At 54.6% G+C, this 57,671-nt stretch carries 50 protein-coding genes, 1 other RNA gene and 1 pseudogene (1 of these 52 only partly in view); 27 read left to right on the plus strand and 25 right to left on the minus strand.

All coding sequences use genetic code 11. From position 1 onward, the window contains the following. The 5 genes from ETHHA_RS06900 to rnpB all read right to left on the minus strand — a co-directional run. Positions 1–216 carry the start of a LemA family protein gene (locus ETHHA_RS06900; RefSeq protein ID WP_041687322.1) on the minus strand. The gene continues 360 nt to the left of window position 1, outside the view, so only the first 216 of its 576 coding nucleotides appear in the window; its start codon is at positions 214–216; its stop codon lies off the left edge, out of view. A 145-nt stretch (positions 217–361) separates the two neighbouring features. After that, the gene (locus tag ETHHA_RS06905) at positions 362–1,024 is read right to left on the minus strand and encodes a potassium channel family protein (RefSeq protein ID WP_013485260.1); all 663 of its coding nucleotides are present in this window, start codon (positions 1,022–1,024) and stop codon (positions 362–364) included. 16 nt (positions 1,025–1,040) lie between these two features. Next, positions 1,041–1,688 carry a potassium channel family protein gene (locus ETHHA_RS06910; protein ID WP_013485261.1) on the minus strand — a complete coding sequence of 216 codons (648 nt, stop codon included), beginning with the start codon at positions 1,686–1,688 and terminating at the stop codon, positions 1,041–1,043. Then, positions 1,685–4,528 carry a cation-translocating P-type ATPase gene (locus tag ETHHA_RS06915; protein ID WP_013485262.1) on the minus strand — a complete coding sequence of 948 codons (2,844 nt, stop codon included), beginning with the start codon at positions 4,526–4,528 and terminating at the stop codon, positions 1,685–1,687. The genes ETHHA_RS06910 and ETHHA_RS06915 overlap by 4 nt, the downstream gene beginning before the upstream one ends. Positions 4,529–4,692: 164 nt before the next feature. After that, an RNA gene (rnpB, locus tag ETHHA_RS14845) (RNase P RNA component class A) lies at positions 4,693–5,042 on the minus strand. Between the two features lie 176 nt (positions 5,043–5,218). Between rnpB and murD the strand changes: the two genes are divergently transcribed. Together murD and ETHHA_RS06925 are read left to right on the plus strand one after the other, a co-directional pair. Next, positions 5,219–6,619, plus strand: coding sequence for a UDP-N-acetylmuramoyl-L-alanine--D-glutamate ligase (gene murD / locus ETHHA_RS06920; RefSeq protein WP_083803654.1), 1,401 nt, complete (start codon positions 5,219–5,221; stop codon positions 6,617–6,619). A 129-nt stretch (positions 6,620–6,748) separates the two neighbouring features. Beyond that, on the plus strand, positions 6,749–7,552 hold the full coding sequence (locus tag ETHHA_RS06925) for a GNAT family N-acetyltransferase (protein WP_013485264.1): 804 nt from the start codon (positions 6,749–6,751) through the stop codon (positions 7,550–7,552). 160 nt (positions 7,553–7,712) lie between these two features. Here ETHHA_RS06925 and ETHHA_RS06930 read toward each other — a convergent pair whose 3' ends face one another. Further along, the gene (locus ETHHA_RS06930; RefSeq protein WP_137143869.1) at positions 7,713–8,045 is read right to left on the minus strand and encodes a hypothetical protein; all 333 of its coding nucleotides are present in this window, start codon (positions 8,043–8,045) and stop codon (positions 7,713–7,715) included. 38 nt (positions 8,046–8,083) lie between these two features. Here ETHHA_RS06930 and ETHHA_RS14545 point away from each other — a divergent pair, with 38 nt between their 5' ends. Beyond that, the gene (locus ETHHA_RS14545) at positions 8,084–9,874 is read left to right on the plus strand and encodes a glycoside hydrolase family 25 protein (protein ID WP_159033364.1); all 1,791 of its coding nucleotides are present in this window, start codon (positions 8,084–8,086) and stop codon (positions 9,872–9,874) included. 153 nt (positions 9,875–10,027) lie between these two features. On the opposite strand, the gene ETHHA_RS06940 is transcribed toward ETHHA_RS14545, so the two are convergent. The 3 genes from ETHHA_RS06940 to ETHHA_RS06950 form a co-directional block, all read right to left on the minus strand. Continuing rightward, positions 10,028–10,969 carry a tocopherol cyclase family protein gene (locus ETHHA_RS06940; RefSeq protein ID WP_013485266.1) on the minus strand — a complete coding sequence of 314 codons (942 nt, stop codon included), beginning with the start codon at positions 10,967–10,969 and terminating at the stop codon, positions 10,028–10,030. A gap of 246 nt (positions 10,970–11,215) precedes the next feature. Further along, positions 11,216–11,419 carry a hypothetical protein gene (locus tag ETHHA_RS06945; RefSeq protein ID WP_013485267.1) on the minus strand — a complete coding sequence of 68 codons (204 nt, stop codon included), beginning with the start codon at positions 11,417–11,419 and terminating at the stop codon, positions 11,216–11,218. 271 nt (positions 11,420–11,690) lie between these two features. Continuing rightward, positions 11,691–12,494, minus strand: a complete 804-nt coding sequence (locus ETHHA_RS06950; RefSeq protein WP_242822100.1) for a polysaccharide deacetylase family protein — start codon at positions 12,492–12,494, stop codon at positions 11,691–11,693. A 370-nt stretch (positions 12,495–12,864) separates the two neighbouring features. Here ETHHA_RS06950 and metF point away from each other — a divergent pair, with 370 nt between their 5' ends. The 3 genes from metF to ETHHA_RS06965 are packed head-to-tail and all read left to right on the plus strand — an operon-like array spanning position 12,865 to position 16,759. Continuing rightward, a complete protein-coding gene (gene metF, locus ETHHA_RS06955) occupies positions 12,865–13,728 on the plus strand; it encodes a methylenetetrahydrofolate reductase [NAD(P)H] (protein ID WP_013485269.1) in 864 nt (287 codons plus the stop codon). Beyond that, positions 13,728–14,375: a vitamin B12 dependent-methionine synthase activation domain-containing protein gene (locus ETHHA_RS06960; RefSeq protein WP_013485270.1), complete on the plus strand. Its 648-nt coding sequence runs from the start codon at positions 13,728–13,730 to the stop codon at positions 14,373–14,375. The genes metF and ETHHA_RS06960 overlap by 1 nt, the downstream gene beginning before the upstream one ends. 5 nt (positions 14,376–14,380) lie before the next feature. Next, positions 14,381–16,759 carry a homocysteine S-methyltransferase family protein gene (locus ETHHA_RS06965; RefSeq protein WP_013485271.1) on the plus strand — a complete coding sequence of 793 codons (2,379 nt, stop codon included), beginning with the start codon at positions 14,381–14,383 and terminating at the stop codon, positions 16,757–16,759. A 100-nt stretch (positions 16,760–16,859) separates the two neighbouring features. On the opposite strand, the gene bioB is transcribed toward ETHHA_RS06965, so the two are convergent. Then, on the minus strand, positions 16,860–17,846 hold the full coding sequence (bioB, locus tag ETHHA_RS06970; protein WP_013485272.1) for a biotin synthase BioB: 987 nt from the start codon (positions 17,844–17,846) through the stop codon (positions 16,860–16,862). 13 nt (positions 17,847–17,859) lie between these two features. Next, on the minus strand, positions 17,860–18,414 hold the full coding sequence (locus ETHHA_RS06975) for a biotin transporter BioY (protein WP_013485273.1): 555 nt from the start codon (positions 18,412–18,414) through the stop codon (positions 17,860–17,862). 177 nt (positions 18,415–18,591) lie between these two features. On the opposite strand from ETHHA_RS06975, the gene ETHHA_RS06980 reads away from it, so the two are divergent. Next, positions 18,592–19,563 (plus strand): biotin--[acetyl-CoA-carboxylase] ligase, encoded by a 972-nt coding sequence (locus ETHHA_RS06980; RefSeq protein WP_013485274.1) that lies wholly within the window; start codon positions 18,592–18,594, stop codon positions 19,561–19,563. 57 nt (positions 19,564–19,620) lie between these two features. On the opposite strand, the gene gpmA is transcribed toward ETHHA_RS06980, so the two are convergent. Continuing rightward, positions 19,621–20,364 carry a 2,3-diphosphoglycerate-dependent phosphoglycerate mutase gene (gene gpmA, locus ETHHA_RS06985; protein ID WP_013485275.1) on the minus strand — a complete coding sequence of 248 codons (744 nt, stop codon included), beginning with the start codon at positions 20,362–20,364 and terminating at the stop codon, positions 19,621–19,623. A gap of 190 nt (positions 20,365–20,554) precedes the next feature. Next, the gene (locus tag ETHHA_RS15850; protein WP_013485276.1) at positions 20,555–20,899 is read right to left on the minus strand and encodes a heavy-metal-associated domain-containing protein; all 345 of its coding nucleotides are present in this window, start codon (positions 20,897–20,899) and stop codon (positions 20,555–20,557) included. Between the two features lie 165 nt (positions 20,900–21,064). On the opposite strand from ETHHA_RS15850, the gene ETHHA_RS06995 reads away from it, so the two are divergent. Then, positions 21,065–21,328 (plus strand): glutaredoxin family protein, encoded by a 264-nt coding sequence (locus ETHHA_RS06995; RefSeq protein ID WP_013485277.1) that lies wholly within the window; start codon positions 21,065–21,067, stop codon positions 21,326–21,328. Between the two features lie 96 nt (positions 21,329–21,424). Here ETHHA_RS06995 and adhE read toward each other — a convergent pair whose 3' ends face one another. The 4 genes from adhE to ETHHA_RS07015 form a co-directional block, all read right to left on the minus strand. Then, positions 21,425–24,040 (minus strand): bifunctional acetaldehyde-CoA/alcohol dehydrogenase, encoded by a 2,616-nt coding sequence (gene adhE, locus ETHHA_RS07000; protein ID WP_013485278.1) that lies wholly within the window; start codon positions 24,038–24,040, stop codon positions 21,425–21,427. Between the two features lie 181 nt (positions 24,041–24,221). Further along, entirely contained in the window at positions 24,222–24,878 is a 657-nt protein-coding gene (locus ETHHA_RS07005; protein WP_013485279.1) for a redox-sensing transcriptional repressor Rex, read from the minus strand. A gap of 328 nt (positions 24,879–25,206) precedes the next feature. Next, the gene (locus ETHHA_RS07010; protein WP_013485280.1) at positions 25,207–26,370 is read right to left on the minus strand and encodes an isocitrate/isopropylmalate family dehydrogenase; all 1,164 of its coding nucleotides are present in this window, start codon (positions 26,368–26,370) and stop codon (positions 25,207–25,209) included. A 47-nt stretch (positions 26,371–26,417) separates the two neighbouring features. Continuing rightward, complete coding sequence (locus tag ETHHA_RS07015) at positions 26,418–28,355, minus strand: aconitate hydratase (RefSeq protein WP_013485281.1); 1,938 nt, start codon at positions 28,353–28,355, stop codon at positions 26,418–26,420. 314 nt (positions 28,356–28,669) lie between these two features. Here ETHHA_RS07015 and ETHHA_RS07020 point away from each other — a divergent pair, with 314 nt between their 5' ends. From ETHHA_RS07020 to ETHHA_RS07095, 16 genes and pseudogenes are all read left to right on the plus strand, one after another. After that, positions 28,670–31,609, plus strand: a complete 2,940-nt coding sequence (locus tag ETHHA_RS07020; RefSeq protein ID WP_013485282.1) for an acyl-CoA dehydratase activase — start codon at positions 28,670–28,672, stop codon at positions 31,607–31,609. After that, complete coding sequence (locus ETHHA_RS07025) at positions 31,602–32,927, plus strand: 2-hydroxyacyl-CoA dehydratase (protein ID WP_013485283.1); 1,326 nt, start codon at positions 31,602–31,604, stop codon at positions 32,925–32,927. The genes ETHHA_RS07020 and ETHHA_RS07025 overlap by 8 nt, the downstream gene beginning before the upstream one ends. A gap of 100 nt (positions 32,928–33,027) precedes the next feature. After that, positions 33,028–33,987, plus strand: coding sequence for a ClpP family protease (locus ETHHA_RS07030; RefSeq protein WP_013485284.1), 960 nt, complete (start codon positions 33,028–33,030; stop codon positions 33,985–33,987). Between the two features lie 2 nt (positions 33,988–33,989). Next, positions 33,990–34,211: a YlzJ-like family protein gene (locus ETHHA_RS07035; RefSeq protein ID WP_013485285.1), complete on the plus strand. Its 222-nt coding sequence runs from the start codon at positions 33,990–33,992 to the stop codon at positions 34,209–34,211. Between the two features lie 216 nt (positions 34,212–34,427). Further along, positions 34,428–36,782, plus strand: coding sequence for an FtsK/SpoIIIE family DNA translocase (locus ETHHA_RS07040; protein WP_013485286.1), 2,355 nt, complete (start codon positions 34,428–34,430; stop codon positions 36,780–36,782). Between the two features lie 18 nt (positions 36,783–36,800). Next, positions 36,801–38,689: pseudogene (locus tag ETHHA_RS07045) on the plus strand (YgiQ family radical SAM protein). Beyond that, a complete protein-coding gene (locus tag ETHHA_RS07050) occupies positions 38,662–39,609 on the plus strand; it encodes a ComEC/Rec2 family competence protein (protein WP_013485287.1) in 948 nt (315 codons plus the stop codon). The pseudogene ETHHA_RS07045 and the gene ETHHA_RS07050 overlap by 28 nt, the downstream one beginning before the upstream one ends. Positions 39,610–39,680: 71 nt before the next feature. Beyond that, positions 39,681–39,899, plus strand: a complete 219-nt coding sequence (locus ETHHA_RS07055) for a DUF3006 domain-containing protein (RefSeq protein ID WP_013485288.1) — start codon at positions 39,681–39,683, stop codon at positions 39,897–39,899. Positions 39,900–40,074: 175 nt separating this feature from the next. After that, the gene (locus ETHHA_RS07060) at positions 40,075–40,623 is read left to right on the plus strand and encodes a GNAT family N-acetyltransferase (protein WP_013485289.1); all 549 of its coding nucleotides are present in this window, start codon (positions 40,075–40,077) and stop codon (positions 40,621–40,623) included. A gap of 32 nt (positions 40,624–40,655) precedes the next feature. Next, complete coding sequence (locus ETHHA_RS07065; RefSeq protein ID WP_013485290.1) at positions 40,656–42,416, plus strand: ABC transporter ATP-binding protein; 1,761 nt, start codon at positions 40,656–40,658, stop codon at positions 42,414–42,416. A 230-nt stretch (positions 42,417–42,646) separates the two neighbouring features. Then, positions 42,647–43,795, plus strand: a complete 1,149-nt coding sequence (locus ETHHA_RS14550) for a peroxiredoxin (RefSeq protein ID WP_013485291.1) — start codon at positions 42,647–42,649, stop codon at positions 43,793–43,795. Positions 43,796–43,942: 147 nt separating this feature from the next. After that, a complete protein-coding gene (gene ybaK, locus ETHHA_RS07075; RefSeq protein ID WP_013485292.1) occupies positions 43,943–44,428 on the plus strand; it encodes a Cys-tRNA(Pro) deacylase in 486 nt (161 codons plus the stop codon). A gap of 39 nt (positions 44,429–44,467) precedes the next feature. Beyond that, complete coding sequence (locus ETHHA_RS07080; protein WP_013485293.1) at positions 44,468–45,778, plus strand: hypothetical protein; 1,311 nt, start codon at positions 44,468–44,470, stop codon at positions 45,776–45,778. A 72-nt stretch (positions 45,779–45,850) separates the two neighbouring features. Beyond that, a complete protein-coding gene (locus ETHHA_RS14555; RefSeq protein WP_013485294.1) occupies positions 45,851–46,882 on the plus strand; it encodes a M23 family metallopeptidase in 1,032 nt (343 codons plus the stop codon). 30 nt (positions 46,883–46,912) lie between these two features. Next, entirely contained in the window at positions 46,913–47,545 is a 633-nt protein-coding gene (locus ETHHA_RS14560; RefSeq protein ID WP_013485295.1) for a site-2 protease family protein, read from the plus strand. Positions 47,546–47,633: 88 nt separating this feature from the next. Continuing rightward, positions 47,634–47,846 carry a hypothetical protein gene (locus ETHHA_RS07095; protein ID WP_013485296.1) on the plus strand — a complete coding sequence of 71 codons (213 nt, stop codon included), beginning with the start codon at positions 47,634–47,636 and terminating at the stop codon, positions 47,844–47,846. Positions 47,847–47,905: 59 nt separating this feature from the next. Here the strand turns inward: ETHHA_RS07095 and ETHHA_RS07100 are convergent, their stop codons facing one another. The 3 genes from ETHHA_RS07100 to ETHHA_RS07110 all read right to left on the minus strand — a co-directional run bounded on the left by ETHHA_RS07100 (position 47,906) and on the right by ETHHA_RS07110 (position 50,879). Beyond that, complete coding sequence (locus tag ETHHA_RS07100; RefSeq protein WP_013485297.1) at positions 47,906–48,412, minus strand: GNAT family N-acetyltransferase; 507 nt, start codon at positions 48,410–48,412, stop codon at positions 47,906–47,908. 72 nt (positions 48,413–48,484) lie between these two features. Continuing rightward, positions 48,485–49,684: an ABC transporter permease gene (locus ETHHA_RS07105; RefSeq protein ID WP_013485298.1), complete on the minus strand. Its 1,200-nt coding sequence runs from the start codon at positions 49,682–49,684 to the stop codon at positions 48,485–48,487. Continuing rightward, on the minus strand, positions 49,677–50,879 hold the full coding sequence (locus ETHHA_RS07110; RefSeq protein WP_013485299.1) for an efflux RND transporter periplasmic adaptor subunit: 1,203 nt from the start codon (positions 50,877–50,879) through the stop codon (positions 49,677–49,679). The genes ETHHA_RS07105 and ETHHA_RS07110 overlap by 8 nt, the downstream gene beginning before the upstream one ends. A 204-nt stretch (positions 50,880–51,083) precedes the next feature. Between ETHHA_RS07110 and ETHHA_RS07115 the strand changes: the two genes are divergently transcribed. Beyond that, positions 51,084–51,263 carry a hypothetical protein gene (locus tag ETHHA_RS07115; RefSeq protein WP_013485300.1) on the plus strand — a complete coding sequence of 60 codons (180 nt, stop codon included), beginning with the start codon at positions 51,084–51,086 and terminating at the stop codon, positions 51,261–51,263. 25 nt (positions 51,264–51,288) lie between these two features. On the opposite strand, the gene radA is transcribed toward ETHHA_RS07115, so the two are convergent. Further along, positions 51,289–52,674, minus strand: coding sequence for a DNA repair protein RadA (radA, locus tag ETHHA_RS07120; RefSeq protein ID WP_013485301.1), 1,386 nt, complete (start codon positions 52,672–52,674; stop codon positions 51,289–51,291). 58 nt (positions 52,675–52,732) lie between these two features. Next, positions 52,733–53,494, minus strand: a complete 762-nt coding sequence (locus tag ETHHA_RS07125; RefSeq protein ID WP_013485302.1) for an N-acetylmuramoyl-L-alanine amidase — start codon at positions 53,492–53,494, stop codon at positions 52,733–52,735. Positions 53,495–53,669: 175 nt separating this feature from the next. Between ETHHA_RS07125 and ETHHA_RS07130 the strand changes: the two genes are divergently transcribed. After that, positions 53,670–54,377, plus strand: coding sequence for a L,D-transpeptidase family protein (locus tag ETHHA_RS07130; protein WP_013485303.1), 708 nt, complete (start codon positions 53,670–53,672; stop codon positions 54,375–54,377). On the opposite strand, the gene ETHHA_RS15545 is transcribed toward ETHHA_RS07130, so the two are convergent. Beyond that, on the minus strand, positions 54,321–54,875 hold the full coding sequence (locus ETHHA_RS15545) for a methylated-DNA--[protein]-cysteine S-methyltransferase (protein WP_013485304.1): 555 nt from the start codon (positions 54,873–54,875) through the stop codon (positions 54,321–54,323). The genes ETHHA_RS07130 and ETHHA_RS15545 overlap by 57 nt on opposite strands. 37 nt (positions 54,876–54,912) lie before the next feature. On the opposite strand from ETHHA_RS15545, the gene ETHHA_RS07140 reads away from it, so the two are divergent. Then, on the plus strand, positions 54,913–55,917 hold the full coding sequence (locus ETHHA_RS07140; RefSeq protein WP_013485305.1) for a tyrosine recombinase XerC: 1,005 nt from the start codon (positions 54,913–54,915) through the stop codon (positions 55,915–55,917). Positions 55,918–55,953: 36 nt separating this feature from the next. Here the strand turns inward: ETHHA_RS07140 and ETHHA_RS07145 are convergent, their stop codons facing one another. Next, positions 55,954–56,838, minus strand: a complete 885-nt coding sequence (locus tag ETHHA_RS07145) for a site-specific tyrosine recombinase (RefSeq protein WP_013485306.1) — start codon at positions 56,836–56,838, stop codon at positions 55,954–55,956. A gap of 153 nt (positions 56,839–56,991) precedes the next feature. Then, the gene (locus ETHHA_RS07150; protein WP_137143873.1) at positions 56,992–57,627 is read right to left on the minus strand and encodes a stage II sporulation protein M; all 636 of its coding nucleotides are present in this window, start codon (positions 57,625–57,627) and stop codon (positions 56,992–56,994) included. Between the last annotated feature and the right edge of the window lie 44 nt (positions 57,628–57,671).

Consider the following 57,671-nt stretch of genomic DNA (forward strand, 5'->3'; position numbering starts at 1 on the left):
TTCTTCATGTTTGGCATATCCCTGCACGGTGGCAACCAGATTGGGTACCAGGTCGCTGCGGCGCTGCAGATCCGTCTGAATGCCGCTGTATGCGGTATGCACGTTTTCCTGTGCGCTCACCAGCCCATTGTAGATGCCGATGGAACTTGCAAATCCAATGACGACGACCAGTGCGACGATGCAAATGACAATGATGCCGGTTCTCTTTTTACGCATAATAACCCTCTGCTTTCTTTCATACAACATGCCCGGACCGGGCGTGGCCGGACGCTGCATGCGTTTTCCTTCTCTTCTTAGTATGTACGGACAGCCGAAAAACCCATGCGGTTTGGCACACTGGAGGGTTCAGCCAGTCGGCCCGCTATGCGCCAAAAATGGATTGCAGCTGCGCGCGGCTGCCGCTGTCCGCCAGTGCCAGGATGCTGTCACCCTCCAGAATCGTTGTGTCGCCTTTCGGAAGATACGTTTGCTCGTTGCGTGTGACGGCGATGAGCAAAGCCTGCTTCGGGATGGCGAGGTCTTTGAGTTTTTTACCAACGGAAGCCGCATGCGCATCCACCTCGATCTGAATGATCGAATAGTCCCCACGGTTGATTTTCAGCAGCGTGGAGATTGCTTTGAGGTTCATTTCCTCCAAAATCAGATGCGCAAGCAGGTCTGCCTGGTTCACACCCGCGTCCACGCCCATCGCGGGCGTGAACAGCCATTTGTTTTTCGGATTATTCACCCGCGCCACCACGCGCGAGACACCGTATTCCATTTTTGCCAGCGTGGAGACCACCAGATTGGTTTCATCCCGGCCGGTGACAGCGACCACCACGTCCGCGGAAGCAATGCCGGCGTCTTCCAGCACCTGCGGATGAGAACCGCCGCCCAGCAGGAACGATACGTTCGGCAGTTCCTTCCGCAGTCGTTCGACAATCGGTTCCCGTTGTTCGACCACGGTGACGGCGTGATCGTTGGCGGACAGCAGGGTGGCCAGATAGGAGCCGACCTGGCCACCGCCCACAATGAGGATCTTCATGGCAATCCCTTCTTTCTCAGAGGCCCAGCATGGCTCTCAGCCTGCCGGAGGCGGAAACGAGCATAGCGGCGTAAAGCACGTCGCCCGATTCCAGAATGGTGCCGGTGGTGGGAATGAAGGTCCGGCCGCCGCGGCGAATGCCGATGACATGGATTTCACCAATAGCCGTCAGTTCCCGCACCATGCGCCCTGTCAGCAGGGGAGGAACATCAATGCGCACCACCTGTACCGAACCGTCGCCAAGATCGCAGATGCTGTCCAGATCATGATAGGTGAGCAGCTCCGATGCGCGCTCAATGCCCCACGCGGTGGTGGAGATCGTCTGAATGCCGATACGTCGGTAGGTGTCTGTTTTTCCCATGTCGTACAGGCGTGCCACCACGTGTGGAACAAGGAAAATATTTTTGGCGATGCGGGCGATGACGATGTTGGCCTCGTCGTTACCCGTGCAGGCGATCAGCGCATCGGTCTCACCGATCTTTGCCTGCTCCAGCGTACGGCGGTCCATTCCGTCTCCCACGATGCGGGTTCCGGCGAACATTTCCCCAAGCGCCTTAAAACTGGCGGAGTCGGAATCGATGACTGTGACCTGCCGGCCTTTTTTTATAAGGTCGTCTGCCAGGCCGGTACCAAGCCTGCCCAGACCGATGATGATAATGTTCATCCTGTTTCTCCTGCCTTTCCGGGACGGCGTTTTCGTTCATTACGGCGGGCCAACGCCTTACGTGCCTCCTCAATGATCAGAATAAGCGGCGGCCAGGCGCACAGAAGCAGGATATCCCAGATATCCAGCGCGGCCATATGAAAGACCTGCTGCATCGGCGGCAGGTAGATCAACGCAAAAATCAGGATAAGTTCCAACAAAATACCCCGGTTGATCTGCTTGTTGCTGAACAGCCCGATGCGGAAGACCGACTGCCGTTCCGTGCGGCAGTTGAATACGGCGCCGATCTGGACAAAAACGATGGCGGCCAGCGATATAGCAGTGGCCTGGAAATAGACAGGGTCATTGCCGCTGGCAAGCGGCACGGCCGGCCAGCCGTTACGCAGGTTGATAAAGAAATAGGAAAACGCCGATGCGGCCGAACCCAGCAGACCATACCACAGAAAAGCGCGCAAGGTCACACTGCGGGTGAGCAGTGGCTCTTTGGGGTCGCGCGGCGGCTGCGACATAGTAGTTGCTTCCGGGCGCTCGGTGCCAAGTCCCAGCGCAGGCAGCATATCGGTGCCCAGATCAATGGTCAGAAGCTGCATGACGGTGAGCGGCAGCGGGATGGCGCCGCGTGAGAATAAAAACATGGCCGAAGGGATGGCCTCCTGCATGTTGGCGTTGAAGATATACAGCAGGAATTTGCGGATGTTGCTGTAAACCGCGCGGCCCTCCTCAATGGCATGTACAATCGAGGCAAAATTGTCGTCGGTGAGGATCATGTCGGCCGCTTCCTTGGCGACATCCGTGCCGGTAATACCCATGGCCACGCCGATGTCGGCTTTTTTCAGGGCAGGGGAGTCGTTTACGCCGTCGCCCGTCACCGCCACGATCTCACCCATTTCCTGCAGGCAGGAGACCACGCGAAGCTTTTGCTCGGGCGCCACCCGTGCGAAAATGATCTCATCCTTTAAGTAGGACTTCAACTGTGCATCGCTGAGGTTTGCCAGATCAATCCCGGATACGACACGCGGATGTTCACCCTGCACGATCCCGATGCGCTTGGCGATGCTTTCAGCCGTCAGTCCGTAGTCGCCGGTGATCATAATGATGCGGATGCCGGCGCGGCGGCATTGCTCCACGGCGGCGGCCACCTCGGGACGGGGTGGGTCGGCCATGACGGTGAGCCCTATGAACACCATCTCCCGCTCGATGGTTTCCGGCGTGTAGGCGCTCAGAGCGACTGGCAGACCATCTTGCGGCCGCAGCAGACGGTATGCCACCCCCAGCACACGCAGTCCGCCGCGGGCATACCGGTCGTTTGCCTCCATGATCTGCGTGCGCAGTTCCTCGGTCATGGGTTCTGTTTTGCCGGCGATGCGGATGAAGGTGCTCAGTCGGACGATCTCGTTCGGCGCGCCTTTTATGTAAGCGATGCGCGACGCGTTTTCCACCGGGGTTTCCAGTTGATGAATGGTGGACATGCGTTTGCGGCGCGATTCGAATGGCAGTTCCCGCAGGCGCGGCGTGTGTTCGGCCAGCGCGTGTGGGTCAACGCCCGCTTTTTGAGCCGCTACGCCCAGGCAGGCTTCCGTGGGATCGCCCAGCACCGTATATCGCCCGAATTCGTTATTTGGCGGCAGCAGGCGGGCGTTGTTGCACAGCGCAGCGGCCGAGAGCAGGAGTCGGAGGTTCGCGTCGTTATCCGCCGTGATTGTTCTGCCGTTTTCCCGCACTTCGCCGACGGGCGCATAGCCCGTGCCGGTTACTTCAAATTCACGGCCCGCCAGCCAGAGATGGATGACCGTCATCTCGTTCTGCGTAAGCGTGCCGGTCTTGTCGGTGCAGATGACAGAGGTGCTTCCCAGAGCCTCAACCGACGCGAGTTTTTTGACCAGTGCGTTGCGGCGGGACATCCGCTGTACGGCCATGGCCAGCGAAAGCGTTACAGTGGGGAGCAGACCTTCGGGGATGAATGCGACGATCATGCCCAGTGCAAAAATAAACGACGGAGCAAGCGGTTCACGTACAAAGAAAAACGCAGCGAGAAAGAAACTGACGCCAAACGAGATGGCAATGACGGAAATCTGTTGGGTCAGGCGGTCGAGCTGCTTTTGCAGCGGGCTTTTATCCGCCCCCATCTCCTGCGTGAGGTTGGCAATCTTCCCGAATTCTGTCTTCATGCCGGTCTGCGTTACCATGGCCGTACCGTTGCCTTCCGAAACACTAGTGCCCGCGAAGACCAGGTTTGGGATCTCCGCACGCGCCAGACCGGTTTTCAGAACGGCGTCGGCGGTTTTGCGCACGGGGTTCGATTCCCCGGTGAGCGTGGATTGATCGGCCTGCAGGTCGCTGCATGTTATAAGCCGGGCATCGGCGGAAATACGGTCGCCCTCTGCCAGCAGCATGACATCGCCTGGCACCAGGTCTTCCGCGAGAATCTTTTGTTCCTGTCCGTGGCGGATGATCCGCACATACGACGGGAGCATCTTCCGCAGCGCCTCGGTGGCCTTGCCTGCACGGAATTCCTGCCAGAAGCTGAATACGCCGTTGATGACATTGACCATCCAGACGGCGACAGCCAACTGCGGCATCCCCGCAAGCAGGGCGATGATGCCCGCAATCCAGAGCAGAATGGCCATCAAATGCGTGAAGTTCGCCAAAAACAGCAAAACGGGCGAGCGCTTCTTTTGCGTTTCGATTTGGTTTTTCCCATATTGTGCCTGCCGCGTCTGCACCTGCTCTGCCGTCAGGCCAGAGGGGGCGCTGTCCAACGCGTTGTATACCTGCCCGGCGGGAAGCTGCTGAATGGGGCTTGGAGCCGAGCATGAGGAATGGGCTGTATGATCGTCCATGGTGTTCAAACCTTCCATGTCAGATATGCGTAATCTGTCTGGCCACATTATACCATTCTTCCCGATGATACACAATAATGCGCGGCAGGCGTGCGATTCCGGCGAAGCGGGCAAGGCGTGCGGTATCAAAAAACGGAGACGCCGTGTGGCGCCTCCGTTTTACTGGTGCGAGTAAGTCTGTAAGCCGAGTTCTGTTTTTGACAGCCATCTATCTTGGCCGTGCGTTGCCACACGGCTCACGCCACCATCACGGGGATAACGCCGGGCTAGCGTATAACTCCCCTACGGGTGTTGCTCCGGATAGGGTTTGCAGGGCCGCGCAGTCTCCTGCGCGCCGGTGAGCTCTTACCTCGCCTTTCCACCCTTGCCGGGCCGAAACCCGGCGGTATATCTCTGTTGCACTGTCCCTGGAGTCGCCTCCGGCGGGCGTTGCCCGCTATCCTGCCCTGTGGAGCTCGGACTTTCCTCAGATGCGACCTTTCGGCGCTGCACCCGCGGCTGTCTGGCTTGCTCGCGCTAGTCATTATACGGGTTTTGCGCCGTTTTGTCAATTGGCAAATCATGCTCGCGAAAGGAGCGTCGCCAAGGCGTCGGGTTGTTTCTCTTTTCCCAAAAGGTTGCTATTTACATGCAGGCACCGTATAATAAGGAACGTGCGGGCGCATTGCACCTGAGAAAGACGAAAAAGTGATGGTGATACGATTGGATTCGAGGTTGGACGCGTTTTATCGCAGCCTGCGCGGCAAGCGCATCTGCATGCTCGGCATCGGCCGCAGCAATACGCCTTTGATAAAGACTTTCATGGAAAAAGGCGCGCAGGTGTGCGCCTGCGACAAGCGTACGCGTGAGCAATTGGGCAGTGTGGCCGACGAACTGGAATCGGCCGGTGCCGCGCTGCAACTGGGCGAGACCTATCTGAAAAGCCTGGATTTTGATGTGATCTTCCGCACACCGGGCATCCGCTATACCCTGCCGGAACTGGAGGAAGCCCGCGCGCGCGGCGTAGCCGTCACCTCCGAGATGGAAGTGTTTTTTGAAGTGTGCCCCTGCAGGATCATTGCGGTAACCGGCTCGGACGGCAAAACCACAACGACCACGCTCATTTCCGAAATTCTCAAACGCGAGGGGCGGCGGGTGCATTTGGGCGGAAACATCGGGCGGCCACTTTTGCCGGAGATCGAAACGATCCGCGAGGATGACGTAGCTGTAGTGGAGCTTTCGAGTTTTCAGCTTATTTCCATGCGGCGCAGCCCGGATGTTGCGGTCATCACCAATATCACGCCCAACCATCTCGATATGCATAAGGATATGGTGGAATATATCCAGGCCAAAAAACATATTTTTCTACATCAGAACGGCTGCAGTAAGACAGTACTCAATTTTGACAACGCCATCACCGTCCCGATGGCAGAGGAAGTGCGCGGGCAATGCCTGGGATTCAGCCTGAAAGAACCGCCGCGTTTCGGCTGCTACACCGATGCGGACGGCGTGATCTGGTTTTTGTCCGGTGAGCAGAAGCATTACGTGATGCACCGGGACGATATTTTGCTGCCTGGCAGCCACAATGTGGAAAATTATATGGCGGCCGCAGCGGCGGTCTGGGGGCTGGCCAAACCGGAAACCATTTTGGGCGTGGCACGCAGCTTTACCGGCGTGGAACACCGCATTGAACTGGTGCGTGAGCTCGACGGCGTGCGGTACTACAATGACTCGATTGCTACGACGCCTTCACGGACGCTGGCCGGCTTACGCGCGTTTTCACAGAAGGTCATCCTGATTGCCGGCGGATATGACAAGCACATTCCGTTCGATGTGCTGGGCCCGGCTGCGGTGCAGAGCGTCAAATGTCTGATCTTGCTCGGCGCTACAGCCGACAAGATCGCCACCGCAGTCGAAGGCGCGGAAGGTTATGCCACCGGGGAGCCGCCGATCCTGCGGGTCTCCGGCCTGGAGGAGGCTGTGCAAACGGCTCGCGCACAGGCTGCCTCCGGGGATGTGGTGCTGCTTTCTCCCGCCTGTGCCAGTTTCGATATGTTCAAAGATTTTGAGACCCGCGGCGATCTGTTTAAAAATATTGTAAACGCTCTTTAAATCCATATTCCACCAGGTGTTGAAAGGAAGCTGCGGCATGTATTTGCGATGTGTACCGGGCCGGAGCATCCGGTTAGCCGTTGAGGTGAAGAAAACATCCGGTGCCGCTGAAGAAAGCGGGACCTGCCTATGATCTCGCAGATCGATGATGAGCAGGCTGTATGGCTCTTGCCGTTTTTTGCACGCCGGGCAACGGATTCGGTACGCATTGCCTCCCTGCTCGATGCCTATGGTACCGGTCATGCTTTTTTTTCCATCTATTTGCAGGATCATCATCGCGCGGTGCTGGCACAGATCGACGACACGTTTCTGCTGATGGATCGGGGGGCGGATTACGCCGACTTGGCGAGATTTTTCCAGTGGAGTCCGAATTTTGCAAGGCTGATGGGCGCATACGCACCTCTGGAGAAAATTGCGGCGCGGCTGCCCGGGGGTGTGCTTGACCGATATGTGCGCATGGCGGCCTATGCGGTCATTCCCGCAAACGTACCCGAGGTCCGGATTGAACGCAGCCCTGACCTGCGGGACGTTTACGCGGTGGAAGGGGCAACCTGCGCCCCGTTTAACGCGTGGTATGTGGATATCAGCCATCGCATCCGGCATGGATGCGCACGTGCATATCTGGTGCGGGTGGACGACGAGCCTGCCGCCGCTTGCCTCATCAGCGCGGAGAGCCGCTGGGCGGGGCTCATCAGCAGCGTGGCCACCGGAAAAGCGTGGCGGGGCAGGGGATTTGCAACCGCGTTGGTTCAGGCAGCCTGTGCCGATCTGCTCGGCTGCGGGAAGCTTCCCGTTCTGGAATGCGCATTCTCACTCTGCACGTTTTATACCCGCCTTGGATTTTTGCGGGATTGTGAAATTGGTACATACATGCCCGCAGATACGGGTAGACGTCGTTTGGTCAAAGCCCTTGAGGCCGAAGACACATTGTAAGAGAAAGTGGGTATACACTTTTTCTGTTTCCACCTGTAACGGACAACAAGAACGCAGGGGCGTTTTTGCAAGATTGAAATAATACCACAGTTTCGGGCGGTTTTCAGCCGCCCGCGTCGTTCCTATAAGCGGCGCAGCATCGGGTATACATTTCCGATGCTTAACGAAGTTTTATAGAAACCAAAATTTCCGCAACGGCGCTGTGATAAACAAACTGGCCCTGAGCAGCTGTGCTCCAGACCAGCTGTTTTTGCACGCATTTTTTCCAATGGTACAGGATGGTTTTAAAATGATGTAATTTTTCTGTAATTTTTGGGCGAAAATATGACATTTTCTGTCCATCCGTTCCAAAATATGATAAAATGGAAACAGATAGATTAGAAACAGGTAAATCACTTGGATGCAGCGATGAAGCCTTTGGAGGTGAATGATTTTGTCGCTTGGACACACTGATGTTGAGAGGAGAAGTGTTTTGCTTTGTCCATTTCGCCAACCCTTTCGGAGTATGTAAGCAAAAAGAAAAAATCAGTCGTGAGGAGAACAGGAGGCATCGTTCTTTCCGTTTCCGTTGCGCTGGGGCTGTTTTTCTGTCAGCCGCAGCATGTTTCCGCGGCCAATATCTCGCCTGGCAGTACGACCCTATACCATGTAATTGATATTTATCATGGAGACAGTGTAGATTGGTCGTCTTTGCCAGTGGGGGGGGCAGATGGGCTGAGCGCCATTTACATGAAAGCGACGGAAGGCGCCAACTATACCGATCCTGCCATATCGTCTGAGGTGGCAGGAGCAGTGGGTAGAGGGCTGAAATTCGGATTCTACCATTGGCTGCATCCCAGCACCGACCAGAACTATGTTGCGGCGCAAGCCAGTCATTTTTATGACGTTATCAAGAATTACGGGTATAGCTGTTTACCGGCTCTGGATGTGGAGGTGACGGACGGCTTTTCCGACGCTGTGCTTGTGCAGAGCATGCATACGTTTCTGGATACGTTCCAGAGGTTGAGTGGTCAGGATATCATGATCTACGCGAACCCGTATTACGTCAACAACCATTTCCAAAACGACACCTCGTTGGCCAAATATCGGTTGTGGCTGGCAGACTATGGCGGCGAATATGTCTATCCGGAGACACCGCACTCGGCCGGGGCCGCGTCATTTGACAGTGTCAACATCTGGCCGCATTGGGACATGTGGCAATATGCTGGTACATATGATGGCTGCCCTGGCCTACATTTAAGCAGTTTGAATGGAGGTGCTTATGGTGACGGTGACTGGGCCACCGTAGGTATTTTCATCAACACGCCTTCTTCGCTGGCCGCTATTGATTCACCCAGGGGCAATACCTATACCGACAGCGTGACGGTCTCCGGGTGGGAAATGGCACGTTCCGGCGTTTCTCGGGTGGACTTCTATCTGGATAATTTACAGTGGCTCGGCTCTACCAGCGCCCTTTACCCACGGGGTGATGCGCAAAACGCACTGAACTGTTCCGGATATTATCTCGATCCGGATAAATGCGGCTTTACGTCTCCCGCCTTCAATACACATGACTGGAGTGACGGGCAGCATACCATTCACGCCGCCGGTATCGCCAATGATGGCAGCGTGCGGTGGGATGACTATTCGTTCTATACGAAAGACGGCGCCATCACAACGATCGACTCACCTGGAAACACGAATTATTACAGTGCTTTACCTGTTTCCGGTTGGATGCTTAACCGTTCCGGTCAGCAGCGCGTGGATTATTATATAGACAACTTTCAGTCGCTGGGCAGCAACAACGGCAATTTTGTCAAGCGTTTTGATGTGCAGTCTATTGTAAACGCAAATAACAGTTTCCCCCTGGGTGCCGTGAACAGCGGATATGTCAATACTCTACCGCTTACGTCGATCGGCCCCGGGACCCACACGCTCTGGGTGGCAGGCATTGGAGGAGATGGAACCGTGAAGTGGCAGAACCACACCTTTACAGTTGCGCCTTCCTGTATGTGTGTGGATTCCCCGAGAGGGGATGTGCCGGGCGGCAATGTGACGGTTTCAGGTTGGGCACTGGAACATGCGGGCATTCAGCGAATTGACGTTTATCTGGATCTTGTGACCGGACCTGTCAAAAGATACACCACATCCGATTTCTTCAGCCGGCCCGATGTTCATAAGATTGTGGATCCGAGCGGGAACTATCCCAGCACATCGAACAGCGGATTTTCCCTGACCATTCCGGCCGCAGATCTTTCTCCCGGCGTGCATACCGTGTACGTGGCGGCTATTGGCTGGGACAATACGGTGCAGTGGAGCGTAAACAGCTTTACCGTGAAGTAACCCCGTGCCCCAAGGACAGGCATTTGAAACGATGCGCCCGCCATGCCGTGTGGAATATGGAATTTCCCTCCCGCATGCGTGGGTGACCCGATACAGCAAAAAAGCAAGGCTTTTAAGCCTTGCTTTTTTGCTGTGGGGACATTTGTTCGTGGTTTATTGCTTCAGAGAAAGGATATCGCCCACAACCTCAGCGCCCGCATGGGTGCTATGCCCCTGACAGATTGTGCGGCCGCAGAGGGTGGCCAAACGCACAGTGATGGCCGCGTTTGGATCTTCGTATATGGCCCGGTCCATGCCGTGAGTACCGGGTGCTCTTAAAGAGAGTCCTCCCCGGGCGCGTAAACGAACAAATAGTCTGTGATGTGGGGTACAAATATCCAAATGCAACGCACCGTCTTCCGTTCGGCAAATGGAGGAAAGGCGGGCACCGGTGTATGTGGCAAACAGATATCTTTGCCCTTTGGTGTATAAAAAAGACAGAATACCGGTGATGGAGCCGACTGGCGTGGGAACACGGGCAAGGCAGAGCATGAATGTGCTGTCCGCAAAATGGGCCTGTGTCCAGAGGTATGGCTGCGGAAACGCTTTTCCCCAATCTTTTTCGATATATCCGATTCCTCCGGTGAAATCGGCCGTCCCCGATTCGTCGGTCAGACTTCCGTTCAGCTTGCTGTGGATGGTAACAACACCGTGGTTGCACTGCATGAACGGGAGGAAAGCAAACGGGCCCATCATTCCCGTATTCAAACGGTGGGAAGAAAAGGGGACACGCTCCCTGAAAAAGACTTCACCGAACAACAGAGATGTATCCAGATGGATATATTCTGCTGAAAAGATGTTTTTTCCGATGAAAATTTCAAAATGGTTTGGATCAAAATGAAAATCCCCGATGGGATATTCCCAATAGGCGGAATGCTTCCGTTCCGCATTCAGGTATTGAATGTATGCATGCGGTCTGGGCTCAAGACAGATACCGGGTATGAGCGATATGCTGCTCATACCGTTTTGCAGGCGAAAATACCAGCCTTCAAAATACGGGGGCGTAGCGTTTTTCCCTTGAAAGATTTCAGGCAACATCAAGTCCTGCAGCGGCATGGGTTCCCTCCATGGTCTCATGTTTAGTCTGCCTGTGTAATTCGTTCATGCCGGTCTGTTTATGTCCTGTGAAGTACATCGGCAGGACGCTTTCACCAGATGCAAAACCAATCCCACTGCCGCAAGACAGTGGGATTTTGGCTGAAAATGGCCGTCACGAAAGATCTATCTTAGCATTTCCCGGAAAAAGCGATCTATACGTCCCACACGTGCGAACGCAAACAAACATGATCCAATTTCGAAGGCTTACAGTTGATATCCGTCTTCCGTCAGCCAGTCTCTGGCCTGCAGGATGCCCGCTTCGATTTCTTCATCCGTAAAACTTTGCCTGAGAGCGATCTCACTGGCGTCTTTACATGCTTCCGCAAAGGTTTGAGGCGGGACATTGCGCGCAACGCGGGAAATGATGCACTGTGTCACACCCCAAACATGGCTTTCAAAAGTCGTCATTTGTTTTTCACCTTTTTATGAGGATTTGGTTTTCTCTCTGTGGAATATTGTACTGCTGGCTGATAAAAAAGAAAGGAGAATTGCATATTTTGCCATGGCATCGTGCGTGAACTGCTTGCAGGATTGGGCTTGTCCGGTCATCGCGCAGGCCGCCAGGCGAAAAGGAACCGAACGCCTGGCTTGATTTTGCTGGTACATCCGGGATATTTCCGGTTGACCGGCGCATCTGTCCGAAAGAGTGAGTTGCAACGTATGCGGTTTAGCAGACGGTTCAGAAAAGGCCGGTAGAGGCCGCATCTGCCGCATGGCTGCTTTCGGTTGACGATGTGACGGCATGCTGCCGCCCCTGCGTATCAATGGTATAGGCCCCATGGTAGATCAACTGGGAAATAGGCACCAACTGGTAGCCGTCTTTTTGCAGGCTGTCGATGATACCGGGCAGAGCTTCGGGCGTGTGCAGAGCGGCGTTGTGGAACAGGACGATGGAACCGGGGCGCACTTTGGACAAAACGCGTTTCTGGATCGCATCTGCGGAGATTCCTTTCCAGTCCAGGCTGTCCACATCCCATTGTATCACATCATGGTCCATGCCGCGAAGCGTTTCAATAACCGTGTTGTTATAATCCCCATATGGCGGACGGAAAAGCGTGGGCTTTTTGCCGGTGATCTTTTCGATCTTCTGGTCACACTGGCTGACCTGTGCCTGCATGGCTTCCCGGGAGAGAGACGGCATGTGGGGGTGGGTGTCCGAGTGGTTCATCACCTCGTTGCCCGCGTCCGAAAGGGCCTTGACCGCGTCCGGATATTTATCCACCCACTGGCCCACCACAAAAAACGTGGCATGTACATGGTGCTCGTTCAAAATACGGATGAGCGTCGGCGTATCCTCGGCTCCCCATGCGGCATCGAATGAAAGGCTTGCGATTTTTTCCGTTCGATCCACACAGTAGATAGGCAATTCCTTTTTTGCGGCTGCGGCCGCGATGCCGCGCGGAACCAATTGGATGACAAAAAAAGCCAGAGCCACGCAAAGCGCTGTAACCACAGCCGCAAAAATCAATGTGTGTTTTTTCAATATCCAGACCTTCAAGACCATACACCCTTTTCTATCATGGCAATAGGCAACGGCAAACCGGCACCCTGTTCCGATGGGTGCTGCTGTACGGTAGGAACATATGCTGTTTTGGCCTGTACACATGCCATTATGCGTGTTTTTCTCTTCTTTACATTCGTTTTCGGATGCGATATCATAAGAAAGAACGTTCGGGGTAGATAAGAGTCTTCCGAATAGACGGCGCAGCGGGTTCAAAGAAACTCTGATATTGATTACGACTATAGCAAACCATAAAAAACATGAGTTATCGCATAGCTGCGCACTTGTGATACAATAAACACAACACACTTCAGGAAACGCACCCGGCAGCGTTTTCAAAAGGACGGTCTACATGAAAATCAGTACCATATTGCAACAGGATAAGATTCATGTATCCTGTGAGATTTTTCCGCCGAAACAGAGCGGCAAATTGCAGCAGACCGAGGAGGTCGTCAAGGAGCTGGCGGCCGTCCACCCGGATTTCATCAGTGTGACATATGGAGCGGGCGGCAGCACCAAAGCCAATACCGTCCGTCTTGCCGACATCGTGCAGAAACATGGTATTCCCGCATTGGCGCATCTCACCTGTGTGTCCTCCACCCAAGAGATGGTGCGGGACACGCTTGCGGAGCTGCGCCAAAACCATATCGAGAACGTGCTGGCGTTGCGCGGTGATCTGCCGCAAGACGGAAACGTCCCGGTGCAGCAACAATACCGGTATGCGAGCGAGCTGGTATGTGAGATCCGTTCGCAGGGAGATTTCTGCATCGGCGCCGCCTGCTATCCGGAGGGGCATGTGGAATCCACAAGCCGGGAAGAAGACATTGCGCATCTCAAGGAAAAAGTGGAATGCGGCTGCGATTTTCTCACGACACAAATGTTTTTTGACAACAATGTGTTTTACAGTTTTCTTTACCGCATTCTGGCGAAGGATATTCGCGTGCCTGTCGTCGCGGGCGTGATGCCGGTAACCAATGCTAGGCAGATCGCACGCATCTGCGCCCTTTCGGGCGCGGCGCTGCCGCCGCGTTTTTCCAATATGGCCGACCGATTTGCAAACGACCCGGCTTCCATGCGGCAGGCGGGTATTGCCTACGCGACCGAGCAGATCATCGACCTGATCTCCAACGGGGTGCGGGCCATCCATCTTTATACGATGAACCAGCCGGATGTGGCTTTGAAAATTTTTGAAAACATTTCGGAGATCATAAAATAATGCTGGAAATCAGGCAAAAGGAAGTCCTGCGGTATTTGGGCTACCGCGGTCAGCCCGCGGACGAAAGCGTTCTGAAAAAGATCCGGCAGTGCTCAGAGCTGTTGCTGGAAAGCGCCGCTCCTCGCATGGTCAGTGCGTCCTATCCGCTTACGCTGGAAGTGGGCGATGTGGTGGCCATCGGCACGATGCGGGTGACGAGCCACATCCTTTGGAACCATCTGCGCGGCTGTACGGAAGCGGTCCTGTTTGCGGCCACACTGGGGCCGGGGCCGGACGTATTGCTACGCCGGTATGCTCAGGTGGACGTTTCCACTATGGTGATTTTGCAGGCTTGCGCGGCGGAGCTTATCGAACGTTACTGCGACGTCTGCGAGGAAACCATTCGGGAAGAATCCGCGGAACGGGGACTTTTTCTGCGTCCGCGTTTCAGCCCGGGGTACGGCGATTTCGATATCCGCCATCAGCGCGATTTTATTGAGCGGCTCGCCTGCTCCAAGCGAATTGGGCTGACGATGACGGAGGGGTATGTGCTGGCTCCATCGAAATCCGTGACGGCCGTAATTGGCCTGACGCCCGAACAGCAGAGCTGCCACACAGAAAAGTGCGCGTCCTGCTCAAAAATGGATTGCGTATTCAGAAGGGGATAAAAAAGATGCGTGTTCTGGAAGATCTGGGGAAACGGATTGTCTTTTTCGACGGCGGGATGGGTACCTTATTGCAGGCTAAAGGGCTTGAACCGGGTGAACTGCCCGAGCTGTGGAATCTGACGCATGCGGATGTGGTGCGGGATATCCACAGCGCTTACCGCGCCGCCGGCGCGGAGATCATCAAAACCAATACCTTTGGCGCCAACCGTTTCAAATATCCGGAAGCGGGCCTTTTGGAACGTGTCATTACTGAAGGCGTGCGGCTGGCCAAAGAGGCGGCCGGATCGGACGGGCTGGTGGCGATGGACATCGGCCCTACCGGTAAATTGCTGGAACCGATAGGCGATCTGCCCTTTGAGCGCGCGGTGGAGGTGTTCGGCGAGGAGGCGGAGATTGGTGCAAAAGCGGGCGCCGATCTTATCCTGATCGAAACGATGACCGACACGTATGAATGCAAAGCCGCCGTACTGGCCGCCAAGGAACGAACCAACCTGCCGGTTTTCGCCACCCTTGTTTCGGATGATAAGGGCAAGCTGCTTACGGGAGGAGATATTCCCTCGGCGGTGGCGTTGCTGGAAGGCTTGGGGGTGAACGCGCTCGGTCTCAACTGCGGGTTTGGGCCGGATTTGATGCGCCGCCTGTTGCCCGGATTGCTGGAATGCGCGTCGGTTCCCGTTATCATCAACCCAAATGCAGGTCTGCCTAAAACCGAGCGCGGACGCACCATATACACCATCGGACCGGACGCGTTCGCCGGGGAGATGCGGGAAATTGTACGCGGCGGAGCATGGATCGTCGGCGGCTGCTGCGGTACCACGCCGGAATATATCGCCGCAGAAGTGCGCACATGCAAAAACATAGTTCCCGTGCCGCTGGTTCCTAAAAGGCATACGGTGGTTTCCTCATATGCCAAAGCGGTCGATTTCGCCCACATCGCGCCGGTGCTGATCGGGGAGCGCATCAACCCTACCGGAAAGCCGCGGCTCAAACAGGCGCTGCGCGACGGCGATATCGACTATGTACTGCAGGAAGGCATCGCACAGATGCAGCTGGGCGCGCATGTGCTGGATGTCAACGTCGGTCTGCCGGAACTGGACGAACCAAATGTGATGGCAAAAGTGGTTTCCGCATTGCAGGGCGTGGTGGACATTCCACTGCAGATCGATACGTCTTCGCCGGAGGCAATGGAACGTGCTTTGCGGCTTTACAGCGGCAAAGCACTCATCAATTCGGTCAATGGCAAGGAAGAATCCATGCATGCCATCTTTCCGTTGGTAAAAAAATACGGCGGCGTGGTGGTCGCCCTTACACTGGATGAAAGCGGGATTCCCGCCACGGCCGAAGGGCGGGTGCAGATCGCCCGCAAGATCATGGAAACCGCCGCAACTTACGGTATCGCGCCCGAAAATCTGCTGGTGGACCCGCTGGTAATGACCATCAGCGCGGGACAAGAGAACGCCGCCGTCACGCTGGAAGCGCTGGAACGTATCCACCGGGAACTGGGGCTGCACACATCGCTGGGTGTTTCCAATGTTGCGTTCGGTCTGCCGGAGCGCGAAAAGCTCAACGCGGCCTTTTTTACCATGGCGCTGCAGCGTGGACTGGACGCCGCAATCGTCAACCCCAAGTCGCAAGCCATGATGGATGTTTACCGGGCATATCGGGCGCTGTCCGGAAAAGATGAACAGTGCATGGAATATATTGCGGCTTACAGCGGCCAGAAGGAAAAAACCGCGCCGCTGTCACACGGGGAGATCATTTCGCTGTTCGACGCGATCGTGACCGGACTGAAGACAAGTGCGGCGGAGGCGGCCGAACAACTGGTGGTAACCAAGCAGCCGCTGGACATTATCGAGGAGCAACTCATCCCCGCGCTTGATCAGGTGGGGTATGATTTTGAAACGGGCGTGCTGTTTCTGCCGCAGCTGCTGATGAGTGCGGAAGCCGCCCGCGCCGCCTTTGAAGTACTGCGCGGCAAGCTGGACGTGGACGGGCAGAAAACCCGCAAGGCCAAAGTCATTCTGGCCACTGTAAAAGGTGATATTCACGACATCGGCAAAAACATCGTCAAGATTTTGCTGCAAAACTACAGCTATGAGGTGATTGATCTCGGTAAGAACGTGCTGCCTGCCGATGTGGTGAAAACTGCGCGGAACGAACAGGTGCATCTGGTGGGGTTAAGCGCGCTGATGACCACTACCGTGGAAAATATGGAGGAGACCATCCGGCAATTGCGCAAGGATGTGCCCGCATGCAAGATTATGGTGGGCGGCGCGGTGCTCAATGCGGAATACGCTGCCCGCATCGGTGCGGATTTTTACGCCAAAGATGCCATGGGAGCCGTCCGTTATGCAGAACAGCTGTTTGAAGATACGGTCGGCTGATTGTTTCGCAAAACCAAAACCCGGCCTGCGCGGTCGGGTCGAATAAGCAATATGCAATCATCATGACTGGGGAATTCCACAGCGCTCACGCAAACGTGGATCAACGGGACAAATGCAACGCCTCCAGCATCTCTATGTCGCTGGAGGCGGCTTGTCCGCCAAGAGTCAGGTAATCACCGATCAGCATGCCATTCAGCCCGGAAACCAGGCCGAACGGTTGCAGGGTTTTCAGGCCGTTTTCCCGGCCGCCCGCATACCGGATGTTCTTGTCCGGCAAGATAAAACGCAGAATGGCAAAGGTTTTCAGCGCTTCGAGCGGTTCGATCGGTTTTTGGTTTTCCATCCGCGTGCCCGGCACGGGACTCAGGAGGTTCACCGGTACGGCGTCCACATCCAGTTCTTTGAGCAGGTATGCATGTTCGATGCGCTGTGCCATTGTTTCCCCCATGCCGATAATCATGCCGGAGCAGACCTCCAGGCCGGCCTGCTTGGCAAAGCGGATGGTCTGCACCCGTTCATCATATCCATGTGTGGTTGACACATGGGAGTAAAAACTCCGGGAAGTTTCCAGATTGTGGTTATATCGTTCCACTCTACAATCTTTCAATGCCCGGACAGCTTGTTCAGTCAGTGTGCCCAAGCAGGCACAGATTTTCAAGGAAGTCTTTTCCCGCATCTTCCGGAATGCGGACAAAATATGTTGGAAATCCGGTTCGTCGCCGGTGTAGCCAAGTCCGCTGGTGGCGATATCGCAGTGTTTTGCGCCAGCCTGTTCGCGCCGGATGGCCATTTCCACGATCACATCCTCGTCCAGCAACGGATGGCAGGGAGCGTTGGTGCGATGGTGTGCCGATTGTGCACAAAATGCACAGTCTTCCGTGCAGCCGCCGGATTTCGCGTTGATGACCGAGCACAGATCGACTGCATTTCCCGTGAACGTTTCGCGGATTTTATTGGCAAGTGCGCAGAGCAGGAACAGGTCGCTTCCTTCTGCTTCTGAAAGCGCAAGCGCATTGTTCGCGGTGATATTTCCTCCGGACAATACGGCTTCGGCGTGCTTTAACAGATTTGCATATAGGGTATTCAATAAAATCCGCTCCTTATGCCAACCGGGTTTGCCGGAGAATCGGGACAACTCTCTTTCCAAGCAAGGCGACCAGAATACATTTGGCAATATCACCCGGTAAAAAGACAACAAAACCTGTCAGGAGTGCATTGCCGAACGTCATGGGGACATGCGTCACATGGTTCAGTATCAGGTAGAGATACGGAACGCCAATGACATAGATGATCAGCAAGCCCGCCAAACACCCTGCCAGCACTCGCCGAAAAGACAGTTTGGTTTGGTTCTGCGTGATCTTACCAATTACAAATGCACCAACGATAAACCCGATCAGATATCCGAAAGTGGGACTGAGAACATACTGCGGACCGCCGCCGCCGGTAAAGATCGGAAGACCGATCAGTCCCAGCACCACATAAACGAGTTGCGACAGCGCACCAAAATACGGCCCCAGCAACACGCCGGCCAGAGCGGTAAAAAGAAGCTGCAAGGTAATGGGGACTGGTCCAATGGGGATTTTGATGAACGCGCCCACTGCGGTCAGAGCGGCAAAAAAGGCGGTAAGTACGATCTTTCTGGTTTTGACGGGCATATCTTCTCCTCCAATAAACAGTATACAGCATATCGTAAACTATATCGATGCATATCAGTTTACAATGAACGAGTATAGCATTTTCTGAAAAGATTGTCAACCCGATCACAATGTTGTGGTATACTATAAACAGCACTGGTTGTTTGTGCATGAATTTGAACAATGGAGCTCGTCTGTATGATAAAAGAGGAAGTATTAGCTATTCTCAGGCAGAATCAGGATCGGTTCGTTTCCGGCCAAGCGATCAGCACGAAGCTTGGCGTTACAAGAGCCGCCGTCTGGAAAGCCGTTAAGCAAATAGAACGCGATGGATATGGAGTGGACTCGCTTCCAAGCCAAGGATATAAACTGACCGCGCGGGCGGACACCATGAGCGAAGCAGAATTAAACGATCTTCTGCAAACACGTGTACTGGGGCGCAGGATTATCCATTTCCAGTCCATCGATTCCACTAACAGAAAGGCAAAGGAGCTAGCTGAACAGGGTGAGCCGGAGGGAACGATCGTGGTTGCGGAGACACAAACCGGGGGCAGGGGATGCGCAGGCCGAACATGGGATTCCAAGCCAATGGAGGGAATATGGATGTCGGTGATTCTGCGTCCCACGCTTGATCTGCCCTCTGTGCCGTGCATTACCCAAATAGCCTGCGCCGCTGTGGGGCAGGCACTTGAAACGATGGTGAAAGCCGTGCAGATCAAGTGGCCTAACGATATATTGGTGAACGATAAAAAAATAAGCGGCGTGCTGACCGAAAGCAGTGGGGAAATTGACCGTGTGCAGTATGCAGTGGTGGGCATCGGGGTGAATGTGAACCAGAATGCCGAAGATTTTCTGCCCGAATTGGCAGAGAAAGCGACTTCACTGAAACGGGAAACAGGGAAGGCGCAGTCCCGACAAAAACTGTGTTGCACCATCCTGGAAGCGTTGGAACGAGCTTATTTGTTGGGAGATGGAGCAACCGGTATGGAATGCGCGATCACATATTGCAAAGACCATTCCGTCACGTTGGGCCGTCCGGTATCCTTCATGGAAAACGGCATGGAAGTGCACGGAACGGCAGTCGATATTGACGAGCGGGGCGGACTTGTCGTACGCACCCCAAACGGTGTCATACGGCACATTTCTTCCGGCAGCACATTAGTGAGGTAAACATAAAATCCGGAAGCAAAGAGTTCGTCTTTGCTTCCGGATTTTAAATGCGGCGGATTATTTGGCCTTGCCTTGATTGGCCACGCTGGCCATTTTGGCAGCCACGACGTCTGCATCGCCTAAATACTGCTTGCCGACCGCTTTGAATGTTTCGTCAAATTCGTAAACCAGCGGTATACCGGTGGGAATGTTAACCCCCATGATTTCTTCGGCGGAAAGATCGTCAAAATATTTGACCAGTGCCCGGATGGAATTGCCATGCGCTGCAATCAGTACCCGCTTCCCCGCCAGCATGTCTTTTTTAATGACGTCTTCAAAATATGGCACAGCACGGGCAATGGTATCTTTCAGGCTTTCCGCCAGCGGAAGCTCCTTTTTGTTTTCCGCCCGATACTGCTCCTGGTTGCGGGGATTGCGCGTATCGCTTTCTTCCAAAGCGGGCGGCTGCACGTCAAAAGACCGGCGCCAGATTTTTACCTGCTCTTCACCATATTTTTGGGCCGTTTCCGCTTTGTTCAGCCCCTGCAGGGCTCCATAATGGCGCTCATTCAGGCGCCATGTCTTAATGACCGGCAGCCACTCCCGATCGAGCGCTTCTAAAGTCAGGTTAAGCGTATGGATGGCGCGTTTCAGATACGATGTATAGCAGATATCAAAGTCATATCCATCCTCTTTCAGCAGTTCGCCGGCTGTCTGCGCTTCTTTTATACCGGTTTCTGAAAGATCCACATCGGTCCAGCCTGTAAATAAATTGAGTTTGTTCCATTCACTTTCTCCGTGACGAATCAATACCAGTTTCATTGCGGATGCCTCCCGTTTATCATGCTTATGCAATATCAGCTATCTGTTACCATCTTTATTATAATAATATCGAGAATCATTTTCAATGTTGTTTTGCAAAATGTAGCATGATCGCCTCGAAAATTTTGTGGCCAATCGTCAAGGAACAGCCAGCAGGCACCGTTGAGCAGACGGAATGGACATTTTGCGGTCAGTGCTTGGTATTGGGCCCCTGCGCTTCTTTTTTAACATTGTGGTTTTGGTTGGGATTATCACCGGCCAGAGGATGCTTGCCTTTTTTGTGGCGATGGTTTTCTTTTACAGGTTGGTCACGCTGGGCATTTGCCTCCGCTGTAACGCCAAGCCCCATCTGTATCAGTTTTTCCTTGATTTTCTGATGCGACACACCGGTGGAATCGAAGTCTACCGCAACGCGGTCTGTACCTTGATTGACGCTGACGGATGTGACGCCCGGAAGTGTATCCAGTGCCTGTTTGACCAATTTCTGTGTATGCTTGCCTGAGAGTTCGTCAATTTTAAATACGGAGCTTTCCATTTGCTTCACCTCTTGTATAGTATGCTTGACGGCAAACGGGTCTATACGCGGGCGCCATGTGCTCTTCTTCGGTTTGCTTGACGCAGAGGGAAAATCAGAATATACTGTAATCGTTACAAATTGTTTTTTTGAGAAATAAAACGGATATAAAAGGAGGGGCGCGCCATGAAAAAAATCACCATGTTTACGATGCAGGGATGCCCATACTGCAAACGTGCCTTTGAATGGATGGAAAACCTGAAGAACAAGAACCCTGTTTATAAAGCGTTGGAAATTCATGTGATCGACGAGCAGGTGCAACCGGAAATTGCCAACCAATACGATTATTATTATGTTCCCACTTTTTACGTAGACGGAAATAAGCTACACGAGGGAATACCGAGTCCGGAAAAAATCGAAGCGGTATTCGAAGCGGCCGTAAAAGGATGAAATTTTCTGTTTGGCACGGATTGCTGAAGTGGCGCACAATAAAAAAGGGACCTGCAAAAAGCAGGCCCCTTTTTTATTGTGCGCTTGGTAAACAGTTTATTTGCCGTAATAAGCGGCTTTATAGAGCTCGGCGATCTCGCTGACGAGCGGCAGACGCGGATTTGCGCCGGTGCACTGGTCGGAAAACGCTTTATCAGCCAGAGAATCCAGATTGGTGAGGAACACGTTCTCGGGCACGCCGGTGGCTTGAATGCTCATCGGCTCATTGACGGTCTTCATCAAATCGCGAATCGCCTGCACGAGGGAAGCAACGCCCTCTTCCGGTGTGCTTGCCTTCAGGCCGACATGGCGGGCAATCTCTTGGAAACGCTGCGGGGCAAGATAAGTCTCGTATTTCGGCCAGATCGCATATTTGGTCGGCTTCGGATTGCCGTTGTATTCAACGACATAGGGAAGCAGAATGGCGTTGGCACGACCGTGCGGAATGTGGTATTCGCCGCCCAGTTTGTGCGCCATGGAGTGGTTCAAGCCAAGGAACGCATTGCTGAACGCCATACCGGCGATGCAGGAAGCGTTGTGCATTTTCATGCGCGCTTCGCCGTCTTTGGCACCGTCCGCATAGGCACGGGGCAGATATTTGAAGACGATCTCAATCGCTTTCAGGGCCAGACCATCAGTGTAATCGTTTGCCAAAACGGAGACATAGGCTTCAATGGCGTGGGTCAGCACGTCCAAACCGGTATCCGCCGTGGTGGATTTCGGCATGGTCATAACAAACTGCGGGTCAACGATAGCGACATTCGGAGTGAGCGCATAGTCGGCGAGCGGATATTTGAAGTTATTGACCTTGTCGGTGATGACCGCAAAAGACGTCACTTCGGAGCCGGTGCCGGAAGTAGTCGGCACGGCGACCATCTGGCATTTCTGGCCCAGTTCGGGGAAGTGATAAGTGCGCTTGCGGATATCCATGAATTTCTCATGTGCGCCTTTGAAATCAAAGTCCGGATGCTCATAGAAGAGCCACATGCCCTTCGCGGCATCCATGGAAGAACCGCCGCCGAGTGCGATGATGACATCCGGCTCAAATTTCTTCATCATTTCCACGCCGCGCATAACCGTTTCAAAAGACGGGTCGGGCTCAACTTCGGAGAAAATCTCACTGTGGCAATACTCTTTGCGTTTGCGGAGATAATAAAGAACCTTATCCACATTTCCGAGCTTGACCATTACAGGGTCGGTGACGATGAATGCACGGGAGATGTTCGGCATTTTCTCCAGGTACTGAATCGCATCGAACTCGAAGTAAATCTTCGGCGGCACTTTAAACCACTGCATGTTGACTCTCCTCTTGGCAATGCGCTTTTTGTTGATCAGGTTGACCGCACTGACGTTCTGCGAAACAGAGTTGTGGCCATAGGAGCCGCAGCCAAGGGTAAGGGAAGGAATATTGGTGTTGTAGATATCGCCGATACCGCCCTGAGAAGACGGGCTGTTGACCAGCACACGGCCGACCTTCATGGCTTCGCCGTATTTCATGATGATGTCGTTATCGGTGGAGTGGATGGCTGCAGAGTGACCCAGACCGCCGATTTCCAGCATGCGAAGCGCAGCTTTGAAAGCATCCTCCGTGCTGTTGGCGATATAATAACCAAGCACCGGAGAAAGTTTTTCGTGAGCCAGCGGCACATCAAAATCGACCTTGTCAAGTTTGGCAAGAATGACCTTGGTGTCGGCAGGTACTTTGATGCCGGCCTGCTCGGCGATCCAGACAGCGGACTGGCCGACGACCGGGGGATTCACGCTCATTTTCTCGGTGATCACATATTTACCGAGTTTGACCGTTTCTTCCGGATTGGTGAAGTAGCAGCCGTTTGCTTTCATGATCTTTTCAAAATCCGCCGCGATTTCTTTATCCACAATCGCAGCCTGTTCGGAAGCGCAGATCATGCCGTTGTCGAACGTTTTGGAAAGGATGAGATCATGGCAGGCACGGCGGAGTTTCGCTGTTTTTTCGACATAGCAGGGGACGTTGCCGGGGCCGACACCCAGCGCCGGTTTGCCGCAGGAATACGCAGCCTTGACCATGCCGGGGCCGCCGGTCGCCAGAATCGTGGCGACACCGGGATGATTCATCAACGCATTGGTCGCTTCGATGGAAGGATGGGGGATGAACTGCACAATGTTTTCGGGGGCACCGGCAGCCACAGCCGCCTCATTCAGAATGCGGGCCGTTTCCGCGCAGCATTTCTGGGCAGCGGGATGGAAACCGAAAATGATGGGGTTGCGGGTTTTGACGGAGATGAGGGATTTAAAGATGGTGGTGGAGGTGGGGTTGGTTACCGGGGTAACGCCCGCGATGATACCGACAGGCTCGGCGATATCCACATATTCTTCCATCTCGTTTTCGTCGATGACGCCGACGGTCTTTGCATATTTGATGTCATGCCAGATATATTCGCTTGCGTACAGGTTTTTGGTAATCTTGTCTTCGTAAATACCGCGTCCGGTTTCTTCCACGGCGAGTTTAGCCAGATACATATGCTTATCCAGCGCCGCAAGTGCCATGGCATGGACGATTTTGTCAACCTGCTCCTGGTTGAAGGTAGAAAACTCGTCCAGAGCTTTCTGCGCTTTTGCCACCAGTTCGTCAATCATTTGTTTGACGTCGGGTTTCTGCGCTTCCTGGGCGACTTCTTTTGTTTCGGTTGCCATCAAATTGCCCCCTTAAGCAATATTGTTAAAATATTATCAATATTATTATACGATACTTTTTTGCAAGTTGCAAGTGAATGCTGTGCAATTTGTCAAATATTATAAAACGATGACGTCATGTCCCGTTTGATTTGTCGTTTCCGTGCAACGAGCCGAATGGTCATGACGGTATCAAAGCAGTTCAATTGTCCCGTGTTTCTTTTTCGGATAAATCCCTTACCATGTAGCACAATGTCATCAGGCTGTCACTCAGGTGCACGTTTTCGACGAGTACACCCGGATATTTGACTGAAAAATCATAATGGCTGAAATTCCAGAAACCGGATACGCCCAGATGAATCAATTGTTCCGCCATTTGCTCCGCGGCGGAGCGGGGAACGGTCAGCACCGCGACCCGTGGATGATGTTCCCGGCAGAATGCATCAATACCGGCGGCGTCTTCCACTTTCAGGCTGCCGATCTGCATCCCGATGATGGAAGGGTCGATGTCGAATATGCCAATCAGATCAAAGCCCATCTGGGAAAAATCAAAGTTGAGCGCGATGGCCCGGCCGATATTGCCAGCCCCGACGAGAATGGCCGGATACTGTTTATCCAGGCCCAAGATCAGGCCGATCTCCCGGTGGAGCTGCTCGACGTTATAGCCGTATCCCTGCTGCCCGAACCCGCCAAAGCAGTTGAGGTCCTGCCGAATCTGCGAAGCCGTGAGCCCCATGCGCCGGCTGAGCTCTTTGGAAGATATGCGGGTAGTGCCGGTTCTCATCAGATCGGCCAAAAAACGGTGATAACGCGGCAGACGCCGGATGACGGAAAGGGAAACATTTTCTCGTTTTAACACGGGCGGGCACCTCACTTTATATTGAAGCCGTCGATTGGATCCGGGTGCATGTCCTGTCCAGTCGGCTGAACTTTCTTGATAGGAATGTTTTGAAACCGTGGTTTTGCTGACACCGACTATCCGAGCCCTGCCTGCGGAGAATATGATGACGGACAACCGGCAACCCTGGATTGATGTATACGGGATGTGTGCCAAAAGAGATCAAACAGCCGACGCGATGCGCCGGCTGTTTGATCTCCAAAGCGTTGAGGCAGAATCAAAATATCAAAGCATTGCCCAAACGGCGGATACAGCAGCCACGCATGCAGAATACGGAAACGGCCACAGGTTACGAAAGTTTTTCCGCCGTCTCCAGTACATAGTCGCCAAAGGCTGCGCAGGTCGCACCGTCGGCACGGCCGGTGACGGTCAGGCGTTTTTCATCAAACATGCAGATGTCCAGCGCGCGTTCCAGTTTGTCGGCCTGTTTCTGGTAGCCGATATGCGAAAGGAGCATGACGGTGGCGCGCAGCATGGAGCAGGGATCCGCGTACGGCCCGCGCCCCTCGCTGATCATGCGTGGTGCGGAACCGTGGATGGCCTCAAACATGGCGTAGCATTTGCCGATGTTGGCACTGCCGGCCGTGCCGACACCGCCCTGGAATTCCGCGGCCTCGTCGGTGATGATGTCACCGTAAAGATTGGGTAGAACGAACACCTTGAAATCGCGGCGGCGCTTTTCGTCAATCAGTTTTGCCGTGGTGATGTCGATATACCAGTCATCGGTCGTGATCTCCGGATAGTCCTTGCCGATCTCCTGACAAAGCCGCAGAAATTTGCCGTCGGTAGTCTTAATGACATTGGCCTTGGTGATGATGGAGACACGGTTTTTCTTATTTTTGCGCGCAAATTCATAAGCCAGACGGGCAATGCGCTCCGTCCCCTGCGTGGTGGTCACGGTGAAATCGAAAGCCAGATCGTCGCTGACGTTGACACCGTTGCTGCCCAGTGTATAGGAGCCCTCGGTGTTTTCCCGGAAGAAGGTCCAGTCGATGCCCTGCGCGGGCACTTTGACGGGGCGCACGTTGGCAAACAGGTCGAGTTCCTTGCGCATGGCCACGTTGGCGCTTTCAATGTTCGGCCATGGGTCGCCCGCGCGCGGGGTCGTGGTCGGGCCTTTGAGGATAACATGGCAGGTTTTCAGCTCAGCCAGCACATCGTCCGGAATGGCTTTCCCGGCTTTGGCACGGTTTTCGATAGTGAGACCGTCGATGTCCTTAAACACGATCTTGCCGCTTTTGACTTCGTCGGCCAACAAATGCTTGAGCACGCGGGCCGATTCGTGCGTGATAACCGGGCCGATGCCGTCGCCCCCGCAGATGCCGATAACGATGGGCTTGAGCGCGGCGTAATCAAGGAAATTCCCTTGTGCTTTCATGGCCTCCACACGGGCCAGTTGAGATTTCATCAGTTTTTCAAAGGCTTCCAGTTGCGGCTTGAGCGCTTCATTCATAAAAATCCTGTCCTCCATATCCTCTATCCGGCAAAGCCGGTTTTTTATCAGGCGTTCTGCTGTTTGGTATAATTGATGAGGCCGCCGGCAAGCAACATGTCGCGCTGGCGATCCGAGATATCGCAGCGGGTGAGGATGGCGTCGCCTGTGGTCTTATTGAGCAGCGTCACAGTCTGTGCGCCCGCCTCGACCTCTTTGTGGACATACGGCAGCGCCAGCTCATCTTCAAAATGGATCTTGTCGTAGTCGTCAGGGTTCTGGAAGATCAACGGCAGAATGCCGTTGTTGACCAAATTGGCATAATGGATGCGCGCAAATGATTTGGCGACCACGGCCTTGACACCAAGATAGAGCGGCGCCAGCGCGGCGTGTTCACGCGAGGAACCCTGCCCGTAGTTCGCGCCCCCGACGATAATGCCCTTGCCTTCTTTTTGGGCACGTTCCGGGAAATCCGGATCGCAGCGCACAAAGCAGAAGGTTGAAATCTTGGGGATGTTGGAACGATAGGGGAGGATTTTGGAGCCCGCAGGCATGATATGATCGGTGGTGATGTTGTCGCCAACTTTCAGCAGACACTTCGCCTCAATGCTTTCCGGCAGCGCAACGTTCAGCGGAAACGGCTTGATGTTCGGACCGCGGACCACGTCCAGCTTTTTCGCCGTTTCTTCATCGGCGGGCAGTTCAAACATATTGTCGTTGATGAGGAATGTCTCCGGCAGGCGAATATCGGGCTCGCTCCCAAGTCCGCGCGGATCGGTCAGCACACCGGTAATGGCCGAAGCGGCGGCCGTTTCCGGGCTGACCAGATAGACTTTCGCGTCCGCAGTGCCGCTGCGCCCCTCAAAATTACGGTTGAAGGTACGCAGGGAAACGCCGCTGGAATTCGGTGACTGGCCCATGCCGATGCAGGGGCCGCAGGCGCATTCCAGAATGCGGGCGCCGGCCGCGATGAGGTCGGCAAGCGCGCCGTTGCGGGCGATCATAGTGAACACCTGCTTGGAACCGGGTGCGATGGACAGGCTCACATTGGGATGGACCTTATTGCCACGCAGGATGGTAGCTACCCGCATCAAATCCAACAAGGAAGAGTTGGTGCAGGAACCGATGCAGACCTGGTCGACCTTGATCGGCCCGATGTTTTTGACGGTATCCACATTGTCCGGCATATGCGGTTTGGCGGCCAGCGGCTCGAGCTCGCAGAGGTTGATCTCGATGGTCTCGTCATATTTCGCGTCGCCGTCGGGCAGGATCTCAACCCAGTCGGCCTCGCGGTTTTGCGCCTTGAGAAACGCGAGTGTGACGTCATCGGACGGAAAGATGGAGGTGGAAGCACCGAGCTCCGCACCCATGTTGCAGATGGTGGCGCGCTGCGGCACCGAAAGGCCGGAAATGCCTTCGCCACCGTATTCGATGATCTTGCCCACGCCGCCTTTCACGGTGAGCAGGCGCAAGACCTCCAGAATGATGTCCTTGGCGGAGACCCACGAGCGCAGGCGGCCGTTCAGGCGCACCTTTACCATCTTGGGCATGGGAATGTAATACGCGCCGCCGCCCATGGCCACCGCCACGTCCAGGCCGCCGGCGCCCATGGCCAGCATACCGATGCCGCCGGCGGTGGGGGTGTGGGAATCGGAACCGATCAGCGTTTTACCCGGTTTGCCGAAACGCTCCAGGTGCAGCTGGTGGCAGATGCCGTTGCCAGGCCGTGAAAACGTGATGCCGTGCTTTTTGGCCACCGTCTGGATATAGCGGTGGTCGTCGGCATTTTCAAAGCCGGTCTGCAGCGTGTTGTGATCGATATATGCGACGGATTTTTCAGTTTTTACCCGGGAAATACCAAGTGCTTCAAATTGCAGATATGCCATGGTGCCGGTGGCATCCTGCGTGAGCGTCTGATCAATTTTCAGACCAATCTCCGTGCCGGGCGTCATGTCACCCGAAACCAAATGCTGTTTGATGATTTTCTGTGCAAGGGTGTAACCCAAAATGCGCATCTCCTTTCGGTTATCCACCGTTTTTATGTGCATGTTTTCACAAGACTAGAGGAGCGGTGGCAAATCGTTCGGCACTGCCGCTCAAACAGGCAGTTCACCTGTATTTTTACATTTTAAATCAATCATATAAGATTGTCAATTCATTCACACACGGAGAAGGATGCAAACGACCGCAAGACGCCTTCGCTTTTTCCGTGATTCTGCCGATTGACAGTTTCCCCGACCGTGTTATAATGAAATCAATAGGGTTAGAAGTCTGTCTGCATGTCAGGTGCGCGGATAAAGAACGCGCGCCGGAGGAAACCATGAGTTATTCTATCGGGATCGATATTGGCTCCACCACGGTGAAAGTGGTGGTGCTGAATGAAAAGCAGGATATTGTTTTCCAATCATATCAGCGTCATTTTTCACGTGTGCGTGAAAAAACATCCGAAGTGCTTGCTTCCATCGCCGACACATACAATGGCGAGGAAGTCCACATCGCAGTTACCGGCTCCGCCGGTCTTGGCGTTGCCAAAGCCTGCGGATTGGAGTTTGTGCAGGAGGTCTTCGCAACCGCCGGAGCTGTGGAACGGTATCTGCCGGAAACGGATGCCGTCATCGAACTCGGCGGCGAGGACGCCAAAATCATTTTCCTCACCGGCGGCCTGGAAGAGCGCATGAACGGCTCTTGCGCAGGCGGCACCGGCGCGTTCATCGACCAGATGGCAACGCTGCTCGGTGTGCGCACCGAGGATATGGATGCGCTGGCCGCCAAACATGAAAAAATCTATGCCATCGCCTCGCGCTGCGGGGTGTTTGCCAAATCCGACATCCAGCCGCTGCTCAACCAGGGTGCCAGACGGGAGGATATCGCCGCGTCCGTCTTTCAGGCGGTCGTGGAACAGACGGTGGCCGGGCTGGCGCAGGGGCGTAAGATCGAAGGCCGCGTGGCCTTCCTTGGCGGTCCGCTTTCCTTTTTCAGTACTTTGCGGGAGCGCTTTGTGAAAACGCTGCACCTTTCGCCTGAAAATGCGCTGTTTCCAAAAGAAGCGGCTTATTTTGTCGCACTCGGCGCCGCACTGTATGCGCAGAAGTTCGATGTGATGCCGTTTGACCTGCTGCTGAAAAAACTGCAAACGGCAAAAAGCCTGCGCAGCACCACCCATGTACTGGAACCGCTTTTCCGTTCGCAGGCGGAATATGCGCAGTTTGCGGAGCGCCACAGCACGTCCAAAGTGGAAGAAGCCGACCTCTCGGCTTATCGGGGCAAGGCGTATCTGGGCATAGACGCGGGCAGCACCACCCTCAAGGTCGCGCTGATTACCGGTAAAGGCGAATTGCTTTACAGCTTCTATGCACCCAGCCGCGGCAACACGGTGGATATTGTCAAAGCACAGCTGGAAAAAATCTACGACCTCTGCGGGGACCGTGTGCGCATTGCGGGCAGCGCCGTCACCGGTTATGGCGAAGACCTCATCCGCAGCGCGTTTGGTGTGGATTTCGGCCTGGTGGAAACGGTGGCTCATTTTTACGCCGCGCGCCATTTCGAGCCGCAAGTCGATTTTATTCTGGATATCGGCGGACAAGATGTAAAATGCTTTAAGATCCGCGGCGGCGCCGTGGACTCCATTATGCTTAATGAAGCCTGCTCGTCCGGCTGCGGCTCGTTTATCGAAACCTTTGCGATGGCGCTCGGATACACCGTGGCGGATTTTGCGAAACTGGGCCTTTTTGCGGAACATCCGGTTGATCTGGGATCTCGCTGCACTGTTTTTATGAACTCGTCCGTCAAGCAAGCACAGAAAGACGGCGCGGGCGTGGATGATATCTCCGCCGGTATCTCCATGAGCGTAGTCAAGAACGCGCTGTATAAGGTTATCCGTGCCGCCGACGCCAAATCGCTCGGCTCACATATCGTGGTGCAGGGCGGTACATTTTACAACGACGCTGTGCTGCGTGCATTTGAAAAGGAGATGGGGCTGGAAGTAACCCGCCCGGCCATCTCCGGCCTGATGGGCGCATACGGCGCGGCCCTGTTTGCACAGGAGCAGGGGAGCGGGGTCTCCAACCTACTTTCGGCGGAAGCGCTGTCCGCTTTCACCCACGAGACCCGCACGGCCACCTGCGGGCTATGCACCAACCACTGCACCCTCACCATCAACGTGTTCGACAATGGGCGGCGGTTCATCAGCGGCAACCGTTGCGACCGTCCAACCGGTCACAAAACCGTCGAGGAACTGCCGGACATGTTCCAATATAAATATGACAAACTGATGTCGTACCAGCCGGTCGCGGGGCCGCGCGGCAAAATCGGCCTGCCGATGGTACTGAACATGTATGAAAACCTTCCGTTCTGGCATACCCTGCTGACGGAGCTTGAATTCGAGGTGGTGCGCTCACCGGCGTCTTCCCGCGCCCTGTATACTCAGGGGCAGTACACCATTCCGTCCGATACCGTCTGCTATCCGGCCAAACTGGTGCATGGGCATATGGAAGCCCTGTTGGACGCAGGGGTGGACACAATTTTTTATCCCTGCATGTCCTACAATTTTGATGAGAGCCGCTCCGACAACCATTACAACTGCCCGGTGGTCGCCTATTATCCGGAACTCATCGCCGCCAATGTGGATCGTCTGCACAGCGTGCGGTACCTCACCCCGTATTTCGGGCTGGACCGCCCGCGTGATTTTAAAAAACGTGCCGCGGCATTTTTCAAAAAAGAGTTCGATGTGCCGGAACGGGAAACGCGGAAAGCGGTGGACGCCGCCTATGCCGCTTATCGGGATTATGAAGACGATATCAAGGCATACGGCGCGCGGGCACTGGATTTTGCGCGGGCACACGGCAAGTATGTCATCGTGCTGGCGGGGCGCCCCTATCATGTGGATCCGGAGATCAATCATGGCATCAACCGCCTGATTTCCTCCTATGGGTTGGTCATCGTGACCGAGGACGCGGTGGCCGATTATGTGGAAGCGCCGCGCGTAAAAGTGCTCAACCAGTGGACCTACCACGCCAGGCTGTATGCGGCAGCAAAATACGTCACCACCCGACCGGAAGCACAACTGGTGCAGTTGGTATCGTTCGGCTGCGGCATCGATGCCATTACCACCGATGAGGTACGCTCCATCTGCGAGGAGGGCAGCAAGCTCTACACGCAGATCAAAATAGACGAAATCGACAATCTCGGCGCGGTGAAGATCCGTATCCGCAGCCTGCTGGCGGCGATGGAATCCCGCAATAAGGAGAAGAATTATGGCTGAACTGAACTATGCAAAAGACGGCCGTCTTCTTTTTACCAAAGAGATGAAAGAGGAATATACCATCCTGCTGCCGATGATGCTGCCCATCCATTTCACACTGATGGCCAACAGCCTTAAACTGGAAGGGTATCGTGTGGAACTGCTGACGACCACCCACCGTTCCATCGTGGACGAAGGCGTGAAAAACGTGCACAACGACACCTGCTACCCGGCGCTTCTGGTCATCGGGCAATTCATCGACGCGCTCAAAAGCGGCAAATACGACCCCGATAAGACCGCCCTGCTCATCACGCAGACCGGCGGCGGATGCCGAGCGTCCAACTATATCCACCTGCTGCGCAAGGCGCTCGTCCACAGCGGCTATGACAAAGTGCCGGTCATTTCGCTCAATCTCTCCGGTTTGGAAAAAAATCCGGGGTTTTCGCTTAATCTGCGCGTGGCCAAACGGCTCATCTACAGCCTGTTGTACGGTGATCTCATCATGCTTCTCGCCAACCAGTGCCGCCCTTATGAGGTAGATGCCGGGGCGACCGATAAACTGGTGCAGACTTGGATCAATCGTCTGACAGAGGAATACAAGCAGTCTGCCAACCTCAGATATAAGCATGTGCGCGCGAACATGGAGAAGATCGCGGTGGAATTTGCGGCGCTACCCTTACGGTCGGAGAAAAAAATCCGCGTGGGCGTTGTCGGAGAAATCTATGTAAAATACGCACCACTGGGCAATAATAATCTGGAACGGTTCCTGCAGGACGAGGGTGTGGAGACCGTGGTTCCCGGTCTGCTGGATTTTGTGATTTTCAAGGTGGATAACCGCTTGGAGGACTGCCGCATTTACGGCGGCAACCCGATCAAACGGGTTGCTATGAAAATTTTTGAGGACATTTGCGCGAAAAAACAGCGCGACCTCATCAACGTGGTGGCCAAGCACCCTGGATTCCGCACGCCTGCGACGTTTGCACACATCAAGGAACTGGTCAAAGGGTATCTGGGATACGGCAATAAGATGGGCGAAGGTTGGCTCCTCACCGGTGAAATGCTGGAGCTGGTCACCTCCGGTACTGAAAACGTGGTCTGCACACAGCCGTTCGGTTGCCTGCCCAATCACATCGTCGGCAAGGGCATGATCCGGAAAATCAAGCAGAACAACCCACAGGCCAACATCGTTGCCATTGATTATGACCCCAGCGCCACACGCGTCAATCAGGAAAACCGCATCAAACTGATGCTTGCCAATGCGCGCCTGAGTGCGGAAAAAGCACACCCGCGAACATCCAGTCAAAACGTGCCCGTCCATAAAACCGTACCGGTTCATTGAGTTAAGCAGGCACTGCCCAACGGCATAAGCGTCCGCTTTCCGGCCATACTAGTATCGCGGTCCAGCAGACCGCGGTATTGCTTTGTGAAGGGAAACGGACATGGCCAATAAAAAACAGGACGCAGAACACGATAAAAAGCAGCCCAAAGCACAGGGATTTCCTCCGGAAGTGCAGGGCGGCAATGAGGACGGCGGCAACGGGGACGATTCCCCCGAAAGCGATCAGTTGGATCAGCGTACCCGCCAGATCGTCGAGACCGGGTCGGTCACGATGTCCAATGGAGATCATATCATCCATTGTCTGACGATCATCGGACAGGTGGAAGGGCATTTCATCCTGCCGCCCCAGAACAAAACCACCAAATATGAACACGTCATCCCGCAGATCGTGGCGGTAGAAGAAGACCCCCGCATAGAAGGTCTGCTCATTGTGTTGAACACGGTGGGCGGTGATGTGGAAGCGGGGCTTGCCATTGCGGAGCTGATCTCCGGTATGAAAAAGCCCACGGTGTCTTTGGTACTTGGCGGGGGGCACTCCATCGGTGTCCCGCTGGCCATCTGTGCGAGCGAATCGTTCATTGCGCCCACCGCCACGATGACCATACATCCCGTGCGTATGAACGGCATCGTAGTAGGTGTGCCGCAGACACTCAGTTATTTTGACAAGATGCAGGACAGGATTGGGAAATTTGTGGCACAGAATTCCCATATTGCGCCGGAACGCTTTAAAGAACTGATGATGCATACGGGTGAACTGGTGCTGGATGTGGGCACCGTGCTGGAGGGGGAGGAAGCCGTCCGGGAGGGGCTGATCGACCATACCGGCGGTCTCTCCGACGCCATTTCCTGTTTATATCGTATGATTGAGGAAACAGGACGGACTTTCCCCAAAGGAACCGGTAAAAACCAGGCGGAAGATGCGGAAAAAGAGCCGCCGAAAAAGCACTCCAAAGAACACGTGCACGACCCGGCTGCCGGTGCAGCCGAATCGGCAACGGCTTCGGCTCGCATAACCGGCCGCCGGAGCCGCAAACACAAGGAACAGGCCAGGGGGGATTGAGAATGCTGCTGTATACGGTCATGCCTTATGACGCCATTTTCGGAGAGGTACAGGAGGAAACAGATAGCCCGGCGCAACAGGGGATATCCGCGATAAACGGCGGATTTGTGGAATGGACGCGGGATGGTGGCGTACCCCGCGTGGCCCGGTTGATTTCTACCGATCCGTCTGCTTATCTGCGGGCAGACTATGCACCCGGCGCACCGTGGTTTCCCAAAGGTTGACATTTAAGAGCCCGAACGGTACAATAAAAACTGAATCGGCAACTGCTGTATCGTGTATTTGCAGTTTGTTCTCATAAACAACAGACCGTTTTGCCGAGTGCGGTGCGCGGATAGACCTGAATGCGGTGTTCGGTGTATCCGCGCTTTTTTACATGATCCCGGTAGATGCGACCATAAGCACTGCGGGCCGGGCATCCGGAAGAAAGGGGGAGGCAGATGGCTGCCAGGACAAGCACCACCCAAAAGCGCAGAGCGCCTGCGAAAAAACAAAGCCGACCGCGTACACGTACAAAATCCAATTCAAAACGGGCAAAGCAGTCGGCACAGACACACCAGTTCGCAGCGATCCTGCTGATGGCGGCAGCGCTGTTGCTAGCGGCGCTGGCGTTCCTGCCCGGTACGCATGTCTGGCTTATGCTTCATCGGCTGTTGTTTGGTCTGCTCGGGCCGCTTGCCTATGCGCTCCCGCCGCTCTGCGCCTATGTGGCGGTTGCCGTGGCGCTGGACAAGCCGCTTACGTCCGTGCGTATCCGCCTGCTTGAGGCGATTCTCTTTCTTCTGCTCATCTGCGGCACCGTACATATCTTTTCATTCGGCGGGTTTCCCGGACTCTATACACTATATGACAGCGGTGTCCGCTTACATTCCGGTGGTCTGTTCGGCGGTTTGGTCGGCGCGCCGCTTTATATGATTTTCGGTAAAGCGGGTGCCGCCGCTACGCTTATCATCCTCGCTGTCGCGGATTTTTTCCTTTTGACAGGGCTGACCATCCTGCATGTCATCCGCGCCCTGCGCGTGGCGAATGAACGGCGCCGGTCGTTACAGGCCGCATATGCTGCCGCCCGCGCCCAGGCTTCCGGCGACACAGCGGCCCGCAAGAGGAAACCTGCGCAGATCGATCTGCCGCTGACCGATTCGGATGCCGCGTCAAAAACCGAAAAATCCATCGCGGGGCTGGACGAACTGGTCGGTAAGATTGCCAAACTCGGAGACCGGCCGGAAGCGAATCCGGAACAGCCGGAGAAACCGCATGCCGCACCCGCCGCTTCCACCATGGAAAAGCCCGACAAAGCACCCGAAAAATCAGAAACTGAACCGCAGGAACCACATATTCCGATACCTTATCAGCATCCGTCCGTTACCTTGCTGAAAACCGGCAGCACGCCCAATACCCACGGTATGGCGCAGGAACTGAAAGAGAACGCCGAACGGCTTGTAGAAACGCTGCGCAGTTTCGGCGTGGAGACCCGTATCACCGACATTTGCCGCGGCCCGACTGTAACGCGCTATGAGATACAGCCCTCCGCGGGTGTGAAGATCAGCCGTATCACCTCGCTGGCAGACGACATCGCGCTCAATCTTGCGGCGGCGGGTGTGCGTATTGAAGCACCCATTCCGAATAAATCCGCCGTAGGCATCGAGGTGCCCAACAAAAACGTCAGTATCGTGCATATTCGGCAGATTCTGGAATCTGGAGAATTTGTCAACGCGCAGAGCCGCCTGACTATCGCGCTCGGCAACGACATCGCAGGCAACAGCACCGTGGCGGACATCGGCAAGATGCCCCATCTGCTCATCGCGGGCGCGACCGGTTCAGGCAAATCGGTCTGCATCAATTCCATCATCATCAGCCTGCTCTATAAGGCTGCTCCCAAAGATGTCAAGCTTCTGCTGGTGGACCCGAAAGTGGTAGAGCTCGGCATCTACAACGGTATCCCACATTTGCTGGTACCGGTGGTGACCGACCCGCGCAAGGCAGCGGGCGCGCTCAACTGGGCCGTCACCGAAATGCTCAACCGGTATAAAATATTCGCGGACAACAATGTGCGCGATCTGCACGGCTACAACGCGCTGGCCAGACGTACGGAAGGGCTGGACACCATGCCTCAGATTGTCATCATCATCGACGAATTGTCCGATCTGATGATGGTCGCCTCCAAAGATGTGGAAGACGCGATCTGCCGGCTGGCGCAGATGGCGCGTGCGGCAGGCATGCATCTGGTTATTGCCACGCAGCGCCCGTCGGTGGACGTTATCACCGGCGTCATTAAGGCAAACATCCCGTCGCGTATAGCGTTTGCGGTCTCCTCACAGGTGGATTCCCGGACTATTCTGGATATGGGCGGCGCGGAAAAACTGCTGGGGCGCGGTGACATGCTGTTCCTGCCCATCGGCGCGTCCAAACCCATGCGGGTGCAGGGATGCTTTGTGTCCGATGACGAAGTGGAACAAGTGGTCGATTTCGTCAAACAGAGCGCTTCGCCTGATTATGACGATGCGGTGCTGGACGAAATCGAAAAACAGGCAGCCAGGGAACGAACCGATGACGCCTCACAACCCGAGGAAGCAGACGCCATGCTGCCGCAGGCCATCGAATGCGTAGTGGAAGCAGGCATGGCCTCCACGTCTCTGCTCCAGCGCAGGCTAAAACTTGGCTACGCGCGGGCGGCGCGCATTGTGGATGAGATGGAGGCTCGCGGGATCGTAGGCCCGCTTGAGGGCAGCAAACCCCGCACGGTATTGATCTCACGCCAGCAATGGATCGAGATGAACATGAACCAGCAGCCGTAAAAGTCGCAAAGGAGAGCCATGTTTTTACCCATTTCCAAAGCAGATATGCAGGCGCGCGGCCTGCATTATCTGGATTTTATCTGTGTGACGGGAGACGCGTATGTCGATCATCCGAGTTTTGGCATTGCGATCATTTCGCGGGTGCTGGAAGCGGAAGGGTTTCATGTCGGCGTTCTGGCACAGCCTGATTTTCATCGCGCCGAAAGCATGACGGCGCTGGGCCGCCCGCGTTATGGTTTTTTTGTGACTGGCGGCAACATCGACTCCATGGTGGCGCATTACACCGTGGCCAAGCGCCCGCGCGCGGAAGATCTGTATTCGCCGGGCGGCAAACCGCAGCGCCGCCCAGACCGGGCGGCGCTGGCCTACACGCACTTGATTAAAGAGGCCTATCCCGATTGCCCGGTCGTTCTAGGCGGGCTGGAGGCCAGTCTGCGCCGCTTTGCGCATTACGATTATTGGGCGGACAAAGTGCTGCCGTCCATCCTGCCGGACGCGGGCGCCGACCTGCTTATATTCGGCATGGGGGAGCGGCAGACAGTCGAGATCGCCAGACGTCTGGCTGCTCATGAGAAGATCGACACCATACGCGACATCCGCGGCACCTGCTATTTCACGAAAGAAGCACCGGAAGGCGAGATACGTTTCTGCCCATCGTTTGATGAGGTACGCGCCAACAAAAAAGCCTATGCGCGCGCCTGCCGCATCCAGTATGACGAACAGGACGCGGTGAGCGGCAAGGCACTGGCACAGCGCCATCCGGGCGGATATCTGGCACAGAACCGCCCCGCGCTGCCGCTGGAAACGGCAGAACTTGACCGCGTCTACGCACTGCCCTACATGCGCACCTGGCATCCTGCCTATGCCAAGGAGAGGGGCGTGCCCGCCATCGAAGAGGTTTCGTTTTCCATCACGCACAACCGCGGCTGTTTTGGCGCCTGCAATTTCTGCTCCATCGCGTTTCATCAGGGGCGGGCCGTCACCAGCCGCAGCGAGGCGTCTTTGCTGCGGGAAGCAAAAGAACTGATCCGGCACCCGGATTTCAAAGGGTATATCCATGATGTGGGCGGTCCAACGGCTAATTTTCGCGCGCCGTCGTGCGAAAAACAGAAGCGTGTGGGGCTTTGCAAGGGAAAAAATGCCTCGCGCCAAAGCCCTGCACGCAACTCGTCGTATCGCATGCTGAATATCTGCAGATTCTGCGTAAACTGCGCACACTGCCGGGTGTAAAACGAGTCTTTATCCGGTCCGGCATTCGCTATGATTATCTCATGCAGGATAAGGACGAACAGTTTTTCAAAGAACTGGTGCGCCATCATGTCAGCGGGCAGCTCAAAGTTGCGCCGGAGCATTGCTCCGCCGCCGTGCTTGATAAAATGGGAAAACCACATATCCAGTCCTACCTCGCTTTCGTCAGACGGTTCTATGAGCTGACCAAGGCAGCGGGCAAGGAGCAGTATCTGGTGCCCTACCTGATGTCTTCCCACCCAGGCAGCACGCTTAAAGACGCGGTGGAACTCGCCGTGTTTTTGAAGCGTGAACACATTCGTCCGGAACAGGTGCAGGATTTTTACCCCACACCGGGCACCATTTCCACCTGCATGTTTTACACCGGGCTGGACCCGTATACCGAAAAACCGGTTTTTGTGCCGCGCACGCCGGAAGAAAAGGCGATGCAGCGTGCTTTGCTGCAATATTTTAACCCTAAAAACCGCGCACTGGTGGAGAAAGCGCTGTTGAAAGCGGGCCGGCGCGACCTCATCGGCACCGGATCGGATTGCCTGATCCCGCCGGGCAGGCCGCTTCCGGCAAAGCGGGTTTCCGGTCCGAGCAGCAAACCGGATCAACACCCGAAACAATCCGGAAAGGGGAACCCGCCATGGCGCGCCAAAAAAAAGCGGCACTGAGACCTTGGCACGGTATCGTTGCCGCAGCCGCCGTATTGTTCATCCTGTTTGCCGATCTGGTGGGCAGACAGGGGCTTCCGTTTTTTTTGCAAACTCCGGCAAATCAAATCAACTCCGCCACCGGCGGGCTGCTGTATCCGGTTGATTCCAAACCGGCGCTGAAAGGTCTTTCCGTTCATTTCATCGATGTGGGGCAGGGGGACAGTGCATTCATCTGGTGCGGCGGCGAATCCATGATGATCGACGGCGGGCCGAACGACTCAAACGGCAAGGCCGAACAATACGTCGCATCTTATGGGATCAAGACGCTGAAATACATCGTGCCGACCCACCCGGACGAAGACCACACGGGCGGACTGAACGCAGTTGTCCAGCAACTTTCGGTGCAGAACGCGATCATGACCGATGCCACCACCAATACCCAGACCTTCGAACGATTGGTCACGTCCATCAAGCAAAAACATATCAACGTACTGCGTGCCAAAGCGGGCAACCGGTACACATTGGGCGGCGCGACCTTCACGATCGAGGGCCCGGTACGGGGATACAGCGACACCAACGACATGTCCATTGTACTCAAACTGCAATATCAGAATCGGTCGTTCCTTTTCACGGGAGATGCACCGACCACTGCCGAGGCCGATATGCTGGCCACCGGCGAGAATTTAAGCGCCGATGTGCTGAAAGTGGGCCACCACGGCAGCAAAACGGCAACCTCATCGGCATTCCTTAAAGCCGTTTCACCACGCTACGGCGTCATCAGCGTGGGAAAAGGCAACACCTATGGCCTGCCCAACCAATCGGTGCTTGACCGGCTGAAAGCCGCGGGCGTGCAGCTTTTTCGTACGGATGTGCAAGGCACGATTGTGATGCAGACAGATGGCCAGACCATCACGGTCCAAACAGAGAAAGCTGCGTGACAAAACAACGGACGCAGGGAATAGACCGGAAAAGTGACATGGAAGCGCGCTTTGAAGGTGGGGGGCACGTTATGAGATATATCATCGACCGGTTCGAAGGTGAAACAGCCGTGCTGGAGGAAGACAGCGGCGTGATGCGCGATGTTCCCAGAAACCGATTGCCCGCAGGGGCGAAACAGGGCGATGTGCTGACGGAAACAAACGGCATTTTTTCCGTAGACACTGCCGCCACCAAAAAACGGACGGAATCGATCCAAGAAAAAATACGGGACCTGTTCGACGGGCACTGAATGACAGCAGCGGGGAACGGCCATGGACGATATTCTGAGAGAGCATACGAACTTCCCAATCTGTTCGACGATTATGACCACTCGGATTATGGTCGTCTACAAGGCGACGCGCCCGCGTGTATCGGCCGCCGGAGTGGTGAAACCCGCTTAAAGTACCGGCAGGGAGGAACTGGAAATGAGAACACCGATTCTGGAGACCGAACGGCTTCTGCTGCGGCCCCTGACATCGGCAGATGCCGGCGCGGCGTTTCACAACTGGTCCGGCGACCGGGAAGCAACGAAATATATGCGGTGGGAACTTCATCAGACTGTCGAGGACGCACGGGCGTGGCTTGCCAGAGAAGAAAAAAACGTAATGAGCGACACCGCTTACAATTGGGGCTTCGTGCTGAAAACAGCCGGAGAACTGATCGGTTCCGGCGGACTTTTCTATACGCGCAAACACGATATGATGGAGCTGGGGTATATTCTGGCGCGCAGCCAATGGAAACAGGGACTGGCTACGGAGGCGGCGCGGTCCATCGTAGAGTTTGCAAATCATACCTTGCGTCTGTCGCAGCTCTTTTGCTGCCATGCCGTTGAAAATACGGCTTCCGGTAATGTAATGCGAAAAGTGGGCTTTGTGTATCAAAACGACGGGATGTACTCCAGTTTTGACGGCAAACGGATGTTTCGCTGCAAAGAATACGTTCTACGCTTTGCAGACGCCGAACCACCGTGCTGATTTTATACTGAAAGATAGAAAGTGGATACACCATGCATGTTTTAAAAAAATTTTTATCCTACTACAAACCTTACCGCAAACTTTTCTACACCGACATGCTCTGCGCTGTACTGGCCTCGTCTGTGGATCTGGCGTTTCCGTTGATCCTCAGCTATCTGGCCCGCAATATTTTCAATAAAAGCCCGGATCAGATCCTGCACACGATTGCCATTGTGTGTGCGGCATTGCTGGGCATGTATGTCCTGCGTTATTTTTGCCAGTACTACATCACCTCCTGGGGGCACATCATGGGGGCGCGGATGGAAAGCGACATGCGGCGCGACCTGTTTTACCATTTACAGCGCCTGTCCTTTTCCTATTACGACCGCAACAATACCGGGGACATGATTTCCAAACTGGTTTCCGACCTGTTCGACATTTCGGAGCTTGCCCATCACGGCCCCGAGAACCTGTTCATTTCGCTGCTGAAAATGGCGGGGGCATTCGTTATTCTGCTCACCATCAATGTGCCGATGACACTCATCCTTATGGTTGTCACGGTGCTGATGCTGATCTATTCCTTTGACCAAAACCGGAAAATGCGTGCGGTCTTTTACGACAACCGTGTGAAGATTTCCGGCATTAACGCGCGGGTGCAAGACAGTCTGTCCGGTATCCGCGTAGTCAAATCCTTCGCCAATGAAGAGATCGAAAAACGCAAGTTTGACGAGAGCAACGACCATTTCTTCCTTTCCAAGTCCGACAGCTATCACTCCATGGGGCGCTTTTTCGCGGGCAATGAATTCTTCGAGGGCCTGTTATACATCGTGGTTCTGGCGGCAGGCGGTTTTTCCATTGTCAACCACACCCTGCGCATCTCCGACCTCCCCATCTATATCCTGTATATCAACATCTATACCAACCCCATGGAGCTGCTCATCAATTTTACCGAGCAGTTCCAGAAAGGCTACGCAGGGTTCAAGCGATTTCTGGGCGTGGTGGAAACTGAGCCGGAGATCGTCCAAAAGCCCGATGCGAAGCCGTTGACACATGTAAAAGGCGATATCGAATACCGTCACGTGTCCTTTGCCTATCATCAAAAAGAAGGCAATGTGCTGGAGGACATCAACATCCGCATCCCGGCAGGGCGCACCATCGCACTGGTCGGACCTTCGGGCGGCGGGAAAACGACCCTCTGCTCTCTGCTGCCCCGCTTTTATGAGGTAAGCGGTGGCCGCATCACCATCGACGGTACCGATATCCGCGATATCACCTTGTCGTCGCTTCGCAATGCAATCGGCATGGTGCAGCAGGATGTATATCTCTTTGCGGGCTCCATCCGTGAAAACATTGCCTACGGCGATCCGGAGGCGGGCGATGCGGAAATCGAAGAGGCCGCCAAAAACGCCAATATCCACGACTTCATCCTCTCCCTGCCAGATGGATACGATACCTATGTGGGCGAGCGCGGCGTGCGGCTTTCGGGCGGGCAGAAGCAGCGCATTTCGGTTGCGCGGGTCTTTTTGAAGAACCCGCCGATTCTGATCCTGGATGAGGCTACGTCGGCGCTGGATAACGAGAGTGAGCGGCACATCCAGCAATCACTGGAAAAACTCTCGCAAAACCGTACCACCATTGTCATCGCTCACCGCTTGAGCACCATCGAACACGCGGATGAGATCGTTGTTATTACCGACGCGGGCATTGTGGAACGCGGTACCCATAAAGACCTCCTCAAAAGCGGCGGAATCTATGCCCGGTATTACAATATGCAGTTCGAGGGATTGGAACAATCAGAAGGGTTTTACATGTAAAGGCTTTTAGCTTTCCATGCCTGTCAACCCCGTTGTTTCGGCTTTTTTATGAATAACAGGGTTGTTTTTTTATGAAAACAAGCGTTCAAATCCGATCTTCCCGCATAGACTGAAACAGTGCAGGCACGGCGGTTCGTCCATGCCTCTGCCGGGGCGGAACGGTTCCGCGATGCCGGTTCGCGGACGTCATCTGTCCATCTGTTACGCCGTTTATGTCAGGAGGATATGCAATGGATACTGCCACCTTGCCTCGTATCGGGGAGAAAGCGCCGGAATTTCAGGCGCAGTCTACCCACGGCATGATTTGTTTTCCTGCGGATTTCAAAGGAAAGTGGGTCGTGCTGTTGAGCCATCCAGGCGCTTTCAATCCGGTCTGCGCCAGCGAATTTCAGGAAATGGCGCGTTTGCAGAACCAGTTTGCCGAAAACAATTGCGCGTTGGTCGCATTTTCACCCGATTCCGCTGAAGCGCATGCCGCGTGGATGCGGGAATTGGAAAAAGATGCGCCCGGCGGCGCGGAAACTTTCGCCGGCATACCGCTTGTGGCGGATGACGGAGGCGTAATTGCCCGGCAGTACGGCGTGCTGCCGCAAGGCGCCGCACGACCTGTTCGCGGTGTGTTTTTTATGGATCCCCAAGCGACCATCCGCGCGGTTTTGCTCTATCCACGCGGTGTTGGCCGGAGCACGGGGGAAATTCTCCGTCTGCTGCTCGCACTGCAGGCGTTTGAAGCGGACGGCATGCCCATACCCGCAAACTGGGGGCCGGAAGCGAAAGGCGCTATCCGTACACCGCAGCCCAATACCGGCGACGGCGCCACGCAGTCCATGGACAGTCATCAGATTCTCGCCGCACAGGAAAACAGTTGGAGCTTTCAGGCCGAACCGATATCTGTGCAGCCGGAACCGCAGGTCACACCGGATGCAGTGTCCCAGCCGGGATATGCTGCCGCAGAAGCGGTTCCCGATACGCTTTCCAATTCCGCTTTCGCTCAGGAAAGTCCCAAACCGCCCGTGGGCAATGCAAAACCTTCCCGGCAGCAGCTTCTGCACCCGGTCTCCCAGTCTGCCTGGGATGCATTGGCTCAGGCGCAGCCGCAGATGCTTGCGCCGGAGCAGGCGCTCCGGCAAGACGCTGTGCCGTCGATTTCTTCTTTTGTACATACTAACGCAAACGCTGCGTTTAAACCTTCTGCGGCAAAGTCCGATCCGTCTGTGCAGACGGGCAGCCAACCGGCACCGACAAAGACCGGAGGGAGCATTGCCGACCAGAATCGCCGGCTTCTTGGCGATCTGCTGGATAAGGAAGACGCCGAAAACGGCGACTCGCCGGATGGGCGGGATTATCTCATTATGCGGGATTTTCCGTATAAAAAATAGAATGCCGGTACAACAAATAGGCAGGGCATGAAGCACGGTCAGGGTGTTTCATGCCCTGTTTTTTATATTCCGGCGGTTTCTTGCGCAGATAAAGCAGGACGTGTTATAATATGATTGGAAGTTTTTACATTAAAGAAGTGATCCATGATGAAAACCAATGTGATGCGCATGTTGGACAAAGCGCATATTTCATATGAAACGGCAACCTATGTGTATGACGAAAAAGACCTGAGCGGTGTACACGCCGCCACACAGGTGACAGTCATTACACCTGAACAATGTTTCAAAACGCTGGTGGCGCGCGCCGACCAGAACAATCTGTTCGTATTCTGTATCCCTGTGGCAAAGGAACTCGACCTGAAGGCGGGGGCTTCCGCATCCGGACAGAAGCGGATGGAACTGATCCATGTCAAGGAACTGCCGGTGTTGACAGGCTATCTGCGCGGCGGATGTTCCCCCATAGGCATGAAAAAAAACTATCCGGTATTCATCGATCAAACCGCAATGCGGTTTGATCGGATCGGTGTCAGCGGCGGACACCGCGGCGTGCAAGTGATTCTTGCACCGGATGCGCTGGCCGGATTTGTGCAGGGGCAGTTCGCGCCGCTCACCCGGGCAGACGGGGCGCAGTAAAACGGAACAACACATAACCAACGATAAGGCAGGGAACAGATGCGGCAATTTCATCACAATCAGCGCCATTTCCAACAAAGCGCTTCACTGCCGCGTATCAGCGCACAGGCATGGGATATCGAGCAATATGCGGAATGCGCCGTTCAGAAAAGACATGACGGGCAGGTACGCTGCGCCGTATATTTTCGGGGCAACCTGAAGCTGGAACGGCTCAAACGGGCCGTTCTGCTCTCTTTGCACGCACTGCCGCAGTTGCAGGGTCGATATATCCCGGATGACAATCTGCCATATTGGCAGATCCATGATTCGGATATTTCGGATCTGTTCAGTATGGTCACCACTAATTGCACCGACGATGAGGTGATGTCCTTTTTATCAGACAGGACGGACGGTTTCCGCGGCCCGCAGATCCGGTTCAAACTGGTGCGCGGACAGGCGCGCGATACGCTTTGCATCATCCTCAACCGCATGATTTGCGATGAAGCCGGCATGAAGGAATATCTGTATCTGCTCGGGCACATTTATTCCGACCTGCATGCGGCATCTTTTCAAGCCCCGCAGCCTGAAAAACTGTATATGCAACGTGTATTGCGCGCTCTGCCGCCTATTGCCCGCCTAAAGGCTGCTTTTCGCCGCCAGCCGGTGCTGAATATCCCGGCCGTGAAGCAATCGTTCCCTTTGAGTGGGGTGGCGGAAGTCCCATTTATTGTGACCAACACCCTCCCGGTCAGCCGCTATCAGGCGCTTGCACGCTTTGCCGTCTACCGCCATGTGGGCGTGGACGAAGTGTTGCTGACGGCATATATTCGCGCGGTCTATGCCATGCTGCGTGAGCGGCCTGGTGGGCCGTTCCCCGTTGTCTGCCAGACCGACCTGCGGCGCTTTCTGCCTTGGGGAACCGGCCGCGCGGCCTGCAGTCTGTCACTGCCGCTCTTGTTCGTTTCACCCGCAAAATTGCCTTCCGATTTTCATCAGACCCTGATGCTGGTACATAACCGCCTGTCCATGCTACACACATTATCTGCCGTGATCGAAAATGCCAAAGCACTCGGATATTTTCCGTTTTCCGCCAAACATGCGCAGGAGCATCTGGCATCGGTCAGCCTGCCGCATTACCTGTTCAACCACATCGGAAAAATAGACGGATCGCGTTTGGTATTCGGCGATGTGGACATCAACGATGCCTATATCACCGGCCCGATCTACAATCAGCCGAATATCGCGCTGCACACAACGGTATATGAAGATTCTCTTACGCTCAGCTGCAACCTGACGGGAACGAGGGATGACTGGGCTACCTGCAAATATTTCCTGGCGCTTCTGATTCGTGAACTGCCCACCGAGCCTTGACCGGCAGCTGCAAAAACTGCGTGGACTATCTCTCCCTGCTTCTGCATATGTTTTGACGGGGAGGGAAGCGGTATGATGGACGATGAAAACGGTTTGCGCAACAGGCAACGGGAATACGAGAGACCCTATCCGCGCCCATATACGCGTGAAACCATGCGCGGGAAGGGAAACAACCGGAACAGAAGCCACGCGACCCAGCCGAAGGGAACCCAGCCGAAGGGAACCCAGCCGCATGTACTGGGCGTGCAGATTGTGATTTGCGTCCTGTCCCTGCTGGCCGTGCTTGCTTTACATATTGCCAAAAGCCCGGTGGACCAGACGATGCGTCAGGCGCTGAATAAAGCACTGACCAGCCAGTTAAATCAGAAAGAGCTGGCCGGGCAGATTTCACAGGTAATGAAGCGTTTGCAGATTGGGTTGCCGGATGTCAAGAGCGTATTCAACACATCGTCTAGAACCGTTTCCGCAGGCAGTTCAAAACCTGTCTCATCTTCCTCCGCGTTGTCATCTTTGGCTTCTTCCGTTTCTTCTTCGGCTGTCGCTTCCCAGAACACGTCTTCATCCGGTGCATCTCAACCTGCGGAAAATCCCACAAGTTCTTCCGTCTCCGCCTCCCTGAGCGGAGAGGGAGGAGCGGACCTGACGGTGCAGCCGACAGGAAGTGTATTGGTACCGCCCGCCTCTGTCAGTCTGGGGCCGTACCTGCTTTCGGCACAACCCGTCTGGCCGGTACAGGGGCGTATCACATCCCCTTTCGGGTTCCGTATCAACCCGGTGACCCATAAGCACAGTTTCCACACCGGCATGGATATTGCCGCGCCGAAGGATACGCCGATTTCTGCGGCTCTTCCGGGTGTTGTGAAGCAGGCCGGGCAGTCGGCGGACTACGGGAATTTTTTGCTGATCGATCACGGCGGCGGAGTGGAAACCTTTTACGGCCATTGTGACCAGTTGCTTGTGGGGCAGGGGACGCCTGTCAAAATAGGGGATACCATCGCTAAAGTGGGGAGCACCGGGCTATCCACCGGCTATCACCTGCACTTTGAGATCCATATCGACGGCGTCTGTGTTGACCCTGCCCGTGCGCTAGGCGCGCAGGTGTAAAACCAGACGGGTAAAGTCGGGAGCTATTGCATGAAAACCTGCAGGGTGACGTTCAGCGTTTATTTTCTGGTGTTGCTTACCTGCATGCTTGCACTGGATTCCACCGGGCTGACGGCATTAGCGCTGTTCTGTGCGGCTATACATGAACTGGGACATTTTTCTGTGCTGCTGCTGTTTCATGTCCGTGTCCGCGCTATCTCGTTCCATATGTTTGGTGTGGATATCAATGCAGATGAAAGCAGACGCCTTTCGTATGGGAAAGAAGCTGTGCTGGCACTTGCAGGCGTGGCGGCCAACTTCCAGCTCTGCGCTGTGATGCTGATATGCTGGCGCCTGCATTTCTGGATGGGCCCGGCGCAGGCGATCTTTACCGTAAGCCTGTTCCTGGCGCTTTTCAACCTGTTACCCGTAGGCAGTCTGGACGGCGGACGGGCGCTGGAAGCGTTGCTATGCGCACACGCCACACCACAAATGGCGACGCGCATCCTTCAGATATGCTCTGTTTCCATTTTGCTGCCTGCGGGTACATTCGGTTTCTGGTTGCTTATCCATGCGCAAAATGTCACATTGCTGGCGGCCGCTGTTTACTTGACCGTATCCTTGATATGGCACGGTGGAAACACTGGAAAATCGTCTGAGCGACGAACAGCCGGAGTGCGTTGATTCTGTCTGATTGTCTGATTTTTCCGTATTCCTATTGCCCTTTGCCATGCATTCGTGTACAATTTGTATGAAAAGGGGGGTGGTTTGCATGCTTTCAAAGGAAATATTAAAAAATTATGCCGAGTTGGAATGTGAAGAAATCAGCGGAACACGTGACTTGAATCGGCTGAGTAACGAGGAACTGATTGATGTGGTCATCCGCTTAATTATGAAAACCGCAAACGAGCAGTTGGACATTGCAAAAATATCCAATATAGTACACGATCAGTTGCGCAAGGCATCCCGGTACAGTGATTATTGATATTGCATCGCTTCAAAATAACCGGCCGTCCTTCGAAAAAGGACGGCCGGTTTGTGTATTCAAATAAATTTCTGTAAAATCACAAGATCCAAATAACGCCCGAATTTATAGCCCACTTCCTTTAAACAGGACTGCATCATATAACCAGAGCGCTTAAACAAACGGATGCTTTCCGTATTTTCATGGCACACAAGCGCAAGCAGTGTGTGCACACCGGCGTTTTTGGCCAGCGGCTCCAGCATCTGAAGTGCTTTTGAGCCGATACCGCATCCGGCATATTCATTTTTAAGATAAATGCTGATTTCCGCTGTTTTTGAAAAGGCTTCGCGCTCCCGATATTTATGATAGGATGCATATCCACACAGTTCACAGCCTGCAAAAATGGAAAAACTGCGATAACCGGCATTTTCCGGTGTAACAAGCGCTCGCATCTCATCAATACCAATTTCCGCAATCTGAAAGGTTCCGGTAGAGTTCCGTATGTAATACAGGTAGATCTCCAACAATCCGGAGATATCCCGTTCTTGAACGGGTCGAAATGTGATTTGTTCTTCGTGCACGTGCATCTGGTATAGTTCCCCTCCCCTCAATTATACAAAATTTTTATTTTGTATAATTGTATTTGTATTTGAACTTCTCTATTCGCAGCGAAGCGCATCGACCGGATTCAGATTCGAGGCCTTCACCGCCGGGTAAACACCGAAAACAACACCGATGGACGCTGAAAGCAACGTACTGAACAGCACAGACTGGATGGTCCATGCAAATGGCATATGCATCACCACCGTGGCGGCATATGCCAGCAAAAGTCCCGCCGCCAGGCCAATCACACCGCCGAGTATGGAGATCCCCAATGCCTCGAATAAAAATTCCAGTAAGATCGCGCTTTTGGGTGCCCCAATGGCTTTTTTGATACCGATCTCTCGTGTACGTTCGCTTACAGACATCGTCATCACCGTCATAATTCCCAACCCGGCAACTACCAGAGAAATTCCGCCCACCGCGGATATAATCAGCGTAATGATATTCAGCACATCTGAAAGTTGCTGCCTCTGCTTGAACATATTCATAGCCACATAGGTATTTCCGGAACCATCTGTGGAAAGGGCCGATACGATCCGGTTGCCAATCAGATCATTGTTGCTTTCAGAATAGGTCTGTACAGCAATCTGATCGTATCCGTCCTCGCCCCGCAGATTTTCAGCGGTTGTATAGGGTATATACAGAAAACTTGGAATATAGTTGCCAACCAGATTATAAAACATGCCGCTCCCGTTTGCAACGATTCCTTTAATTTTCATGGTTGTGCTTGTGCTGTTGACAAACACCGTGATGGTTTTGCCGACGATGTTGCTGCGTTTATATGCAGCACGCGCGAAAGCGTCCTCCACCAGACAGACATTGGCGGCATTCTGAACATCGGACTTTGTCAGCATACTGCCATACAGCAGATGTACGGTCTGCATCTGGCGCGCCTGCTCTCCAATACCCCAGATCAGCGCCTGCTTTTGCACATTGCGGATCTGCGCGCCGCCCATCTGCATGATGATCGGCATGACCGCTTTCACACCTTTGACTTGTCTACTTTTCTGCACATCAATGTCATGCAGTGCGGACTGGCTGGACACGGCGCTGGCAGCCTGGATATTCAGCCCGTCCATTCCCAGGCTGTTCAGCTGCGATGTGATGGCATTGCGTCCGCTTTCACCGATGGAGGAAATTAAAATAACAGATGCCACACCAATGACGATGCCCATGATCATCATGCCGGTGCGCAGCGGTTTACGCCCCAGATTGCGAACCGCATTGTGCAGCAGGTCGTTCAGGAAATCAAACATGACGAACCCCCTGCACCGAGACGGGCGTTCCGGAGCGCAGAGACGACGACGGTGCAAGTACCACTTTGTCGCCGCCCTGCAACCCGGAAAGCACCTGTACGGTTGAAGGAAACTCGGCTCCTGTCCGAATGTTCTGGCGGTAGACCCAGTGTCCGCGCAGCACGAAAACATACTCCTGCCCTGCGTCATCCTGCTGTACTGCTTCATATGGCACGGACAGTGTTTTGGGGTTCACATTGGTGGTGATACTTGCCTGAGCAGACATATCCGGCAGCAGGTTTTTGTCCGGTTTGGCAACCCGGATGAGCACATCCACCACATTGCGCGTCCCGCTTGCATCGGATACGCTGTGCGCCGCCGGAAAAACCTGCGTGACCGTTCCCGTATAACGCCCCCCTGCCCCAGACCCGGCAGCTGACGCGGAGATCTGCACGTTCTGCCCGGTATGCACCTGCGAAATATCGGCCTGCCCCACCTGTGCGCGCAGATTCAGTCCGCTCAGATCACTGATGACCACCAAGCTCGTTGCAGGCGCGCTAAAACTGCCTACGGCGGCGTTTATCTCCGTAATCACACCGGAGATCGGCGCTGTGATCTGGCTGGGTATCTGCTGCTCCAACGCGCTTTCCGCGGCACCGCTGCCGGATGTGCTTTGCGACAGCTGCGAGGAAAGCGCGGATTGCAGTTGTGCAGCCGTGCCAGCGCCGGTATATTGTTGATATTGCTGCAAAAGGGCGTTCATGCTTTCGGAATTGCCGGACGCACTTTGCGCTGTGCCGGGCATCCAGTCACTGATGGCCTGACGAAGGCGTTCGGCCGCATCGTCGGAGGATGTTCCGGCGGTATCCCCGGAATTGGAGGAATTGCTGGCGGCATTGTCATTCTGGTTTTGTGCGGACTGCGCGGAAGCAAACGCCGCAATCGACTGGTCACGGTCGATATCCATCAGCACCTGCCCCGCATGGACCGTATCCCCAACCGCCACACGGATCGCCGTCGGCTTGATGGGCAGCCCAAAACTGACGGCCTGCTCCGCTGTCGGCTGGATGGTTCCGGAACACTGCACCTGTGTTTGATAGGTACCCATGTGCACTTGCGCCAGCATCACATTTTCGCCGCTCCATGTTTTGGCGGAAACGGTCGGAAAAACAAAAATCCATGCGATGACGGCAGTCGTCGCAGACAGCAGTAACATCCATTTTTTCATCCAGACACCGGCCCCAATCCATCAACAGTCCAACACTTCCTCTTTGTTGATAGTTTGGCAATTAAAAATAGATTTATCCGTATTTTGGAGCATCGTCGGATGATTTTTCTGCAGCGTACCGGAATAGGACGGAGGCTTTCAGAAAATACTAAAAAAAATAGAATCCTGAAACATTAGGCAGAGGAGATCACTATGAGCCTGATACAGTGCACCAACGACTGCAAATTTCAAAAAGACGGATACTGCAATCTGGAAAAAGCAGGGCTCTTATCCGATACATCCTGTTCCGGTGAAAAAAAGGACTGCCTGTATTACCAAGCCAGGCAGCCACAGACAGCAGCGTACACACCGCAGGAACCCGGACGGCTCTAAGCTGTATCCCCTGCCCTGCTCCCAATCAAGAAGAAAAAGCGACGGCGATCACCTGCTTAACGGTTTTGCAGCGGATGACTTGAATGTGCAGCGATTCGTGCGTCCGCAAAACGGCATCTTTCGCCACAAACACACGTTGAAACCCCATGCGGTCGGCTTCCTTGACGCGCGATTCCAGCGAGGGAACTTTCTTCAGTTCCCCGGTGAGTCCCACATCCGCGATAAACAGCGTATCCCCCGCAATGCCTTTGTGAAAGACCGACGAAACGATACTCATGATGACACACAGGCTTACGGCGTTTTCCGAGAGCCGCAGGCCCCCGGTCGTTTTCAAAATCACATTTTTATCGAACAGGGTGATGTCCGCACGCTGTTCCAAAATGGAGACCAGCGTGTTGAGCTGGTCACGTTTCAGGCTTTCCCCTATGCGCGTGGGATACGGTGTGAACGAGCGGGACACCAAACTTTCGATCTCCACGATGATGGGGCGCGACCCCTCACGCACCACCGTGAGTGCGCTGCCGGAAACGGTCTCCCCTGTTTCCCGTTTGGTCATGAAATAGGCGGACGGGTTGTCGATGGAAACCAGACCGGATTCGGTCATCGAAAAGAAACCCATCTCACCGGTGCTGCCAAAACGGTTTTTGGAACAGTAAAGCGAACGAATCTCTTCGCCGGCGCTGCTGTCCATCAGTAGTACCGTGTCCACCATATGCTCCAGCGCGCGCAGGCCAGCCAGTTCATTTTCCTTGGTCATTTGCCCGATCATGATAATGGCGCGCGGTCTGGCTGGATCTTTTGCGGTGTGCAGCAATTCGCCCGCGCACTGCATGGTCTGTGTGGGCGAGCCCGGCCTGGAATCCACGCCGTCCATTACGAATGTCTGGATACTGTCGGTCACGACAAAATCCGCGTCGATCGCGTCAATGTGCCGCAGGACATTATTCATACTGGTATCCGAAAGAATCCAGAGATTATCGTTGACGCCGTTCAGAATGCGATCGGCGCGGCGTTTGATCTGGGAGGCGCTTTCTTCGCCCGATGCATACAGCGCCTTGCAGCCCTGCTCGGCAAGATCTTCTGCAATCATCAATGCAAGAGAGCTTTTGCCGCAGCCCGGCGGAGAAGATAGAATGGTTAAGGAATCACGGATCAGGCCGCCTCCCATCACGCGGTTGAATTCCTGTATCCGTGTCACCAGGCGGTCGCTGTTGCCGGTCTCCACTTCGGACAGCCGAGCGGCCGATACCCCCGGGCGGCTGAGAGATGCAGCTGTGCGCGACGCACTGGTAGGTGCAGGCGCCGCTTCCTCCAGCGTGTTCCATTCGCCGCAGGCGGGGCAGCGCCCCACCCATTTGGATTCCACATGCCCGCAGCTGCTGCATACATATTGCGTCCTTACTTTTGCCATATGCGCCCCCCTTTTTCGTCCTTTCTGTTGCCGGATCGTCCCAGTCTGTATGAGCCGGTCATGGTCCCGCATCACCCTGTGAGGAGAGCCTCGGAGCGGATGCGGCCGTTTTTCCCTGTTCCGCGTAAAAATGCACGGTGCCATAAAAAATGGAAAAGGCCAGTTGGTTCTGATATACGTTATCCTGCAGCTTCTCGTTTTCTGTGGGATTGGAAACAAACCCGCATTCCACCAAAACCGCCGGAGAACGCGCATGATATAAAATATAAAGGTTACTGCCCGCCGGCTTAATGAGCCGATCGTTCTGTGGTTGGAGCAACGCGCGGATGTCTGTTTGCAGGCATTGCGCCAGCATTTTGGAATCGGGATTGTTGGTGGAATAAAACACCTGCGCGCCGCTGTATTGCGGCTGTGTATATAAATTCTGATGGATGCTCAAAAACAGCGCGTTCGGATGTGCGTCGGCAATCTTCAGTCGGTTGTGGATGTCGCTCGTTTTCTGTTCGCGGAGTGTATCGCTTCCACTGCTGTGGATGGAACGGTCATCCTGTCTGGTCATGATCACCTGGTACCCGCCCGCGAGAAAAAAGCTGCGCAGCTTTAGAGAAACAGACAGATTGATGTCCTTCTCAATTGACCCATCCGCCCCCACGGCCCCGCCATCCATCCCTCCATGCCCCGGATCAATGATGACAGTTTTTTCATAAGCTGCCGCAGCAGATGCCGATGTAGAGCTCTGGATGGACGTGAGCGTACCCGCGGCAACCAGGCAAAGCGCGGCTATGGCAATCAGCGGCAGAATCCAGCGTTGCGGACGCATCGGCGCATCACCTCCGCAAAACAGTATGCGGAACGCGGCGCTTTTATGTAAAAACGGAACCTTCCGTTCGAGATGTTTGAGATACAGAATGCGCGTTCCGGGGTTAAAACAGCCCCGTGCCTCATAAAGTGAACAGGAAGCCGCAGATGAAAAGCCTGTTTGCCGGAGGAACGGTGTGGTGAAACGCAAGCTGGAAAATACCCTGATCGTCATACTGTGCATACTGGCAACAGTCCTGTTGCTGCCCGTTGTGCAGCATGCTTTTCAGGCAAATGGGATGCGGGCTTCTGCCACTTCCCCAAATCCTTACATGATCCTGATCCAGGTGCAGGAAAACCGCCTGTCTTTGTTCAAAAACGGTAAGCTCTATCGCTCCTACAGCTGTGCAACCGGCAAGGAAGACACCCCGTCGCCTTGCGGAACATTCCAGATCAACCGCAAGGCTCGCTGGGGGGAAGGCTTCGGCGGCTATTTTTTGGGGCTCAACTGCCCGTGGGGCAATTACGGCATTCACGGCACCACACGGCCGGATTCGGTCGGGCAGCCGTCCTCACACGGCTGCTTCCGCATGTACGGCAAGGATATCCGCGCACTCTATTCTCTGGTGCCGTGCGGCACGACCGTTCTGATCGTCAACGGCGTCTACGGCGCGTTTGGCACAGGGTTCCGCACCATCGGGCCGGGAATGTACGGACAGGACGTGCTTGCCGTGCAGAAGCGGCTGCACGACCTGGGGTATTTCGACGGCATCTGCAACGGCCGGTACGACTCTTGGGGGTTCCATCAGGCGGTACTCCGGTTTGAAAAAGACCGGGGGTTGCCGCCGTCAGACCGTATCGCCTCCGCTTTTTATAAAGCGCTGGGGTTCGTTCTCATTGAATGAGATGCCTTCCAGACGTAGCAGCAGACGTTTGACCTGCACCCCACCGCTGAATCCGCCCAACTCTCCGCTTTTTCGCAGAACGCGGTGACAGGGCACCAAAATAGGGATCGGATTGCGCCCCACCGCATTGCCTGCCGCCCGCGCGCCGGAAACGCCGCCGTCAGCCGCCAACTGCTGGTAGGAAACGGTCTGCCCGTAAGGGACGGCGGCAATCGCCTGCCAGACCTTACGCGAAAACGGTGACCCGTAAACAAAAGCAGGCGGCACGGAAAATGCTTTCAGCTGCCCCTCGAAATACGCGTCCAGTTCCCGGCAAACGGTATCGGCAACCGTGTTTGCAGCGGAAACGTGTGTGGATCCCTGCATGCGGGAAAGCTGATCCGCCTCTTCGTCTTCGTTGTCAGAAGCCCAGAGAAGTCGTATAATGGAGGCATTGGTGCAGATGCAGGTAAGCCGGCCAACAGGCGAATCCATGCAGGCACGATACAGTGTGGTCATATTACCCTTTCTTTTCAAAAGCGGAGGACAAAGAATTATGGATGAAAAATTGCTGGCCTCACCCAAGGCGGTCAGAGATTTTCTGGTATACATGGAAACGATCAAGGGGAAATCCCCTGGTACTGTACGAGAATATGAAAACGACCTGCGCACATTTTTCCGCTTCATTAAACAGATGCGCGGATCGGTTCCGCGGGACACCCCGTTCGATGAGATTGCCATAGACGATGTGGACATCCCTTTTTTGGCGTCTATCACATTGGCGGATATCTATGAATATCTCAATTATATCACAAACGAGCGCAAAAACCGAGCCGCATCCAGAGCCCGCAAGGTATCCAGCCTTCGTTCCTTTTACAAATACCTGTGTGAACGTGCCGGAATCCTTCAGGAAAATCCAACGCGCGACCTGGAGGCACCTAAACAAAAAAAATCCCTGCCCAAATACCTCACGCTGGAAGAAAGCATGGAGGTTTTGCGGGATATCGACGGCAAGTTCGCTGCGCGGGACTATTGCATCATGACCCTGTTTTTAAACTGCGGCATGCGCCTCTCCGAACTGGTGGGACTGAACCTCTCGGATATTCGGAACAGCACCATGACGGTGACCGGAAAAGGCAACAAACAACGCACGATCTACCTCAACGAAGCCTGCCTGCAGGCGCTGGAGCGATATCTCGCCGTGCGCGCAAAAGACAGCGTGAAAGACCGGGACGCCTTGTTCCTGAGCAACCGGCTACAACGCATTAGTCCAAAGACCGTGCAGGCCATCGTGTACAAATATCTGGAACGCGCCGGTCTGAGCGGCCGCGGGCTTTCCGTCCATAAGCTGCGGCACACGGCCGCCACGCTGCTGTATCAGCACGGGCATGTCGACGTCCGCGTCCTGCAGGAAATACTGGGGCACGAGAACCTAAGCACAACCGAAATCTACACGCATCTTTCAGACAGGCAACTGCAGGACGCCGTGAACCGGTCCCCCCTGGCCCATTTTTCCGGACAAAAAGCGCCAAGAGACAAAGAAAAGCCGGAAGACAAGTAATCTTTCAAGCGTCCGCCTGACAAATCCAACTGCGTTTCAAGCTTTTGGATGGCATTTGTTATAGACCAGTCTGCACCGGTTCTGGACGATCTGCTCATAAATCTGTGTAGAGGAAATATCGGAATGCCCGAGCATTTCCTGGATGGATTTGAGGTCAGCCCCGTTTTCCAACAAGTGCGCGGCAAACGAGTGGCGAAGCGTGTGCGGTGTGATGCGTTTCTGGATGCCTGCCTGTCCCGCGTAGCTTTTGACGATCTTCCAAAACCCCTGCCGGGAGAGTCGCCGACCGCCCGCATTGACAAAAAGTGCTTTTTCGCCGTGAAGCATGCGGAGGGTGGAACGTGCGTTGTCCAGATATAGGGAGATCGACTGAACCGCTTCGTTATAGATGGGGATAGACCGATTTTTTTCCGGACCACGGCAAAATAAGGTGCAAAGCCCCAAATTGATATCGCCGACGTCCAGCGCGATCAACTCGGAGACCCGGATACCGGTGGCGTACAGCAGCTCCAGCATCGCCTTGTCCCGGTATCCTTTGAAGTCGTTGCAGACCGGCTGTGCAAACAGAAGATCGACTTCTCCACTTGTCAAAATATCCGGCAGGCAACGTTTGCCGCGTTCCACATGCAACAGCAAAGCCGGGTTCTCGGAGATGATTCCTTCCAAAAGAAGATATTGGAAAAATCCGCGGACAGACGCGGTAAAACGGGAGATAGTCGCTTCGGAGCGGCCTTTTCCCCGCAAAACATCCAGATACATTTCCAATTCAGCGGCCGTGACGTCGGCCGGATCCTCGTTTCCCCTTTGCTGCAGATACTGCACGAATTGTTTCAGATCTCGCTGATAGGACTGGAGCGTACTCGCCGAAACGGATTTTTGATCACGCAGATAGGCGGAGTATCCATCCAGGTAGTTGTCCATACGGTTTACTTTCCCCTCATTTTTGCGTCAGAATGTTTTATGGTTTTCTGTCTGTTTATCTATGGTATGATCCGAGCCCGTTCTAATCAGGAAAAAGAAAAAGAGCGAAAAATCCATCCATCTTCCCTTTCATCCATTTATATGGCAGTGCTCTCAACTTAAAAACAGCGCGGAAAACGCGATGGTAGAGCCAGCCTCGATCAATGCTGCCAAGGCGGCCAGGCCGAAACAGACGACGAACCGCATGGCATACAACCGGAAAAGCTGCCACAGGTGCGTGCTTTCAGCCGGCGAGATCGCCCGTGCGATGCAAACCGAAAACGACAGCCCTTCACGGCAGGCCACTACAATCGCAAAAGAAGTGACCAATGCCCATGGAAGGATGAACAGCGCACAAATCATAAACCCGGATACGCCGTAGTGGATGTAGATGTAGCCCATGGACAGGCCGATTCCGGCGCCTTTGAACAGTGCCACCAGCACAACCCCCACCACACCGACGGCCCACAGCCCAAACAGGAAAGCCGCGCACAGCAAAACGGCCGTTGAGAAAAACGAAGAACAAAACAGATCTAAAAAGCCTTGTGAAGCAGCTGCTTTTGACAGCAGTTCCTGAGAAAGCAACTGCAGCCCGGAAGTCTCTCCCGGCGTCTTACCCGGCGCCAGCAGCGCTCCAACCATCACACCGGCCAGGATCAGGACTGCCAATCCCAAATATGGCAAAAACAATTTGCTGCTGCCCTTGCTTGCGGGCACCCGAGCCGAATGCCCCATCCTTTTCCTTTTCAAGGGCTTGACCCCCTTTACCATTCATATTCACAGTAAACTGTATG

It is taken from the genome of Ethanoligenens harbinense YUAN-3 (genome assembly GCF_000178115.2).
GTDB classification, from domain to species: Bacteria; Bacillota; Clostridia; order Oscillospirales; family Ethanoligenentaceae; genus Ethanoligenens; species Ethanoligenens harbinense.

Excerpts from the sequence above, each read along its gene's own strand:
- ETHHA_RS06905 (WP_013485260.1), bottom strand. The coding sequence starts at position 1,024 with ATGAAGATCCTCATTGTGGGCGGTGGCCAGGTCGGCTCCTATCTGGCC.
- ETHHA_RS06910 (WP_013485261.1), bottom strand. The coding sequence starts at position 1,688 with ATGAACATTATCATCATCGGTCTGGGCAGGCTTGGTACCGGCCTGGCA.
- ETHHA_RS06915 (WP_013485262.1), bottom strand. The coding sequence starts at position 4,528 with ATGGACGATCATACAGCCCATTCCTCATGCTCGGCTCCAAGCCCCATT.
- murD (WP_083803654.1), top strand. The coding sequence starts at position 5,219 with ATGGTGATACGATTGGATTCGAGGTTGGACGCGTTTTATCGCAGCCTG.
- ETHHA_RS06925 (WP_013485264.1), top strand. The coding sequence starts at position 6,749 with ATGATCTCGCAGATCGATGATGAGCAGGCTGTATGGCTCTTGCCGTTT.
- ETHHA_RS06940 (WP_013485266.1), bottom strand. The coding sequence starts at position 10,969 with ATGCCGCTGCAGGACTTGATGTTGCCTGAAATCTTTCAAGGGAAAAAC.
- ETHHA_RS06945 (WP_013485267.1), bottom strand. The coding sequence starts at position 11,419 with ATGACGACTTTTGAAAGCCATGTTTGGGGTGTGACACAGTGCATCATT.
- metF (WP_013485269.1), top strand. The coding sequence starts at position 12,865 with ATGAAAATCAGTACCATATTGCAACAGGATAAGATTCATGTATCCTGT.
- ETHHA_RS06960 (WP_013485270.1), top strand. The coding sequence starts at position 13,728 with ATGCTGGAAATCAGGCAAAAGGAAGTCCTGCGGTATTTGGGCTACCGC.
- ETHHA_RS06965 (WP_013485271.1), top strand. The coding sequence starts at position 14,381 with ATGCGTGTTCTGGAAGATCTGGGGAAACGGATTGTCTTTTTCGACGGC.
- ETHHA_RS06975 (WP_013485273.1), bottom strand. The coding sequence starts at position 18,414 with ATGCCCGTCAAAACCAGAAAGATCGTACTTACCGCCTTTTTTGCCGCT.
- ETHHA_RS06980 (WP_013485274.1), top strand. The coding sequence starts at position 18,592 with ATGATAAAAGAGGAAGTATTAGCTATTCTCAGGCAGAATCAGGATCGG.
- gpmA (WP_013485275.1), bottom strand. The coding sequence starts at position 20,364 with ATGAAACTGGTATTGATTCGTCACGGAGAAAGTGAATGGAACAAACTC.
- ETHHA_RS15850 (WP_013485276.1), bottom strand. The coding sequence starts at position 20,899 with ATGGAAAGCTCCGTATTTAAAATTGACGAACTCTCAGGCAAGCATACA.
- ETHHA_RS06995 (WP_013485277.1), top strand. The coding sequence starts at position 21,065 with ATGAAAAAAATCACCATGTTTACGATGCAGGGATGCCCATACTGCAAA.
- adhE (WP_013485278.1), bottom strand. The coding sequence starts at position 24,040 with ATGGCAACCGAAACAAAAGAAGTCGCCCAGGAAGCGCAGAAACCCGAC.
- ETHHA_RS07010 (WP_013485280.1), bottom strand. The coding sequence starts at position 26,370 with ATGAATGAAGCGCTCAAGCCGCAACTGGAAGCCTTTGAAAAACTGATG.
- ETHHA_RS07020 (WP_013485282.1), top strand. The coding sequence starts at position 28,670 with ATGAGTTATTCTATCGGGATCGATATTGGCTCCACCACGGTGAAAGTG.
- ETHHA_RS07025 (WP_013485283.1), top strand. The coding sequence starts at position 31,602 with ATGGCTGAACTGAACTATGCAAAAGACGGCCGTCTTCTTTTTACCAAA.
- ETHHA_RS07030 (WP_013485284.1), top strand. The coding sequence starts at position 33,028 with ATGGCCAATAAAAAACAGGACGCAGAACACGATAAAAAGCAGCCCAAA.
- ETHHA_RS07035 (WP_013485285.1), top strand. The coding sequence starts at position 33,990 with ATGCTGCTGTATACGGTCATGCCTTATGACGCCATTTTCGGAGAGGTA.
- ETHHA_RS07040 (WP_013485286.1), top strand. The coding sequence starts at position 34,428 with ATGGCTGCCAGGACAAGCACCACCCAAAAGCGCAGAGCGCCTGCGAAA.
- ETHHA_RS07050 (WP_013485287.1), top strand. The coding sequence starts at position 38,662 with ATGGCGCGCCAAAAAAAAGCGGCACTGAGACCTTGGCACGGTATCGTT.
- ETHHA_RS07055 (WP_013485288.1), top strand. The coding sequence starts at position 39,681 with ATGAGATATATCATCGACCGGTTCGAAGGTGAAACAGCCGTGCTGGAG.
- ETHHA_RS07060 (WP_013485289.1), top strand. The coding sequence starts at position 40,075 with ATGAGAACACCGATTCTGGAGACCGAACGGCTTCTGCTGCGGCCCCTG.
- ETHHA_RS07065 (WP_013485290.1), top strand. The coding sequence starts at position 40,656 with ATGCATGTTTTAAAAAAATTTTTATCCTACTACAAACCTTACCGCAAA.
- ETHHA_RS14550 (WP_013485291.1), top strand. The coding sequence starts at position 42,647 with ATGGATACTGCCACCTTGCCTCGTATCGGGGAGAAAGCGCCGGAATTT.
- ybaK (WP_013485292.1), top strand. The coding sequence starts at position 43,943 with ATGAAAACCAATGTGATGCGCATGTTGGACAAAGCGCATATTTCATAT.
- ETHHA_RS07080 (WP_013485293.1), top strand. The coding sequence starts at position 44,468 with ATGCGGCAATTTCATCACAATCAGCGCCATTTCCAACAAAGCGCTTCA.
- ETHHA_RS14555 (WP_013485294.1), top strand. The coding sequence starts at position 45,851 with ATGATGGACGATGAAAACGGTTTGCGCAACAGGCAACGGGAATACGAG.
- ETHHA_RS14560 (WP_013485295.1), top strand. The coding sequence starts at position 46,913 with ATGAAAACCTGCAGGGTGACGTTCAGCGTTTATTTTCTGGTGTTGCTT.
- ETHHA_RS07095 (WP_013485296.1), top strand. The coding sequence starts at position 47,634 with ATGCTTTCAAAGGAAATATTAAAAAATTATGCCGAGTTGGAATGTGAA.
- ETHHA_RS07100 (WP_013485297.1), bottom strand. The coding sequence starts at position 48,412 with ATGCACGTGCACGAAGAACAAATCACATTTCGACCCGTTCAAGAACGG.
- ETHHA_RS07105 (WP_013485298.1), bottom strand. The coding sequence starts at position 49,684 with ATGTTTGATTTCCTGAACGACCTGCTGCACAATGCGGTTCGCAATCTG.
- ETHHA_RS07110 (WP_013485299.1), bottom strand. The coding sequence starts at position 50,879 with ATGTTACTGCTGTCTGCGACGACTGCCGTCATCGCATGGATTTTTGTT.
- ETHHA_RS07115 (WP_013485300.1), top strand. The coding sequence starts at position 51,084 with ATGAGCCTGATACAGTGCACCAACGACTGCAAATTTCAAAAAGACGGA.
- radA (WP_013485301.1), bottom strand. The coding sequence starts at position 52,674 with ATGGCAAAAGTAAGGACGCAATATGTATGCAGCAGCTGCGGGCATGTG.
- ETHHA_RS07125 (WP_013485302.1), bottom strand. The coding sequence starts at position 53,494 with ATGCGTCCGCAACGCTGGATTCTGCCGCTGATTGCCATAGCCGCGCTT.
- ETHHA_RS15545 (WP_013485304.1), bottom strand. The coding sequence starts at position 54,875 with ATGACCACACTGTATCGTGCCTGCATGGATTCGCCTGTTGGCCGGCTT.
- ETHHA_RS07140 (WP_013485305.1), top strand. The coding sequence starts at position 54,913 with ATGGATGAAAAATTGCTGGCCTCACCCAAGGCGGTCAGAGATTTTCTG.
- ETHHA_RS07145 (WP_013485306.1), bottom strand. The coding sequence starts at position 56,838 with ATGGACAACTACCTGGATGGATACTCCGCCTATCTGCGTGATCAAAAA.